Below are 56,445 nucleotides of genomic sequence, written 5' to 3' on the forward strand. Positions count from 1 at the left end.
CAGCCCGGCCAGTGAACCGACCGCCCAGCCACAGACGCGTGAGGCACCATCAGTGACAACGATCACCCCGAAATCCGGGAACCAGTCGAGCTCCGACGCCGCGGTCGGGCCCTCACTTCGCGAGCGGCCCGCCACGCCCGGTACGCTCACCGCCGTGTCCCACGCTGATCAGCCCAGAACGCCACAGAAAGACGCCCCGGCAGCGCCGCCGGGAGCGCCCCGGCCCGAGTCCGCCCGCCCGACCCCGCTGGGCGAGCTGGCGGAGCTGCTGGGCGTGCGAGCGGCAGGCGCCGACCCGGAGTCGGAAACGACGCGGATCACCGGCATCACGCACGACTCCCGCGCCGTGCGCCCCGGCGACCTGTACGCGGCGCTGCCCGGCGCCAAGCTGCACGGGGCGGACTTCGCCGCCCAGGCGGCCGCCCTCGGCGCCGCCGCCGTGCTGACCGACCCGGCGGGCGCCGAACGCGCCGCCGCGACGGGACTGCCGGTGCTCGCCGTCGCCGACCCGCGCGCCCGGATGGGCGAGCTCGCCGCCGAGATCTACGGCCGCCCGGGTGAGGGCCTGCTCCAGCTCGGCATCACCGGCACCTCGGGCAAGACCACCACGGCCTACCTCATCGACGGCGGCCTGCGCGGCACCGGACGCGCGACGGGCCTGGTGGGCACCGTCGAGATGCGCGTCGGGGACGAGCGCATCAAGTCCGAGCGCACCACGCCCGAGGCCACCGACCTCCAGGCCCTCTTCGCCGTCATGCGCGAACGCGGCGTCGACGCCGTGACCATGGAGGTCTCCAGCCACGCCCTGGTGCTCGGCCGGGTCGACGGCTGCGTCTTCGACGTCGCCGTCTTCAACAACCTGAGCCCCGAACACATGGAGTTCCACTCCGACATGGAGGACTACTTCCAGGCCAAGGCGCAGCTGTTCACCGAGCGCCGCGCCCGCCTCGGAGTGGTCAACGTCGACGACGAGTACGGCCGCCGCCTGGCCAAGGAGGCGGCGATCCCGGTCGTCACCTTCTCCGCGGCGGGCGACCCCGGAGCCGACTGGCGCGCCGAGGACGTGGTGCTGGGCGCCGCCGACTCCACGCTGACCCTGCTGGGCCCGGACGGACAGCGCGTACGGGCCACCGCGCCGCTGCCCGGCCCGTTCAACGTCGCCAACACGGTCGCCGCGATCGTCACGCTCGCCGCCGCCGGCATCGACCCGCAGACCGCCGCCGACGGCGTCGCCGCGGTCCCGGGGGTGCCCGGCCGGCTGGAGCGGGTCGAGGCGGGCCAGCCGTACCTGGCCGTCGTCGACTACGCGCACAAGACGGACGCCGTCGAATCGGTCCTGCGGGCCCTGCGCGAGGTCACCGAGGGCAAGCTGCACATCGTGCTCGGCTGCGGCGGCGACCGCGACACCACCAAGCGCGCCCCGATGGGCGCCGCGGCCGCCCGCTTCGCCGACACCGCCATCCTGACCTCCGACAACCCGCGCTCCGAGGACCCGCTCGCGATCCTCGCCGCGATGTTCGAAGGCGCCGTCTCCGTGCCGCCCGCCGAGCGGGGCTCCGTCCTGGTCGACGCCGACCGGGCCGCGGCCATCGCCGCCGCCGTGGCGCGGGCCCGGCCCGGTGACACCGTCCTCGTGGCCGGCAAGGGCCACGAGCAGGGCCAGGACACCGCGGGCGTCGTCCGCCCCTTCGACGACCGCGCGGTGCTGCGCGCCGCGATCGAACGCCAACAGCAGGCCCCCCAGGCCGAGGTGACCCCGTGATCCCCCTCTCCCTCGCCGAGATCGCCGACATCACCGGCGGGCAGCTCCACGACATACCGGATGCGTCCGTCCTGGTCACCGGCCCCGTCGTGTTCGACTCCCGCCAGGTGGAGGACGGCAGCCTGTTCGCCGCCTTCGTCGGCGAGCACGTCGACGGCCACGACTACGCCGCCACGGCCATCGCGGCGGGCGCCCGCGCCGTCCTCGCCACCCGGCCCGTCGAAGTGCCCGCCATCGTCGTCCCCGACGTCGTGGCGGCCCTCGGGGCGCTGGCCGGCGCGGTCGTCGCCCGGATCGGCACCGACGTGGTGGCCCTGACCGGTTCGGCCGGCAAGACCTCCACCAAGGACCTCATCGCCCAGGTGCTCCAGCACCACGCGCCGACGGTGTGGACGCCGGGCAACCTCAACAACGAGATCGGCCTGCCGATCACCACCCTGCGCGCCACCGAGGAGACCCGGCACCTGGTGCTGGAGATGGGCGCCCGCGGCATCGGCCACATCCGCTACCTCACGGGGCTCACCCCGCCCCGCATCGGACTCGTGCTGAACGTGGGCACCGCCCACATCGGCGAGTTCGGCGGTCGCGAGGCCATCGCCCAGGCCAAGGGCGAGCTGGTCGAGGCGCTGCCGTCGGAGGCGGAGGGCGGCGTCGCCGTCCTGAACGCGGACGACCCGCTGGTCCGTGCCATGTCCTCCCGTACGAAGGCCCGTACGGTCCTGTTCGGCGAGTCCGAGGAAGCCGACGTACGGGCCACGGATGTCCGTATGACGCCCCAGGGACGGCCGGCCTTCACACTCCACACACCCACCGGGTGCAGTGACGTGACCTTGCGCCTGTACGGTGAGCACCACGTGTCGAACGCGCTCGGCGCGGCCGCGGTCGCCCATGTACTGGGCATGTCCGCCGAGGAGATCGCCACCGCGCTCTCCGGGGCGGGCACGTTGTCGCGGTGGCGGATGGAGGTCACCGAGCGCGCGGACGGCGTCACGATCGTCAACGACGCCTACAACGCGAACCCCGAGTCCATGCGGGCCGCTCTGCGAGCGCTCGTCGCGATGGGCTCCGCCGCACAGGCGAACGGGGGCCGCACGTGGGCGGTGCTCGGCCCCATGGCCGAGCTCGGTGACGACGCGCTGGCCGAACACGACGCGGTGGGACGGCTTGCCGTCCGGCTCAACGTGAGCAAGCTCGTCGCAGTCGGGGGCAGGGAAGCGTCCTGGTTGCAACTGGGCGCATATAACGAGGGTTCGTGGGGTGAGGAGTCGGTGCTCGTGTCCGACGCGCAGGCGGCGGTCGACCTGTTGCGCAGTGAACTGCGCCCGGGGGACGTCGTGCTGGTGAAGGCTTCCAGGTCGGCCGGTCTGGAGCGGGTCGCACAGGCTCTGCTCGAAGGCGAGGCCTCCGACCGATGAGGCAGATCCTGTTCGCCGGTGTCATCGGCATGTTCCTCACCGTCATCGGCACCCCGCTGCTGATCAAGCTGTTGGCCCGCAAGGGCTACGGCCAGTTCATCCGCGACGACGGCCCGCGCGGCCACGCCGGGAAGAAGGGCACGCCCACCATGGGCGGCATTTCCTTCATCCTGGCCACGCTCATCGCGTACGCCCTCACGAAGGTGATCACCGGCGAGGAGCCGAGCTTCTCGGGTCTGCTGGTCCTGTTCCTGATGGCGGGCATGGGCCTGGTCGGCTACCTGGACGACTACATCAAGATCGTCAAAAGGCGTTCGCTCGGTCTGCGGGCCAAGGCCAAGATGGCCGGCCAGCTGATCGTCGGCATCGCCTTCGCGGTGCTCGCGCTCCAGTTCAAGGACTCGCGCGGGCTGACCCCGGCCTCCACCAAGCTGTCGTTCGTCACGGACTTCGGCTGGTCGATCGGCCCGGTGCTGTTCGTGGTCTGGGCGCTGTTCATGATCCTGGCCATGTCCAACGGCGTGAACCTGACGGACGGCCTGGACGGCCTGGCCACGGGCGCCGCGGTGATGGTCTTCGGCGCGTACACCTTCATCGGTGTCTGGCAGCACCAGGAGTCCTGCGTGAACGCGCAGGACCTGACCAACCCGGCGGCCTGTTTCGAGGTCCGCGACCCGCTGGACCTCGCGGTCGTCGCCTCCGCCCTGATGGGCGCCTGCTTCGGCTTCCTGTGGTGGAACACCTCGCCCGCCAAGATCTTCATGGGTGACACCGGCTCGCTCGCGCTCGGCGGCGCCCTGGCCGGCCTCGCGATCTGCTCCCGCACGGAGTTCCTGATCGCCCTGCTCGGCGGCCTCTTCGTCCTCATCACCATGTCGGTCGTCATCCAGGTCGGCTCCTTCAAGATGACCGGGAAGCGCGTCTTCCGGATGGCCCCGCTGCAACACCACTTCGAACTCAAGGGGTGGTCCGAAGTCCTTGTGGTGGTCCGCTTCTGGATCATCCAGGGCATGTGCGTGATCGTGGGCCTCGGACTCTTCTACGCGGGATGGGCAGCGGACAAGTGACGTCCTGGCAGGACAAGAACATCACCGTCGCCGGTCTCGGCGTGAGCGGCGTCAGCGCCGCCCGCGCCCTGGCCGGCCTCGGCGCCGTCGTGACCGTGGTCGACGGCGGCGACAGCGAGGGACACCGGGCCCGCGCGGCGGAGCTGGAGGCGGCGGGCATCGCCGTGCGCCTGGCGGACGCCGAGACGCTCCCCGAGGGCACCGACCTGGTCGTGACCTCGCCCGGCTGGAAGCCCGACAGCCCGCTCTTCGAGGCTGCCGCCGAAGCGGGCGTCGAGGTCGTCGGGGACGTGGAGATCGCCTGGCTGCTGCGGGGCCCCGACGCGGCCCCCTGGCTGGCGATCACCGGCACCAACGGCAAGACCACCACCACGCAGATGCTCGCCTCGATCCTGCGGGCCGCCGGGCTCAAGACGGCGGCCGTCGGCAACATCGGCACCCCCATCATCGACGTGGTGACCGGCGAGGAGCGGTACGACGTGCTCGCCGTCGAACTCTCCAGCTACCAGCTGCACTGGGCGCCCTCGGTGCGCGCCCACTCCGCGGCCGTGCTCAACCTCGCCCCCGACCACCTCGACTGGCACGGCTCCATGGAGGCCTACGCCGCCGACAAGGGCCGGATCTACGAGGGCAACACCGTCGCCTGCGTCTACAACGTCGCCGACCCGGCCACCGAGGAACTGGTCGAGAAGGCCGACGTCGAAGAAGGCTGTCGCGCCATCGGATTCACCCTCGGCGCCCCCGGCCCCTCCATGCTCGGTGTCGTCGACGGCATCCTCGTGGACCGCGCCTTCGTCGAGAACCGGCAGAAGAACGCCCAGGAGCTCGCCGAGGTCGGGGACGTCAACCCGCCGGCCCCGCACAACATCGCCAACGCGCTGGCCGCGGCCGCCCTCGCCCGCGCCTTCGGCGTCCCGCCCCGCGCCGTCCGCGACGGGCTGCGCGACTTCCGGCCGGACGCCCACCGGGTCGCGCACGTGGCCGAGGTGGAGGGGGTCACGTACGTCGACGACTCCAAGGCCACCAACACGCACGCGGCGGAGGCCTCCCTCGCCGCCTTCGAGCCCGTCGTCTGGATCGCCGGCGGTCTCGCCAAGGGCGCGACCTTCGACGAACTCGTGCGGAAGTCGGCGAAGCGGCTGCGCGCCGTCGTGCTGATGGGCGCCGACCGGGCCCTGATCGCGCAGGCGCTGGCGCGACACGCCCCGCAGGTCCCGGTCGTGGACCTCGACCGGACCGACACTGGGGCGATGCTCGCAGCGGTCCGGGAAGCGGCCCGGCTCGCCGAGCGCGGCGACACGGTCCTGCTGGCACCTGCCTGTGCCTCGATGGACATGTTCGCGAACTACAACAAGCGTGGGGACGCGTTCGCCGACGCGGTACGCGAACTGGCCGCCGAGAGCGCCTAGGTCGACCCAGGGCAGGTGTCCCTCCCCGACCGGCTGCTCGCCTCGTACGAGTGGAGGGGAAGATCACAGATGCCGGCCAGACAAGTCCTGCCGGGGCGGCGGCCGTCCGCCACCAAGGCCGCGAAGGCGGTCAGAGCCGTCACGTCCGTGAAGGCGGTCAGGGCGCAGGGCCGAAAACGCCCTGCGGCCCGCCCCGGCGGCCCCGCGGGGCGCGGGCCGCTCGCCGGGTTCCGGCGTACGCAGTGGCAGTTGCGCAAGGCCTGGGACCGTCCGCTCACCGCGTATTATCTGATTTTCGGCAGTTCGCTGCTCATCACCGTCCTGGGACTGGTGATGGTCTACTCCGCCTCCATGATCAAGGCGCTCCAGCTGGGCCTGGGCGACGCCTACTTCTTCAAGAAGCAGTTCCTCGCCGCCGTGATCGGCGCCGGCCTGCTGGCGGTCGCCTCCCGGATGCCGGTCAAGCTCCACCGGGCGCTCTCCTACCCGGTGCTCGCCGGAACGCTCTTCCTGATGGTCCTGGTCCAGGTCCCCGGCATAGGGGTCTCGATCAACGGCAACCAGAATTGGATTTCCCTTGGTGGCCCGTTCATGCTCCAGCCCAGTGAGTTCGGCAAGCTGGCGCTGATCCTGTGGGGCGCCGACCTGCTGGCGCGCAAGGGCGAGAAGGGGCTGCTGAGCCAGTGGAAGCACCTGCTGGTGCCGCTCGTGCCGGTGGCCTTCCTGTTGCTCGGACTCATCATGCTCGGCGGGGACATGGGTACGGCCGTGATCCTCGGGGCGATCCTGTTCGGGTTGCTCTGGCTCGCCGGGGCGCCCACGCGGATGTTCGCGGGCGTGCTGACCTTCGCTGGTGTGATCGTCGTACTGCTGATCAAGACCAGCCCCCACCGGATGGACCGGCTGGCGTGCATCGGCGCGACAGAACCGGGCAAGAACGACCTATGCTGGCAGGCCGTGCACGGGATCTACGCTCTCGCGTCCGGTGGATGGTTCGGTTCCGGTCTGGGTGCGAGTGTGGAAAAATGGGGGCAACTACCCGAAGCGCACACGGACTTCATCTTTGCCATTACCGGTGAGGAACTGGGTCTGGCGGGGACGCTGTCGGTACTCGCCCTGTTCGCGGCCCTAGGCTATGCGGGTATCCGCGTGGCCGGACGCACGGAGGACTCCTTCGTACGGTATGCCGCGGGAGGCGTGACCACGTGGATCACGGCCCAGGCCGTGATCAACATCGGTGCGGTGCTCGGTCTGTTGCCGATCGCCGGGGTTCCGCTCCCGCTGTTCTCCTACGGAGGGTCCGCCCTGCTGCCGACCATGTTCGCGGTCGGACTGCTCATCGCCTTCGCGCGGGAGGAGCCGGCGGCGCGCGCGGCGCTCGCGATGCGGCAGCCGAAGAACGGCCGGCTGCGGACCGGGCTGAGATGGAAGTCGATGAGACGGCGCGTCACAAGGCGTCCGTCCGGAGAGCGGTGAATTTCGGTGCATGTCGTACTCGCCGGTGGGGGGACCGCCGGCCACATCGAGCCGGCGCTCGCCCTCGCGGACGCCCTGCGCAGGCAGGACCCTTCCGTGGGCATCACCGCCCTCGGCACGGAACGCGGACTCGAAACCCGCCTCGTGCCCGAGCGCGGTTACGAGCTGGGGTTGATCCCCGCCGTCCCGTTGCCCCGCAAACCCACCCCCGAGCTGATCACCGTCCCCGGACGGCTGCGCGGCACGATCAAGGCGGCCGAGGAGATCCTGGAGCGCACCAAGGCCGACTGCGTCGTCGGCTTCGGCGGCTACGTGGCCCTGCCCGGCTACCTCGCGGCCAAGCGCCTCGGGGTGCCGATCATCGTCCACGAGGCCAACGCCCGGCCCGGACTGGCCAACAAGATCGGCTCCCGCTACGCGTACGCCGTCGCGGTGTCGACCCCGGACAGCAAGCTGCGCGGCGCCCGCTACGTGGGCATCCCGCTGCGCCGCTCGATCTCGACGCTGGACCGGGCCGCCGTCCGCCCCGAGGCGCGCGCCGCCTTCGGGCTGGACCCCAACCTGCCGACCCTGCTGGTCTCCGGCGGCTCCCAGGGCGCCCGTCGCCTCAACGAGACGATCCAGGCGGTCGCCCCGACCCTCCAGCGCTCCGGGATCCAGATCCTGCACGCGGTCGGTCCGAAGAACGAACTGCCGCGTGTCGACAACATGCCCGGGATGCCGCCGTATGTCCCGGTACCGTACGTGGACCGGATGGACCTCGCGTACGCCGCCGCCGACATGATGCTGTGCCGGGCGGGCGCGATGACCGTCGCCGAACTGTCCGCCGTCGGGTTGCCCGCCGCCTACGTACCGCTGCCGATCGGCAACGGTGAGCAGCGGCTCAACGCCCAGCCGGTGGTCAAGGCCGGCGGCGGCCTGCTCGTCGACGACGCGGAGCTGACCCCCGAGTGGGTGCTCGGCCAGGTCCTCCCGGTGCTGTCCGATCCGCACCGTCTCTACGAGATGTCCCGCGCCGCCGCCGAGTTCGGGCGCCGGGACGCCGACGATCTGCTCGTCGGCCTGGTCTACGAGGCGATCGCCGCACGCAGGACCCGCTGAGGCGGGAAGCACTGACCCGGGAGGCACAGGAGTGGCCGGAGCGACGACCGCACAGCGAGGCAACCCCGGCCCAGGCCGGCCCCGCCCCGAGGGCGGGGGCTCCGGCTCTCCCAAGCCGCCCGGCGGCCCGAAGTCGCCGAAACCGAACGGCCTACGAGGGCCCGGCATCAGGTCGCGCCGGGTCCTCGTCCTGGCCTCGCTGGTCGCCGCGGTGCTCCTCGCGGGCGGCGGCGCCTGGGTGCTCTACGGATCGTCGTGGCTGCGCGTCGAGAAGGTCACGGCCGCGGGCACCGAGGTGCTCACCGAGCAGCAGGTGCTCGCGGCGGCGGCCGTTCCCGTCGGCGCGCCCCTGGTGAGCGTCGACAGCGACGAGATCGAGAGCCGGTTGCTCCATCGGCTGCCCCGTATCGATTCGGTCGATGTGGTGCGGGCCTGGCCGCACGGAATCGGTCTGAAAGTGAAGGAACGCAAACCAGTCCTGCTCATCAAGAAGGACGCGAAGTTCGTCGAAGTGGACGCTTCGGGTGTGCGATTCGACACGGTGGCGAAAGCACCCACCGGCGTCCCGGTCCTCGAATTGGCCGCGGAGCGCTCGCCGAGCGGTCGTCGCTTCGACGCCGACCGGCTGCTGCACGAGGCGGTGGGCATCGCGGGAAGCCTCCCCGAGGCCGTCGCCAAGGAAGCCGTGCAGGTCAAGGTGGAGTCCTACGATTCGGTCGTGCTCCAGCTGACGCGGGGCCGGACGGTGGTGTGGGGGAGCGGCGAACTCGGCGAGGCGAAGGGGCGGGCGTTGACCGCCCTGTTGAAAGCCGCCCCGGGCGCCGGGCACTTCGACGTGAGCGTCCCCACCGCGCCTGCCGTGTCCGGGAGTTGACGTCCGGTCGAACGGCGACGCACCCTGGTTGGCCAGCGATACGGGTGATCACATAGGGTGAAAAGAAAAACGGGAGGTTCGGCGTGTTCGTTGAACACTCGCTACTTGTCGACTTAGTGTCCTGTTCGGAAGAGTCCAAGGAACAGACACACCCCTAACCCTAAACTTCAGGGTTAGGGTTCGGGTCGGCGCGTACGGACCGCCCCATTTCGGCATCAGTCGTCGCAACGCAGGCCCGCGAGGCGGCGACACGTAACTCGAGGCGAGAGGCCTTCGACGTGGCAGCACCGCAGAACTACCTCGCAGTCATCAAGGTCATCGGTGTCGGCGGCGGTGGTGTCAATGCCATCAACCGAATGATCGAGGTCGGTCTCAAGGGCGTCGAGTTCATCGCCATCAACACGGACGCCCAAGCGCTGTTGATGAGCGACGCCGACGTCAAGCTCGACGTCGGCCGCGAACTCACCCGGGGCCTCGGCGCCGGCGCCAACCCGGCCGTCGGCCGCAAGGCGGCAGAGGACCACCGCGAGGAGATCGAGGAGGTCCTCAAGGGGGCCGACATGGTCTTCGTCACCGCCGGTGAGGGCGGCGGCACCGGCACGGGCGGCGCACCCGTCGTCGCCAACATCGCGCGTTCGCTGGGCGCCCTGACGATCGGTGTGGTCACACGGCCGTTCACCTTCGAGGGCCGGCGCCGCGCGAACCAGGCGGAGGACGGCATCGCCGAACTCCGCGAAGAGGTCGACACCCTCATCGTCATCCCCAACGACCGCCTGCTGTCCATCTCGGACCGCCAGGTCAGCGTCCTCGACGCGTTCAAGTCGGCCGACCAGGTCCTGCTCTCGGGCGTGCAGGGCATCACCGACCTGATCACCACCCCCGGTCTGATCAACCTCGACTTCGCGGACGTCAAGTCCGTGATGTCCGAGGCGGGCTCGGCGCTGATGGGCATCGGCTCGGCCCGCGGCGACGACCGCGCGGTGGCGGCGGCGGAGATGGCGATCTCCTCGCCGCTCCTGGAGGCCTCCATCGACGGCGCCCGCGGCGTCCTGCTCTCCATCTCCGGCGGCTCGGACCTCGGTCTCTTCGAGATCAACGAGGCCGCGCAGCTGGTCAGCGAGGCGGCGCACCCCGAGGCGAACATCATCTTCGGTGCCGTCATCGACGACGCGCTCGGCGACGAGGTACGGGTCACCGTCATCGCCGCCGGGTTCGACGGCGGACAGCCCCCGGCCCGCCGGGACAACGTCATCGGCGCCGCGTCCACCAAGCGCGAGGAGCCGGCCCCGGCGCCGGTCCGCGCCGCCCCCGAGCCGGTCCGTCCGGCCTTCGGCGGACTCGGCACGGTCACCCCTCGTGAGGACCCGCCGGCCCCGGTCGAGGTCCCGGTCGAGACCGCGGCCCCGGCGCCCCAGGTCCCGACGGCCCGTCCCTACGCGGACAGCCCGGCCGAGGAACTGGACGTACCGGACTTCTTGAAGTGACGCTGGCACACCACAGCGAGAACGGCGCGCACTTCGCCTTCACCGACAGGTGGGGCGGGGTGAGCGCCGTTCCGTACGAGGAGCTCAATCTCGGCGGCGCGGTCGGAGACGACCCGGCCGCCGTTCGTGCGAACCGGACGCGCGCCGCCGAATCCCTGGGCATCGCGCCCGAGTCGGTGGTCTGGATGAACCAGGTGCACGGCCGGGACGTGGCGGTGGTCGACGGACCGTGGGGCGCCGATCGCGAGATCCCCTCGGTGGACGCGGTGGTGACCGGCCGTCGGGGGCTCGCCCTCGCCGTGCTCACCGCCGACTGCGTGCCCGTCCTGCTCGCCGACCCGGTCGCCCGGATCGCGGGCGCCGCCCACGCCGGGCGGCCCGGGTTGGTCGCGGGCGTGGTGCCCGCCGTCATCGAGGCCATGACCGCTCTGGGCGCCGACCCCGCCCGCGTGATCGCCCGCACCGGACCGGCCGTCTGCGGACGCTGCTACGAAGTGCCCGCCGAGATGCGGGCGGCGGTCGCGGAGGTGGTCCCGGCCGCCTGGGCCGAGACCGGTTGGGGAACGCCCTCCGTCGACGTGGTCGCCGGGGTGCACGCGCAACTGGCCGAGGCGGGGGTGGCCGACAGCCGGCGATCACCGGTCTGCACACTGGAGTCGCGGGACCACTTCTCGTACCGCCGCGACCGGGTGACCGGCCGGCTGGCCGGATATGTCTGGTTGGACTGAAATATGATGGACCGTAAGTCGGAACTCGTGGAGAACCTCGCGCGGGTGGAGGGGCGGATCGCCTCCGCGTGCGCCGCGGCCGGCCGCGCACGGGACGAGGTGACCCTGATCGTGGTCACCAAGACATATCCGGCGAGCGACGTACGACTGCTGGCGGACCTGGGTGTCCGTCATGTTGCGGAAAATCGCGACCAGGACGCCGCCCCCAAGGCCGCGGCCTGCGCGGATCTGCCCCTCGACTGGCACTTCGTGGGACAGTTGCAGACGAACAAAGTCCGCTCCGTGGCGGGATACGCGCACGTGGTGCAGTCGGTCGACCGGTCGAAGCTCGTCACGGCGCTGTCCGCCGCCGCGGGGAACGCGGGGCGTGAGATCGGCTGCCTCGTACAGATCGCCCTCGACGCCGAGTCGGGCGAACGGGGAGCGCGGGGAGGGGCGGCGCCCGACCTGCTTCCGGAACTGGCGGAACTCGTGGCGGGCGCACCGGGACTGCGGCTCGACGGTCTCATGACCGTGGCCCCGCTGGCAGGTCCCTACGCGGGGCGCGAACGGGCGGCCTTCGAGCGGCTGATGGAATTGTCATCCGGCCTGCGCGTCGACCATCCGGCTGCCACGATGGTGTCGGCCGGAATGAGCGCGGACTTGGAACAGGCCGTGTTGGCCGGTGCGACACATGTGCGCGTCGGTACTGCGGTACTCGGCGCGAGACCCCGGCTCGGGTAACGTCGCGAAGAAAGTCGGACCACAGCAGAAAATATGGTCATTTCCGCCGATGAGCGGACAGGCCACGTGGATCGCGGGCAGTTGGTGACATCACCGACAAATCCTTCGCCGGTACGGCGGCACCTGCGACAGGGCGATCCACCACAGAGCGGAGGACTCGGAGAATGGCCGGCGCGATGCGCAAGATGGCGGTCTACCTCGGCCTCGTGGAGGACGACCGGTACGACAACCCGGGGTACGACCCCGATGACGAGTTCGAGCCCGAGCCGGAGCCGGAACGGGATCGCCGGCGTCAGCCACCCGCGCACCAAACGCCCGAACCGGACGAACCGGTACGGGTCGTACAGCCTCCGGCGCCACGGGAACCCGCCCCGGCGCCGGTGGAAAACGGACGTCCGGCGCGAATCGCACCCGTGGCATCCATCACACCTGACCGCACCAGCATGGAGAAGAACGCCCCCGTGATCATGCCCAAGGTCGTCTCCGAGCGGGAGCCGTACCGCATCACGACGCTGCACCCCCGGACCTACAACGAGGCCCGTACCATCGGGGAACACTTCCGTGAGGGCACTCCGGTGATCATGAATCTCACGGAGATGGACGACACCGACGCGAAGCGTCTGGTCGACTTCGCCGCCGGCCTCGTGTTCGGTCTGCACGGCAGTATTGAACGCGTGACACAGAAGGTGTTCCTGCTGTCGCCTGCTAACGTCGATGTCACGGCGGAGGACAAGGCCCGCATCGCGGAGGGCGGGTTCTTCAACCAAAGCTAGACCGATCCGTCAGACACGGGGCCGGGAACAGAGCGGGAGCAGGGGAGAGGGAAGCACGGGATGGGCGTCGCACTGCAGGTGGTCTACATCGTGCTGATGTGCTTCCTTATCGTGCTGATCTTCCGACTGGTCATGGACTACGTGTTCCAGTTCGCACGCTCATGGACACCCGGCAAGGCGATGGTGGTCGTTCTTGAGGCCACCTACACTGTCACCGATCCACCGCTCAAGCTTCTCCGGCGTTTCATCCCGCCGTTGCGTCTCGGGGGCGTGGCACTCGACCTGTCCTTCTTCGTTCTGATGATCATCGTTTACATCCTCATCAGTTTCGTGAGCACCGCTGCGAGAAGCGTGTGAACGATGAGCTTCTCCGCGCGCGCGGGGACGATCCCGATACGGTCTTGCCGACTGCCGACGACTACGTAGAGGTGAAGAAGACATGCCGCTGACTCCCGAGGACGTGCGGAACAAGCAGTTCACGACCGTCCGCCTGCGAGAAGGCTATGACGAGGACGAGGTCGATGCCTTCCTCGACGAGGTCGAGTCCGAACTGACGCGCCTGCTGCGCGAGAACGAGGACCTGCGCGCGAAGCTGGCCGCCGCCACGCGAGCCGCCGCGCAGAACCAGCAGCAGCAGGGCATGCGCAAGCCCGAGCCCCAGGACCAGCGAGGCCCCGGCGGCCCCGTCCCGGCGGCCATATCCGGCCCGCCGCAGCAGCAGCAGCCGCAGATGGGCCCGCCCCAGCTGCCGGGTGGCCAGCCGCAGCTGCCCGCCGGTCCCGGCGGCCACGGCCCGCAGGGCCCCGGCCCGCAGGGCCCCGGCCCGATGGGCGGCCCCATGCAGCAGCACACCATGGGCGGCCAGCCGCAGCAGATGGGCCAGCAGCAGATGGGCCAGCAGGGCATGCAGCAGCAGGGCATGCAGCAGCAGGGCATGCAGCAGCAGTCCATGGGCGGCCAGAACCCGCTCGGCCAGCCCATGGGTCAGCCGATGGGCCAGCAAATGCAGCCGATGGGGCAGCAGATGCAGCCCATGGGCCAGCAGATGCACCAGCAGCAGCCGCAGCTCCCGCAGCAGGGCCCAGGTGGCGACAGCGCCGCCCGCGTCCTGTCGCTCGCGCAGCAGACCGCCGACCAGGCGATCGCGGAGGCCCGCTCCGAGGCCAACAAGATCGTCGGCGAGGCCCGTAGCCGCGCCGAGGGCCTGGAGCGGGACGCCCGCGCCAAGGCCGACGCGCTGGAGCGGGACGCGCAGGAGAAGCACCGCGTCGCGATGGGCTCCCTGGAGTCCGCCCGCGCCACGCTGGAGCGCAAGGTCGAGGACCTGCGGGGCTTCGAGCGCGAGTACCGTACGCGCCTCAAGTCCTACCTGGAGTCGCAGCTGCGCCAGCTGGAGACCCAGGCCGACGACTCCCTCGCCCCGCCGCGCAACCCGGCCGGTCCGGCGCTGCCGCCGTCGCCGTCCCCGTCGATGGCTCCGGCCGGTGCGATGGGCCACTCCATGGGCGGCCCGTCCCCCATGGGCGGTCCCTCCCCGATGAACGGCGGTCCGTCCTACGGCGGTCAGCAGCAGATGTCCCCGGCGATGACGCAGCCGATGGCTCCGGTGCGGCCGGCTGCGCCGCAGCCGATGCAGGCGCCGTCTCCCATGCGGGGCTTCCTGATCGACGAGGACGACAACTAGGCGGTCGTCGTCGCCGCCTGTCTGTCGGCAGCAGCGGTTCGGGCCGGGCCCGGTTCCCCTTCGGGGGCACCGGGCCCGGCCCGTTTCGCTTTCCCGGCCGCCGCGCCGCCGCTGCCGCTGCCGGGGCCGGCGCCTCAATCGCCGGCGGGGCTGGATTTGGGCCGGGCTCGGCCTTCGGGTGCGGCGCCGTTGCCGGGGCTCCGCTCCGGACCCCGCGCCTCAATCGCCGGCGGGGCTGGTTCTGGCCGGCGGGGCTGGATTTGGTCGGGTGGGGCTGGCATTCGGCCCGGGCCTTGGGGGCCCGGCAGTGGTGGGTGGTTGCAGCCTCGCCGGCGATTGGGGCGCGGGCGCGGAGCGCCGTGTAGGGGCTGGAGCCGCGCCGGCGATCGGGGCGACAACGGTGGAGGGCGCAGCGGCGCCGCGCGGGATACGGCTGTGGCCCGGACCCCGCGCGGGGGGCCGGGCCACGGGGCCGGAGGGGCTACGCCTTGCGGAGGCGGAACGTCAGGCCGAGGGGTTCGTCCGTGAACGGGTCGCCGTACGTCGCGTCCGCCTCGCCGGAGGCGAAGTCCGTCGCCAGGACCTCGTCCGCGATCAGCGCCGCGTGGTCCGTCAGGGCCGTCACGACCTCCGCGTCCGAGGCGGACCACCGCAGGGCGATCCGGTCCGCCACGTCCAGGCCGGAGTTCTTCCGGGCCTCCTGGATCAGGCGGATCGCGTCACGCGCGAGGCCCGCCAGCCGCAGTTCCGCAGTGATCTCCAGGTCCAGCGCCACCGTCGCGCCCGAGTCGGACGCCACCGACCAGCCCTCACGCGGGGTCTCCGTGATGATGACCTCCTCCGGGGTGAGGGTGACGCTCTCGCCGTTCACCTCCACCGAGGCCTCGCCCGAGCGCAGGGCCAGGGACAGGGCCGCCGCGTCGGCCGCGGCCACCGCCTTGGCGACGTCCTGCACGCCCTTGCCGAAACGCTTGCCCAGGGCACGGAAGTTGGCCTTCGCCGTGGTGTCCACCAGCGAACCGCCGACCTCCGACAGGGAGGCCAGCGAGGAGACGTTGAGCTCCTCCGTGATCTGGGCCTGGAGCTCGGGGGACAGGGCGTCGAAACCGACCGCCCCGACCAGCGCCCGCGACAGGGGCTGACGGGTCTTGACCCCGGACTCCGCACGGGTCGCGCGCCCCAGCTCCACCAGGCGCCGGACCAACTGCATCTGCTGTGACAGCACCGGGTCGACCGCCGAGGCGTCCGCGACCGGCCACGACGACAGGTGCACGGACTCCGGGGCCTCCGGGGTCACCGGCACGATCATGTCCTGCCAGACCCGCTCCGTGATGAACGGGGTCAGCGGGGCCATGAGCCGGGTCACCGTCTCCACCACGTCGTGCAGCGTGCGCAGCGCGGCCGCGTCGCCCTGCCAGAAGCGGCGGCGCGAACGACGGACGTACCAGTTGGAGAGGTCGTCCACGAAGGAGGACAGCAGCTTGCCGGCGCGCTGGGTGTCGTAGGACTCCATCGCCTCCGTGACCTCGGCGGTCAGCGTGTGGAGTTCCGACAGGAGCCAGCGGTCCAGGACCGTGCGGTCCGCCGGGGCCGGATCGGCGGCCGAGGGCGCCCAGTCGGCGGTGCGGGCGTACAGCGCCTGGAAGGCGACGGTGTTCCAGTACGTGAGGAGCGTCTTGCGGACGACCTCCTGGATCGTGCCGTGGCCCACGCGGCGCGCCGCCCACGGGGAACCGCCGGCCGCCATGAACCAACGCACCGCGTCCGCGCCGTGCTGGTCCATGAGCGGGATGGGCTGGAGGATGTTGCCCAGGTGCTTGGACATCTTGCGGCCGTCCTCGGCGAGGATGTGGCCCAGGCAGACCACGTTCTCGTACGACGACTTGTCGAACACCAGGGTCCCGACCGCCATCAGCGTGTAGAACCACCCGCGCGTCTGGTCGATGGCCTCCGAGATGAACTGCGCCGGGTAGCGCTTCTCGAAGATCTCCTTGTTCTTGTACGGGTATCCCCACTGCGCGAACGGCATCGAACCCGAGTCGTACCAGGCGTCGATGACTTCCGGCACGCGGACCGCTTCGAGGGAGCAGCCCTCGTGGGTGCAGGTGAAGGTGACGTCGTCGATGTACGGGCGGTGCGGGTCCAGGGCCGACTGGTCCGTGCCCGACAGCTCCGAGAGCTCGGCGCGCGAGCCGACGCAGGTGAGGTGGTTCTCCTCACAGCGCCAGATCGGCAGCGGGGTGCCCCAGTAGCGGTTGCGGGACAGCGCCCAGTCGATGTTGTTCTTCAGCCAGTCCCCGAAGCGGCCCTGCTTGACCGAGTCCGGGAACCAGTTCGTCTTCTCGTTCTCCCGCAGCATCGCGTCCTTGACGGCGGTGGTGCGGATGTACCAGGACGGCTGCGCGTAGTAGAGCAGCGCGGTGTGGCAGCGCCAGCAGTGCGGGTAGCTGTGCTCGTAGGCGATGTGCTTGAAGAGCAGGCCGCGGGCGTCCAGGTCGGCCGTCAGCTTCTCGTCGGCCTTCTTGAAGAAGACGCCGCCGACCAGCGGGACGTCCTCCTCGAAGGTGCCGTCGGGACGGACCGGGTTCACGACCGGCAGGCCGTACGCGCGGCAGACCGCGAGGTCGTCGGCGCCGAAGGCGGGGGACTGGTGGACCAGACCCGTACCGTCCTCGGTCGTGACGTACTCGGCGTTCACGACGTAGTGGGCGGGCGCGGGGAACTCCACGAGCGCGAAGGGGCGCTCGTACGTCCAGCGCTCCATCTCCTTGCCCGTGAAGGACTCGCCGGTGGTCTCCCAGCCCTCGCCCAGGGCCTTCTCCAGCAGGGGCTGGGCGACGACCAGCTTCTCCTCGCCGTTGGTCGCGACGACGTACGTGACCTCGGGGTGCGCGGCCACGGCCGTGTTGGAGACCAGGGTCCAGGGGGTCGTCGTCCAGACCAGCAGGGCGGCCTGACCGGCGAGGGGGCCGGAGGTCAGCGGGAAGCGCACGTAGACCGAGGGGTCGACGACCGTCTCGTAGCCCTGGGCCAGTTCGTGGTCGGAGAGGCCGGTGCCACAGCGCGGGCACCAGGGGGCGACGCGGTGGTCCTGGGTGAGCAGACCCTTGTTGAAGATCTCCTTGAGCGACCACCACACGGACTCCACGTACTCGGGGTCCATGGTGCGGTAGGCGTCGTCCAGGTCGACCCAGTAGCCCATCCGGGTCGTGAGCTCCGCGAACGCGTCGGTGTGACGGGTCACCGAGTCGCGGCACTTGGCGTTGAACTCGGCGATCCCGTACGCCTCGATGTCCTGCTTGCCGTTGAAGCCGAGTTCCTTCTCGACGGCGAGCTCGACGGGCAGGCCGTGGCAGTCCCAGCCGGCCTTGCGGGCGACGTGGTAGCCGCGCATGGTCCGGAAGCGCGGGAAGACGTCCTTGAAGACGCGGGCCTCGATGTGGTGGGCGCCGGGCATGCCGTTCGCGGTTGGCGGGCCCTCGTAGAAGACCCACTCGGGGCGGCCCTCGGACTGGGCCAGGGTCTTGTCGAAGGTCTTGTTCTCGCGCCAGAAGTCGAGGACGGCGTGCTCGAGGGCAGGCAGGTCGACCTGGGCGGGTACCGGGCGGTACTGCGGCGGTGTGGTCATGAGGCTGAACTCTTCCTCCGGCGGGATGCGACTTCCGTCCGGAGGGACGAGAGCCGTCTGCTGCTCCCGCGGTACCACCCTCCTTGGCCGCCGGCGGCGCCGGTGGCCCCCTCATTGGGGTGCGAAGCCGGTTCTACTCGCCGTCGTGACGGCTTTCTTCCGGCGGCTCCGGGGTGATCCTTCACATCGCGCTCGCCCCCGGGCTCTCACCGTCCCCGGGTCGCTCCTGGCTGCGTCCGACGCTACTCGTCCCCATCCATGCCTTTCGCTGGGCCCAGTGTACGGGGCGGGGCGGTGCGCGGCCGACCGGTTTACCGGCCGGGGATGGGGCCCCGGGCAGGCCAGGCGGGGGCCCCCGCGTGACCCGGATGGGCCGACGCGGCCGGTCCGGGCCCTGTCGGGACGGGAGGGGCGGATTACCGGGCTTCCGGCTGGGCACAACGGATGCAGGTTGACCACGACGGATGCGCGCCCCGTTGCCGTGGGGCCGGAGCCGATTTATCGTTCCGGCACGATTCGCGAGCAATGATCACAGTATGTGAAGGGGCCGCGGCCATGGTGGCGAAGAAGACCGCCGGGACTACCGAGAAGGCTGTCGGAAAGGCTGCCGAGGCCCGCGCCGAGACGGACGCCCCGGCCGGGAAGGGGAACGCTGCCAAGACCGCTACCAAGAAGGCGGCCGGGAATCCCGTGCGGGCCGCGAAGAAGGACGCCGTGCGGAAGAGCGGCGCAAAAAAGGCATCAGCGAACAAGGCGTCAGCGAACAAGGCATCCGCGACCGAGGCATCCGCGATCAAGGCACATGTGAAGAAGGCAGTCGTGGACAAGACAGCTGTGCAGAAGCCGCCCGCGACCACGGCACCGGCGACCGAGCCGTCCGCCAAGAAGGCACCCGCCAAAAGGGCGCCGGTCAAGAAGGCAGCCGCGAAGAAGGCACCGGCCAAGACGGCGCCGGCCAAGAAGGCGCCCGCGGAGAAGGCGACGGCCACGGCCGCCGTCAAGAAGACGACGGCGAGGAAGGCCGCGGCCAAACCGGCCGCGGTCGAGGGGGCGGCGCAGGCCGCGGAAGAGACTGGAGCCCGCACAGTGGTTGCCAAGAAGAGCACCGCCGCGACGCGTCAGACGGCCGAGGCCGCCACCAGCGGCCTCCCCAAGGCGGCCACCGCCGCGGGCCCCGTCACCCCCGGCCGGCTGCCCGTACGCCCCGGCGAGGACCCCTGGACACCCGACGAGGTCGCCGACGCCCGGTCGGAACTGACGAGCGAGGTGCTGCGGCTGCGCGCCGAGCTGGAGGCCTCCGAGCAGGCCATCACGGGTCTCATGCGGGACTCGGGCGACGGCGCGGGCGACGACCAGGCCGATACGGGGACCAAGAACATCACCCGGGAGTCCGAGCTGGCCCTCGCGGCGAACGCCACTCTGATGCTGGAGCAGACCGAGCGCGCCCTGGAGCGGCTGGAGGCGGGCACGTACGGCTTCTGCGAGAACTGCGGGAAGCCCATCGGCAAGGCCAGGATGCAGGCCTTCCCGCGGGCCACCCTGTGCGTGGACTGCAAGCAGAAGCAGGAGCGGCGGCACTGATCCGGCCCGGCCGGGCGGAGCGGCTCACGGGACCCTGACGTACCCTCGTGTCTCGTCGGGGTCCAGGAACCTGCCGGGAACCTGGTTCGTGCTAGTTCGAGGGACTCACGTGGCAGAGGCGGAGCGCATCATCGGTACGCCGGACGTCGGGGACGGCGCGGAGCCGGAGCCGACCGCGCCCAGGGGGCGTCGGCGGATCGCGGCGCTGCTCGTGGTGGCGGTACTGGCGTACCTGATCGACCTCGGCAGCAAGATGGTCGTCGTCGCCAAGCTGGAGCACCGGCAGCCGATCGAGATCGTCGGGGACCTGCTGAAGTTCGAGGCCATCCGCAACCCCGGGGCCGCCTTCGGCTTCGGCGAGGCCTTCACGATCATCTTCACCTGCATCGCGGCCACCGTGATCGTCGTGATCGTCCGGCTGGCCCGCAAGCTCTACAGCCTCCCGTGGGCGATCGCGCTGGGCCTGCTGCTGGGCGGCGCCCTGGGCAATCTGACCGACCGGATCTTCCGTTCGCCCGGCGTCTTCCGCGGCGCCGTCGTCGACTTCATCGCGCCCGCCCACTTCGCCGTGTTCAACCTGGCGGACTCGGCGATCGTGTGCGGCGGCATCCTGATCGTCCTGCTCTCGTTCAAGGGTTTGGACCCGGACGGCACCGTCCACGAGGACTGATCGCGGGACGGCCCCGCTGTCGAGTCCTGCATACTCGACGGGTGAGTACGATTCCCGAGATCCGCACCCTGCCCGTTCCCGATGGCCTCGAGGGCGAGCGCGTCGACGCCGCCATCGCCCGTATGTTCGGATTTTCCCGGACGAAGGCGGCCGAACTCGCGGCTGCGGGGAAGGTGGCGGTCGACGGCAGCGTCGTCGGGAAGTCCGAGCGCGTGCACGGTGGCGCCTGGCTGGAAGTCGAGATGCCCGCGCCCGCGCGGCCGGTCGAGCTCGTCGCCGAGCCGGTCCCGGGCATGGAGATCGTCCATGACGACGACGACATCGTCGTCATCATGAAGCCGGTCGGCGTCGCCGCCCACCCGAGCCCCGGCTGGACCGGGACCACCGTCATCGGCGGCCTCGCCGCCGCCGGCTACCGGATCTCGACGTCCGGCGCGTCCGAGCGCCAGGGCATCGTGCACCGCCTCGACGTCGGCACGTCCGGCCTGATGGCCGTCGCCAAGTCCGAGCGCGCGTACACCTCGCTGAAGAACCAGTTCCGGGAGCGCGTCGTGGACAAGCGCTACCACGCGCTGGTCCAGGGCCACCCGGACCCGATGAGCGGCACCATCGACGCGCCGATCGGCCGGCACCCGAGCGCGGACTACAAGTGGGCCGTGACCCAGGAGGGCAAGCCCTCCGTCACCCACTACGACCTGATCGAGGCCTTCCGCGCGGCCTCGCTGCTGGACATCAAGCTGGAGACCGGCCGTACGCACCAGATCCGCGTGCACATGTCCGCCCACCGCCACCCCTGCGTGGGCGACCTGACCTACGGCGCCGACCCGACCGTCGCCAAGCGACTCGGGCTGACCCGCCAGTGGCTGCACGCCGTGCGCCTGGGCTTCGAGCACCCCGCCGACGGGCAGTGGGTGGAGTTCGAGAGCGGCTACCCGGCGGACCTCCAGCACGCCCTGGACGTGATCCGGGCCGAGAGCGAGTGACGGCCTTCACCCTGCGAGTCGCGGACTGCGAGGCGGATCGCGCGGCGTGCTTCGCGGTGCGCCGCCAGGTGTTCGTGATCGAGCAGTCCGTGCCGGAGTCGATCGAGTACGACGCCTACGACGCGGGCGCCGTGCACGTGCTGGCCGAGGGGTCCGACGGGAAGCCGCTGGGCACCGGCCGGCTGCTGTACGGGCCCGACGTCCTCGGCAAGACGGGCTCCCCGGAGGTCGGCTCCCTCGGGCGGCTCGCCGTGAGCGCCGCCGCGCGCGGGCTGGGCGTGGGCGCCGCCCTGGTGCGGGCCATCGAGACGGAGGCCGGCCGGCGGGGTCTCACCGCCGTGGACCTGGGCGCGCAGACGCATGCGCTGGGCTTCTACGAGCGCCTGGGCTACGTGGCCTACGGCCCGGAGTTCCAGGACGCGGGCATCCCGCACCGTGCCATGCGGCGCAACCTGCCGTAACGTGCCGGGGTCGCGCCTCAAACGCCGGCGAGGCTGAATCGTCGCCCCGACACGTGGGCGGGGGGAGCCGCCCGCCCCCAGGGAAGCGGCAGCGTAATGGCAGGGTGGGGGAGTGGATCAGCTCGCTCTGCTTTTCGTACTGTTGCTCGGCGCCGTGGTCACCGTGCCGCTCGGGGACCGGCTGAGGCTGCCCGCGCCCGTCCTGATGACCATCGGCGGGGTGGTGCTGGCGCTCGTGCCGGTCGTGCCGAACGTCGACATCCCGCCCGAGTACATCCTGCCGTTGGTGCTGCCGCCACTGCTGTACGCCTCCGCGCAGCGCACCTCCTGGCGCCAGTTCGCCGCCAACGTCCGGCCGATCCTGCTGCTGGCGGTGGCGCTGGTCTTCGTGACCACCGCGGCCGTCGCCGCCGTGGCGAACGCCGTGGTGCCCGGGCTGCCGTTGGCCGCCGCCGTCGCCCTCGGCGCGCTCGTCGCCCCGCCCGACCCGGTCGCGGCCACCGCCGTCGCCGGTCAGCTGGGACTGCCGCGCCGGCTGGTGTCGATCCTGGAGGGCGAGGGCCTGTTCAACGACGTCACCGCGATCGTGCTCTACCACGTGGCCGTCGGCGCCGCCGTCAGCGGCAGCTTCTCCTGGCCTGACGCCCTCGGGGAGTTCGTGCTGTCCGCCGTGGTCGCGCTGGCGGTTGGTCTGGCCCTCGGGTGGCTCACGAACCGGCTCATGGGCCGGCTCGGGGACGCCACGCTGCAGATCGGACTGACGCTGCTGGTTCCGTTCGTCGCGTACACCGTGGCGGAGGAGCTCCGGGGCTCGGGCGTACTCGCCGTGCTGGTGACCGCCCTGTTCCTCGCCGAATACGCGACCGACGCCGACGACGTGCTGGGGCGGCTGGCCGGGCACACCTTCTGGGAGATCGTCGACACCCTGGTGACCGGCGTCGCGTTCGGGCTGATCGGCCTGGAGCTGCACCACGTCTTCGGTACGGCGGGCGGCCGCGAGGAGCAGATGGCGCTCTGGGCGGCGGTCATCGTGCTGGTGGTCGTCGGCGTCCGGCTCCTGTGGCTGCTGCCGGCGGGCTGGCTGGCGAAGCGGCTGCACAAGCGCCGTGACTACGCCGAGGAGATCCCGGTGAGCTGGCGGGAGAGCACCGTCATGTGGTGGGCGGGGATGCGGGGCGTGGCCTCGGTGGCGCTGGCACTGGCGATCCCGCTCAAGACGGATGCGGGGGAGCCCTTCCCGGCGCGGGACCAGATCGTCTTCATCGCCTTCGCCGTGATCATGGTGACACTGCTCTGTCAGGGGCTGACCCTGCCCTGGCTCGTGCGAAGGCTTGGGGTCGAGGCCGACGAGGACCTGGAACGGGAGACGGAGCGACGGCTCGCCATCCGCGCCGCCAAGGCCGCCAAGCAGCGGTTGCAGGAGATCGAGGGGGCCGAGGACCTCCCCGACGACCTGCTGGAGGTCCTGTACCGCAGGGCGTACGACGTGGGGGCCAGGATCAGCCCCGACATGGTGGACGAGGAACGGCGCGAGGCCTACGCGAAGCGGGTGGAGCGCATCCGCGACGTCCAACGCATCCAGCGGGAGATGATGTCGGCGGCCCGGCACGAGGTGTTGGCGGCGCGCAGCGAACCCGGCGCCGATCCGGAGATCGTCGACCGGGTCCTGCGCCACCTGGACGTGCGCAGCCTGCGCAATCCGTAGCGTCTAGGCGGACCCGCGGACCGCGTCGACTGTCGTCAGGCGGGGGAGGGCGTAGGGGTGGCAGGCCACCAGCCAGGCGATGAGGCGTTCGCGGACCGCGCACCGTACGGTCCACACGTCATCGGCGTCCTTGGCCGTGACCATGGCCCGGACCTCGATGGTGTTGGGTGTGGTGTCGGTCACCACCAGGCCGCTCGCGCGACCGTCCCACTCCGGGGTCTCCTTGAGGATCACCGCGAGCTGCTCGCGCATCAGGTCGATCGGCGCCGAGTGGTCCAGGTGCAGGAAGACCGTGCCCGTCATCTGCGCGCCGCCGCGGGACCAGTTCTCGTACGGCTTGCTGGTGAAGTACGAGACCGGCATCGTGATGCGGCGTTCGTCCCAGGTGCGCACCATCAGGAACGTGAGGGTGATCTCCTCCACCGTGCCCCACTCCTTGTCCACCACCACGGTGTCCCCGATCCGGACGGTGTCTCCGAAGGCGATCTGCAGACCGGCGAAGAGGTTGCCCAGGGAGGACTGCGCGGCGACGCCGGCCACGATGCCCAGCACACCGGCCGAGGCCAGCATCGAGGTGCCGACCGTCCGCATCGCCGGGAACGTCAGCAGCATGGCCGCGATGGCGACCACGGAGACGACCGCCACCACCACCCGCTGGATCAACGTCACCTGGGTACGGACCCGGCGGACCCGGGCGGCGTCGCGGGAGCCGGAGGCGTAGCGGGCGTAGCCGGAGTCGACTATCGCCGTGGCGATCCGGACCAGGAGCCAGGCGGTGGAGGCGATGAGGACCAGGGTCAGGGCCCGGCCGACGCCGTCGGCGTGTTGCGGCAGGATGCGCGCCGAGCGGTAGGACCCTCTGAGCAGCGCGGAGCACAGCACGATCTGGAACGGCAGCCGGCAGCGGCGCAGCAGGTCCCACAGGGGCGTCTCGTGGTGCCTGGCGTCGGCCCGGCGCAACAGCACGTCGAGCACCCACCCGGCGAGCAGGGTGATGATCAGCGAGCCGCCGATGACCGCGACGGGGCGAAGGACGTTCTCCATCTCCATGCGGGCAACCTAACCGGATCGCGCTTTCGGAAACTGGCACGATGGGGGAATGAACATCCTGCTCTTCCATTCGACGTACGGGCTGCGGCCCGCGGTGCACGCGGCGGCCGACCGGCTGCGCGCGGCGGGACACACGGTCCTGGTCCCCGACCTCTTCGAGGGGCGTACCTTCCAGACCGTCGAGGAGGGCATGGCCCACCAGGACGAGATCGGCCGTGACGAGCTGCTCAAGCGGGCCGTCCTGGCCGCCGCCCCCCACTCCGACCAGGGGTTGGTCTACGCAGGCTTCTCGTTCGGCGCCTCGCTGGCCCAGCACCTGGCGTTGCACGACGAGAAGGCGCGCGGGCTGCTGCTCCTGCACGGCACCTCGGACCTGGAGGACGACGCCTCGGTCGACGGACTGCCGGTGCAGTTGCACGTGGCCGACCCGGACCCGTTCGAGCCGCACGACTGGTTGACGGCCTGGTACCTGCGGATGCGGCGGGCCGGGGCGGACGTGGAGGTCCACGGCTACCAGGGCGCCGGGCACCTGTTCACCGATCCGGGACTCGACGACTACGACGCGGAGGCCGCCGAGCAGACGTGGAAGGTCGCGCTGGCGTTCCTCGACAGCTTGTAGGAACTCGTAGGCGCGGCGCCGGCCCGTGGGCGCGTCGGGGGAGGGCGCGGGCAGGGGCCCGGTCCGGCTCTCGCCGGGCCGGGCCCCTGTTCACGTGGCCGCCGTCCGCCGCCGCCGCGGCGGGCGCCGATCAGGCACCGCGGGTGCTGATCAGGCGCGGTAGGCGGTCCACATGCTCTTCATGCGGGCCACCTGGCCGGCCGTGAACTGGTACATGCAGGAGTCGTACGTGTAGTCCATGAAGTTGTGGATGGGGTCGACACCGGTCTTGTTGGTGCAGCTGTCACGGCCGGTCGGGCACTCGAACGCGGCGCTCTGCTCGGCCGGGGTGTCGGCCACGGAGTCACCGCTGCCCGAGCAGCCGCCCTGGAAGGTGTGGTACAGGCCCATCCAGTGGCCGACCTCGTGGGTCGCGGTGTCGCCCTCGTTGTAGTTGGTGGCGGAGCCGCCCGGCAGCGAGGTGTTGAGGATGACCACGCCGTCCATCGTCGGCTGGGAGGCGTAGGAGCTGGGGAAGGTGGCCCAGCCGAGCAGCCCGCCGCCGAGGTTGGCGGTGTAGAGGTTCAGCGCGTTCTTGCCGCCCTTGCGCAGGGCGCCCTTCATGTCCTTCTCGGCCTGGGTGCCGTCGGAGACGTTGTACCAGGCGGCGTTGTCCGTGTAGTCCGTGCCGGCCAGGCTGAACTGGTAGCCGGAGTCCACGTTGCCGGTGCCCTTGCCGCTGTAGGCGGCGTTCAGGACGGAGAGCTGGTTGTTGATGTCGGTGGCCGTCAGCTTGCCGGCGGTGCCGGAGGTGATGACGTGCACGTACACCGGGATGGTGGTCGCGGCGGTGGCGCCCGCGCGCATGCCTTCCAGCTGCTGGGGGCCGAGCTGGGACAGCTTCTTCTTGAGGTCGGCGTCCATGGACTTGACCTGGGCGTCCGAGACCTCGTTGGGGTCGGCCGCGTGGTGGTCCTTGGGGCGGGCGACGCGGGCGGCGGCCGGGGCGTCGGTGGACTGGCCGGGCGTACATGCCTCGGCGGACTTGGCCGCGGCGACGGTGGTGGGAGCCGTCAGGGGGGCGAAGGCCAGGGTGCCGGCCAGGACGGCCGTACCCATGAGGCGGCGGCGGAGCAGGGGGGATATGCGGGCGTTGGCGCGCACGTTGACTCCTCGCGAAGCGTGGTGGGGGGTGAGGTACGTCCTCACGCTGACGCGCAGCTTACGTGTGCATGTCATCGGAATGGCAAGATCTCGTAGGTTAAAGATTTGTTGCCGATGACGCGGAAAGGGGGCCTGGTATGAACCAGACCCCCTCCCCGACCGCAAATTTGACGTTACGTCAGCGAACCGGGCGGTCGGCCCGTTCCACCTTCTGCGTGCCGTTCAGGGTGCGGTACGAGCGCTCCCACGCCGAGGTGGCGTCCTGGCGCCGCTTGTCCGAAACGATGTAGTAGTCCATCTGCGCGCGCTCGGCCGTCACGTCCAGCACGCCGTACCCGTGCGCGTCCATGTCCAGCCATTTGACGTGCCAGTTCGCGGTCTTGATGGCCGTTTCGGCGACCAGCGAGGCGGTGTCGGCCGGGACGTGCAGCAGATCGTCGATGTTGTCGGAAGTCACCGACGTCACCACGAACTCGGTCGCCGCCGAGCCCGAGGCCGGGTAGGTCGCCTTGTCCACCGGGACGTCGTTCGCCCACGCCATGTGGATGTCGCCGGTCAGGAACACCGTGTTCTTGATGCCCCGGTCCTTCAAGTGGCCCAGGAGTTCCCTGCGATCGTCGGTGTAGCCGTCCCACTGATCCACATTGACCGCTATCCCGCCCTCGGGTAGCCCGAGCAGTTTGGTGAGCGGCTGCAGCAGGTGCGCGGGCAGCGAGCCGAAGGCCACCGGCGAGATCATCACCGACGTGCCGACCAGCTGCCAGGTCGCGCGCGAGGCCGAGAGCCCCGACTTGAGCCAGTCCAGCTGGGCGCGCCCGGTGATGGTGCGCTCCGGGTCGTCGACCGCGCCGCTGCCGATCGAGGCCTGCTGGGAGCGGAAGGTGCGCAGGTCCAGCAGGTGCAGATCCGCGAGGGTGCCGAAGCGCAGCCGACGGTAGACGGTGCCGGCGATGGAGGGGCGTACGGGCATCCACTCGAAGTAGGCCTGCTTGGCGGCGGCGGCGCGGGCCGACCAGTCGCCCTCGGCGCCCGGAGTGTGGTTCTGCGCCCCGCCCGACCAGGAGTCGTTGGCGAACTCGTGGTCGTCCCAGATCGCGATGATCGTGTGCGCGGCGTGCAGCGCCTGGAGGTCGACGTCCGTCTTGTACTTGCCGTGCCGGGTGCGGTAGTCGGCGAGGTTGATGATCTCGTGCTTCGGCTCGTGCGGGCGCACGACGTACTTGGCCTCCGGGTAACCCCCGCTCTCGTACTCGTAGATGTAGTCACCGAGGTGCAGGACCGCGTCGAGGTCGGCCCGGGCGGCCAGGTGACGGTACGCGGAGAAGTAGCCGGCCTCCCAGTTGGCACAGGAGACCACGCCGAAGCGCACGCCCTGCGCGCTCGTGTCGGCGGCGGGGGCGGTCAGGGCCCGGCCCACGGGGGAGACGCCGGCGCCGGCGGTGAACCGGTACCAGTACACGGTCTTGGGCCGCAGGCCGCGTACGTCCGCCTTGACGGTGTGGTCGGCGGCGGCGGTCGCGGTGACGGACCCGCTCGCGACGACGCGGGAGAAGGACTTGTCCTCCGCGACCTCCCAGCCGACCCGGGTGTCCGGGCCCAGGCCGGAGCCGGGCACGGCGTCGGCGGTCGGGGTGACGCGGGTCCACAACAGGATCCCGTCGGGCAGCGGGTCGCCGGAGGCGACGCCGTGCAGGAAGGCGGGGGCGGGCTCCGCCGCGTGGGCGGCGGTGGCGCCCAGGGTCACGATCGGCGCCAGCGCGGCCGTGGCGGCGGCGGCCTTGACGACCGTACGGCGGCGGGGGTGCGCCGAGGCGGCAGAAGAGAGATGACTGGTCACGGCCGATCATATTACTGACCGGTACGGCTTCGGGGATACCCTCGGTAAGGCAACGGGCGGGCGAACTCCAGGAGTTGGCCCGCCCGTTGCCCGCGGGGGGATCAGCCCGCCAGGGCCTTGTCGATCGCCGCCGTGTACGCCTCGGGCGTCGACGGGGTGTCGATCTTCTTGCCGTCCATCTTGAGCGTCGGCGTGCCCTTCACCCCGGAGTCGTTGAAGGACTTGGCCATGTCCATGGCCCACCGGTCGTACGTGCCGTCCTCGACGGCCTTCTTGAAGTCGGCGTTGCCCTTGAGCGCCGGAACCGTGTCCGCGACCTTGAGCAGGTAGTCGTCCTTGGCGAAGCTGTCGACGGTCTCGTCCGGGTGCAGCTCCTTGGAGTACAGCGCGGCCTTGTAGTCGAGGAAGGCCTCGGGGCTGACGTTCAGCGCCGCGCCGAGCGCGCTCAGCGCGTTCTTGGAGCCCTCGCCCTTGGCGCCGTTGTCGATGAAGGTGGCGCCGATGTAGCGGAGCTTGTACTTGCCCGCGTCGACGTCCTTGCGCACCTGGGCGCCGACCGACTGCTCGAAGGCGGCGCACGCCGGGCAGCGCGGGTCCTCGTAGAGCTCCAGGGTCTTCTTCGCGTCCGCCTTGCCGACGACGACCGTCAGACCGCCGTCACCCGTGGTGTTCTTCGGCTTCACCAGCTCAGCCGTGGCGGCCTTCTCCCAGTAGGAAGGCTTGCTGTTCTGCACGACCAGGTAGCCGACGCCGCCCGCGATCGCGAGGACGCCGACGACGGCGCCGGCCACGATCGCCTGGCGGCGCGCCCTGGCCCTCTTGGCCTGCTTCTCGCGTTCGACGCGCAGCCGCTCGCGGGCCGCCGCCTTGTTCGCCTGGCTGTTGCGTGCACTCATGTCGATCTCCGTGGGTGTGCCGTGGTGCGAAAGGAAAGGGGTCTGCCGTACCGGTCAGGCGCTCGCGAGCGCCCCACGCCGTACGGGAGGTCCCCTCCGTCCCACGGAATGCGCCGGGAACCGGGTACGGGCGCCCGCGCCCTCGGGAGCCGGGGGCACCGCCCGCCGCGCCGGCCCTCCGGCCGCGACCACCGAGGCCACCGCCAGGAGCAGCGGCCGGAAGGCGAGGACGCCCACCGCCCGCAGCAGCCGGCCGAGCACCCGCTCCCCGTACCGCAGCCACGCGGCCGCCAGCAGGCCCGCCGACACGTGCGCGCCCAGCAACAGCCAGGGGGTCCACGGCCCGGGCGTCGCGAGCAGCGCGGCCGGGTCGGAGGGCGGCGGCGCCATCCCGGGCAGCGGGCCGCCCACCGGGGCGCCGCCGCAGAGCCCGTCCAGGCCCAGCGCGTGCAGCGGCCCGGCGACCGGACCGCCCGCCGGGCCGTAACAGAAGTGCTGCCCGGCGGTGAAGGCGGTGTCGGCCGCCAGCTCCAGCGGCACGAGCAGCCCGGCGATCGCACCGAAGCCACGCTCCCGGCCGGCCACCGCGAAGGCGAGCGCGAACACGGCGGCGAAGGCCCCGCCCACCAGCGCCGGCGGCAATGGCACCCGGGACAACAGGACGTGCGAGCCCGTCGAGAGCAACACGACGAGCGCGCTGAACAGCGCGGCCCGCAGCCCTCGAAGCCCTGCACCGGATATGTCCATCCCGGCGAGTCTGCCACGACTCCCTGTGAATCAGGGCCCGGGGGCCGCACGGGCCCCACGCCTTGGCCGAAGAGGACCGGCGGCGTGACGGGCGGACCGGCTAGGGGGTGAGGCGACCGTTGCGGAACAGGTCCACGAAGATCTGGTGGTCCGCCCGCGCCCGGGCCCCGTAGGCGTGGGCGAAGTCGACGAGCAGCTCGGCGAAGCCCTCCTCGTCGGCGGCGATCGCCGCGTCGATGGCACGCTCGGTGGAGAAGGGGACCAGGGAGTGGCCGCTCTCCGCCTCGTCCGCCGACGCGTGCATGGTCGCCGTCGCCCGGCCCAGGTCCGCGACGACCGCCGCGATCTCCTCGGGGTCGTCGAGGTCCGACCAGTCCAGGTCCACGGCGTACGGGGAGACCTCGGCCACCAGCTGTCCGGCGCCGTCCAGCTCCGTCCAGCCCAGCCACGGGTCGGCGTGCGCCTGCAGGGCACGCTGGGAGATCACCGTGCGGTGCCCCTCGTGCAGGAAGTACTCCCGCACGGCCCGCTCGGTGATGTGCCGCGACACCGCCGGGGTCTGCGCCTGCTTGAGGTAGATCACGACGTCGTTCTCCAGGGCGTCGCTGTGCCCCTCCAGCAGGATGTTGTACGAGGGCAGCCCGGCCGAGCCGATGCCCACGCCGCGCCGACCCACCACGTCCTTGACCCGGTAGGAGTCCGGACGCACCAGGGACTCCTCCGGCAGGGTCTCCAGGTATCCGTCGAAGGCGGCCAGCACCTTGTAGCGGGTGGCCGCGTCCAGCTCCAGCGTGCCGGGACCGGAGGTGAAGCGGCGCTCGTAGTCCCTGATCTCGGTCATCGACGCGAGCAGCTCGAACCGGGTCCGCGACCGGGCCGCGCGCAGGGCCCCCAGCAGCGGCCCCTCGGCGGTGTCCAGGGTGAAGGAGGGGACCTCCTCGTGCTTGGCGCCGGTCGCCAGCCGGTGGATGCGCTCCCGGTAGGCGCCCGCGTAGGTCCGCACCAGCTCGCTGATCTGCCCGTCGCTGAGCGCCTTGGTGTAGCCGAGCAGGGCGACGGAGGCCGCGAACCGCTTGAGGTCCCAGGTGAAGGGGCCGACGTACGCCTCGTCGAAGTCGTTGATATTGAAGATCAGCCGGCCGTTGGAGTCCATGTACGTGCCGAAGTTCTCGGCGTGCAGGTCGCCGTGGATCCAGACCCGGCCCGTGCGCTCGTCCAGGTACGGGCCGCCGTGCCGGTCCCGCTCCAGATCGGCGTAGAACAGGCAGGCCGTTCCCCGGTAGAAGGCGAAGGCGGAGGCCGCCATCTTCCGGAATTTCACCTGGAAGGCAGCGGGGTCGGCGGCGAGCAGCTCACCGAAAGCGGTGTCGAACACGTCGAGTATCTGCTCGGCGCGCTGCTCGTTCGTCGTCTCGGGGACCGCCATGGCGGGTTCCTCCTGGTGGCGCGTGTGCCAATCGGTTTTCGGACAGGTGCTCCTGGCCGGTGCAACGCCTGACCGTACCGGTCAGTGCCCCGGAAGTGTCACCGGCCCGACGTAGGATTCGAGTCGCCCCCCACTCCCGTCGCCGGAGGACCCCCACCGTGACCAAGCCGCCGTTCACGCACCTGCACGTCCACACCCAGTACTCGCTGCTGGACGGTGCCGCGCGGCTCAAGGACATGTTCAACGCGTGCAACGAGATGGGCATGACGCACATCGCGATGTCCGACCACGGCAACCTGCACGGCGCCTACGACTTCTTCCACTCCGCGAAGAAGGCCGGGGTCACGCCGATCATCGGCATCGAGGCGTACGTCGCCCCCGAGTCCCGGCGCAACAAGCGCCGCATCCAGTGGGGCCAGCCCCACCAGAAGCGGGACGACGTCTCCGGCTCCGGTGGCTACACCCACAAGACGATCTGGGCGGCGAACGCCACCGGCCTGCACAACCTCTTCCGGCTGTCCTCCGACGCGTACGCCGAGGGCTGGCTCACGAAGTGGCCGCGCATGGACAAGGAGACCATCTCCAAGTGGTCCGAGGGGCTCATCGCCTCCACCGGTTGTCCCTCCGGCGAACTCCAGACCCGGCTGCGCCTCGGTCAGTTCGACGAGGCCCTGAAGTCGGCCTCCGAGTACCAGGACATCTTCGGCAAGGACCGGTACTTCCTGGAGCTGATGGACCACGGCATCGAGATCGAGCGCCGCGTCCGCGACGGACTGCTGGAGATCGGCAAGAAGCTCGGCATCCCGCCGCTGGTCACGAACGACTCGCACTACACGTACGCGCACGAGGCCACCGCCCACGACGCCCTGCTGTGCATCCAGACCGGCAAGAACCTCTCCGACCCGGACCGCTTCCGCTTCGACGGCACCGGCTACTACCTGAAGTCGACCGACGAGATGTACGCGATCGACTCCTCGGACGCCTGGCAGGAGGGCTGCGCCAACACGAAGCTGGTCGCGGACCAGATCGACACCGAGGGCATGTTCCAGTTCCGGAACCTGATGCCGAAGTTCGACATCCCGGAGGGCCACACCGAGGTCAGCTGGTTCCGCGAGGAGACCATGCGCGGCATGCACCGCCGCTACCCGGGAGGCATCCCGGAGGACCGGATGAAGCAGGCCGAGTACGAGATGGACACGATCATCTCGATGGGCTTCCCGGGCTACTTCCTCGTCGTCGCCGACTTCATCATGTGGGCCAAGAACCAGGGCATCGCGGTGGGCCCGGGCCGAGGCTCCGCGGCCGGTTCGATCGTCGCGTACGCCATGGGCATCACCGACCTCGACCCGCTCACCCACGGTCTGATCTTCGAGCGCTTCCTCAACCCCGAGCGCGTCTCCATGCCCGATGTCGACATCGACTTCGACGAGCGCAGGCGCGTCGAGGTGATCCGGTACGTGACGGAGAAGTACGGCCAGGACAAGGTCGCCATGATCGGCACCTACGGCACCATCAAGGCCAAGAACGCGATCAAGGACTCGGCGCGCGTCCTCGGCTACCCGTACGCGATGGGCGACCGGCTCACCAAGGCCATGCCCGCCGACGTCCTCGGCAAGGGCATCCCCCTCTCCGGCATCCTCGACCCGAAGCACCCGCGCTACGGCGAGGCCGGCGAGATCCGCGGGATGTACGAGAACGAGCCGGACGTGAAGAAGGTCATCGACACCGCCATGGGCGTCGAGGGCCTGGTGCGCCAGATGGGCGTGCACGCCGCCGGCGTGATCATGTCCAGCGAGACGATCACCGACCACGTACCCGTCTGGGTGCGGCACACGGACCAGGTCACCATCACCCAGTGGGACTACCCGAGCTGCGAGTCGCTCGGCCTGCTGAAGATGGACTTCCTCGGCCTGCGCAACCTCACGATCATGGACGACGCCGTCAAGATGGTGAAGGCCAACAAGGGGATCGACATCGATCTCCTGGCCCTCCCGCTCGACGACCCGAAGACCTTCGAGCTCCTCGGCCGCGGCGACACCCTCGGCGTCTTCCAGTTCGACGGCGGCCCCATGCGCTCGCTGCTGCGCCTGATGAAGCCCGACAACTTCGAAGACATCTCCGCCGTGTCCGCCTTGTACCGGCCGGGCCCGATGGGCATGAACTCGCACACCAACTACGCCCTGCGCAAGAACAAGCAGCAGGAGATCACCCCGATCCACCCCGAGCTGGAAGCGCCGCTCGAAGAGGTGCTCGCGGTCACCTACGGCCTGATCGTCTACCAGGAGCAGGTCCAGAAGGCCGCCCAGATCATCGCCGGGTACTCGCTCGGCGAGGCCGACATCCTGCGCCGCGTGATGGGCAAGAAGAAGCCCGAGGAACTGGCGAAGAACTTCACCATCTTCCAGGCCGGTGCCCGCAAGAACGGCTACAGCGACCAGGCGATCCAGGCCCTGTGGGACGTGCTGGTGCCCTTCGCCGGCTACGCGTTCAACAAGGCGCACTCCGCCGCCTACGGGCTCGTCTCCTACTGGACCGCCTACCTCAAGGCGAATTTCCCGGCCGAGTACATGGCGGGGCTCCTCACCTCGGTCAAGGACGACAAGGACAAGTCCGCGATCTACCTGAACGAGTGCCGCCGCATGGGCATCAAGGTGCTCCCGCCGAACGTCAACGAGTCCGAGCCGAACTTCGCGGCCCAGGGCGACGACGTGATCCTCTTCGGCCTCACCGCCGTCCGCAACGTCGGCCAGAACGTCGTGGACTCGATCATCAAGACCAGGAAGGCCAAGGGGAAGTTCTCCTCCTTCCCCGACTTCCTGGACAAGGTCGAGGCCGTCGTCTGCAACAAGCGGACCGTCGAGTCGCTGATCAAGGCCGGTGCCTTCGACGAGATGGGCCACACCCGCAAGGGCCTGGTAGCCCACCACGAATCCATGATCGACAACGTGGTCGCGGTCAAGCGCAAGGAGGCCGAGGGCCAGTTCGACCTCTTCGGCGGAATGGGTGACGAGAACGCCGGCGACGAGCCCGGCTTCGGCCTCGACGTCGAGTTCTCGGACGTGGAGTGGGAGAAGTCGTACCTGCTCGCCCAGGAGCGCGAGATGCTCGGCCTCTACGTCTCCGACCACCCCCTCTTCGGCCTGGAGCACGTGCTGTCCGACAAGACGGACGCCGGTATCTCCCAGCTCACCGGAGGCGAGCACTCCGACGGCGCGGTCGTCACCATCGGCGGCATCATCTCCGGCCTCCAGCGCAAGATGACCAAGCAGGGCAACGCCTGGGCCATCGCCACCGTCGAGGACCTGGCCGGCTCGATCGAGTGCATGTTCTTCCCCGCCACCTACCAGCTCGTCTCCACCCAGCTGGTCGAGGACACGGTCGTCTTCGTCAAGGGCCGCCTCGACAAGCGCGAGGACGTGCCCCGCCTGGTCGCGATGGAGATGATGGTCCCCGACCTGTCCTCCGCCGGGACCAACGCCCCCGTCGTCCTGACCATCCCGACCGTCAAGGTCACCCCGCCGATGGTGACCCGTCTGGGGGAGATCCTGCGCCACCACCGGGGCAACACCGAGGTGCGGATCAAGCTCCAGGGGCCGCGCACCACCACCGTCCTGCGCCTCGACAAGCACCGCGTCCAGCCCGACCCGGCGCTCTTCGGCGACCTCAAGGTGCTCCTCGGACCGTCCTGCCTGGCCGGGTAGGACCCGCCGCCCCACACGCGCGAGGGCGCGCCCGGTGCTCCGGGCGCGCCCTTCCCGCAGGTGCGGGGAACCGTCGGTCCTGGGGACCGTCAGTTGTGGCCGAACTTCTTCTCCTTGCGCTTGCCCGCCATGTGCATCGGGCTCGGCGCCGACGAAGGCTCGGGAGAGGTCTGCACCGAGCTCTTCGACTGATCCTGGGCCTGGGCGCGGTCCGAGGTCTTGGCGGGCTGCCGGGTGTTCTTGTTCTTGGCCATGGGAAGCCTCCGTGAGGGGTGTAGGGGCCAGGGCCGCCTTCACACTCACACAGCACCGGAAACCGCGCATTTTGGATCATCACCGTGCGTCGGCGAGGACGCGCGGCGGCCCCGGAGTGAGATACGCCACGCCGATGATCGAGTTCCGGCATTCAACACCCTTGCCGTCGGGCAGACTCGGGGAAAACCTGTCAAGGACCCCCAGGGAAGAGGGTGGAACGCGTGGACCGCTGCGTCGTCCTGGTGGACGCCGGCTATCTGCTGGGCGCCGCCGCCAGCCTTCTCGCGGGGGAGCCGTCCCGCTCCCGCATCACCGTCGACCACGCCGCCCTCATCCAGGGCCTGCGCGAACGCGCCGAGGCCGATACCCAGCAGCCGCTGCTGCGGATCTACTGGTTCGACGGCGCCCCCGACCGGGTCCCCCAGCCCGAACACCGGCGGCTGCGCGTGATGCCCCGGGTCACCGTCCGTCTCGGCGCCCTGACCCGCAGCGACGGACGCTGGGCGCAGAAGGGCGTCGACGCGGCCATGCACGCCGAACTCACCGAACTGGCCCGCAACCGGGCCTGCTCGGACGTGGTCCTGGTGACCGGCGACGGCGACCTGCTGCCCGGGCTGATGTCCGCCAAGGAACACGGGGTCGCCGTCCACCTGTGGGCCGTCCAGGCGGCCGACGGGGACTACAACCAGTCCGAGGACCTCGTCGCCGAAGCCGACGAACGCCGCGTCCTGGACCGGGTGTGGATCACCCGGGCCGTCCGCGCGAAGGACCTCACCGGCCTGTGCTCCCCGGCGCCCGCGCCGCGCCCGGAGATCGCCGCCATCCTCTCCGCCCCACTGCCCGAGGCGGCGCTCGCCGAAGCCGCCCGCAACGGCGCGCCCGCCGCGACCGCCGACACCGCCGAGCGCCCCGCACCCGTACCGGCGCCCACCGCCGAGGGCGCCGCCGAGGGTGCCAGACCCGTACCCACCCCCAAGGACCTCGCCGCCCTGCGTGCCCCCGGCGCCGTCGCCGCCCCGCAGAACGCGTCCGGCTCGGCCGCCGGCCCGGCCGGCAGCGCCCTGCGCTGGTCCTCCGACAAGGGCTGGATCGACCGGGCCGGACCGCTCGGAGAGCCCGCCGAGACCGCCTCCCTGCCCACCCTCGCCCAGCTCACCAGCGCCGAACAGCGCTGGGCGGACCGGGAAGAGGACATCACCACCGTCGGGGGCGACCCCTTCGAGGTCGGCCAGGTGTTCGCCCGGCGCTGGATGGAACGGCTCCCCGAAACCGTCCACCTACAGAAACTCGCCACCATGTACCCGCGCATCCCGCACCGCATCGACGGGGAGCTACTGCGCTACGCCGCCCGGTTCGGGTTGCTCGCCCACAAGGACGACCAGATCGACGAGCACGACCGTTACGCCATCCGCGCCGGTTTCTGGCGCGAGATCGACGTGCGCGCCGCCGCCGAGCACGTCGCGGCCCCGGGCGCCGCCGTACCGGGGGCGCCGGTGACCCCGGCGGCCGACCAGGGGTGAAAGCCGCGTAGGCTGCTCCCTCGTGAGCACGGGCACAGCAGGCGCGAAACAGGACACGGCACCGGCCGCGGCTGTGACCTCCGAGGCGGGTGCCCGCGACGTCGTCTGCGCCGTGCGCGACCTCGTCAAGACCTACCCGGCCGTGCGCGGCCGGCGCGGGGCACCCGCCCTGCCCGAGACCCGCGCCAACGACGGCATCTGTCTGGACGTCCGGCGCGGCGAGATCTTCGGCCTGCTCGGCCCCAACGGCGCCGGGAAGTCCACTCTCGTACGACAGCTCACCGGACTGATGCGGCCCGACGCCGGAAGCGTGTCGCTGCTCGGTCACGACCTCGTGCGCCACCCCGAGAGGGCCTCTCGACTCCTGGCCTACCTGGGGCAGGAGTCCACGGCCCTGGACGAGCTCACCGTGGCGCTCGCCGCCGAGACCACCGGCCGACTGCGCGGGCTCGACGCCCGTGCGGCGCGCGCCGCACGGGACTCCGTACTGGAGGAGCTGGGCCTGACCGCGCTCGCCGGCCGGCCCCTGAAGAAGCTCTCCGGCGGCCAGCGGCGCCTGGCCTGCTTCGCCGCCGCGCTGGTCGGCGAGCGGCCCGTCCTGGTCCTCGACGAGCCCACCACCGGCATGGACCCGGTCGCCCGGCGCGCCGTGTGGGGCGCCGTCGACCGGCGGCGCGCCCGCCACGGCGCCACCGTCCTGCTCGTCACCCACAACGTCATCGAGGCCGAGACCGTACTCGACCGGGTCGCCGTCATCGACCACGGAAAGGTCATCGCCTGCGACACCCCCGCCGGGCTCAAGGCGACGGTGTCCGGCGAGGTCCGGCTGGAGCTGGTGTGGCGGACCGCGGCGCCACTGGAGGTGCCGGAGGTCGCCGAGCTGGCCCCCGCCGCCGCCGTGTCCGGGCGGCGATGGGTGCTGCGGCTCACCCCCGACCGGGCTCGCGCCGCCGTGGCCGCGGTGACCGGCGGGCCGGCCTTCGCCGCGCTCGACGACTTCACCCTGGCCACGCCGAGCCTGGAGGACGTCTACCTGGCCCTGGGGGGCCGTGCCTCGAAGGGGCTGGTGAAGTCGTGACCACCGCCGTCACCGCCGTTTCCGCCGGAGCACCGGCCGCCGGGACCCAGGCCTCCGGGACGTCCGCGCCCGGACCGCTGGCGCCCCGGGCGCGGTTCTTCCCGGCGCTCGCCGCCGTGTACCGGGCGCAGTTGTCCCGGGCGCGGGTGGCGCGCATCCCGCTGTTGTTCGTGGCCACCTTCCAGTCCGTCGGGATCATGATCCTCATGCGAGGGGTGGTGGACGGGGGCTCGGAGGCACGGGCCGTCGTCGCCGGATCGTCCGTGCTGGTCGTGGCCTTCGTCGCGCTGAACCTGCTCGCCCAGTACTTCGGCCAGCTACGGGCCGGCGGGGGGCTCGACCACTACGCCACCCTGCCCGTGCCGCCCGCCTCCGTGGTGCTCGGCGCGGCCGCCGCCTACGCGTCCTTCACCGTGCCGGGAACGCTGGTCACGGCGGGATTCGGGTGCGTGTTGTTCGGGCTGCCGATGGGCGGGTTGTGGATCCTCGCGGCGGTGGTACCGCTGGCGGGGGCGGCGCTGGCCGGGCTCGGCGCGGCGCTCGGACTGCTCGCGCCCCGGCAGGAACTGGCCACACTGGCCGGACAGCTCGGCATGTCGGCGGCGCTGCTGCTGGGCGTGCTGCCGCCGGAGCGGATGCCGGACGTGATCGTGTGGACGCGGGACCTGCTGCCCTCGACGTACGGGGTGGAGGCCTTCGCCCGTACGTTCGCGCCCGACCCCGACTGGGCGGCGGTCCTGTTCGACCTGGGCGTCTGCGGGGCGGTCGGGGTGCTGTCCCTGGCCGTCGCCACCTGGGCCTACCGTCGGGCGGCGGTCCGCTGACACCGGCGGGCCGGGGACCTGGCACGATGTGCGGGTGACCGAAGCCGTGACCCCGCCGCCGCACCCGTCCCCGCTGCCCTTCGACCAGGGCGCGCCGCCGCGTGAGAAGACCACGCCGGGCGATGTCCGGGACGGAGCCGCCGTCGCCCTGGTGGTGGCGGTGGCGGGCGTGCTGCTCGGGGTGCTGTGGGCGTGGCTCGCGCCGAAGGTCCAGTACGTCTCCGACGGGGAGGCCGTGTTCCTGCGGAACTCCGAGAACGAGGCGCGGATCGGCGCCGATGGGACGTTCCTGCTGCTCGCGGCGGCCTTCGGACTGCTGAGCGCGGTCGCGGTCTTCCTGTGGCGGCGCCGGGGCGGGGTACCCCTGGTGATCGGGCTCGGGGTGGGATCGGTGTTCGCGGCCCTGGTCGGCTGGCGGCTGGGCCTGTGGCTCGGCCCCTCCTCCAACCTCCCGGCGGCGGCCGCGAGGGCGGGCAAGGGCGTCCCGTTCGACGCCCCGCTCCAACTGCTGGCCCACGGGGCGCTCCTGGCCTGGCCGCTGGTGGCCCTCGCCGCGCACCTCGCCCTGACGGCCGTCTTCACCACCCCGGACCCGACCTGGCCCTCGGAACCCCCCCGGCCCGACGCCTGAGCGCCCCTGCCCTCCCGGCCCGCTTGACGCCCGACCCACCCGGCCGGGGCCGCGTTTCCAGTCGCGCCGCAGCGCCGCAGACTCCCCGTTCAGTCGCCGCTCGAACCCACCCGGCTGGGGCCCGCGTTTCGAGCCTCGCCGGCGTTCGAGGCGGGGGGTTCGGGGCGGAGCCCCGGGGTGTCCAGCCCGGTCGGGGCCGCAGGCACCCCGCCTCCGCCGCGCCGCGGGCTAGCGTGCGATCGGCGCCATCGCGGCCGACGTCAGCGCCGTCAGCGTGGCCGGAGCCAGCTCGACCTCCAACCCCCGGCGCCCGGCCGACACACAGATCGTGCGGTGCCCCGCCGCCGACGCGTCCACCACCGTCCGAAGCGCCCGCCGCTGCCCCAGCGGCGAGATGCCCCCCAGCACGTACCCCGTCGTCCGCTGCGCCAGCGCCGGGTCCGCCATCGCCGCCCGCTTGCCGCCCACCGCCCCGGCCAGCGCCTTGAGGTCGAGCGAGCCCGAGACGGGGACGACCGCCACCGTCAGCACGCCGTCCACGTCCGCTACCAGAGTCTTGAACACCTGCTCCGGGGCGACGCCCATCTTCTGCGCGGCCTCCTCGCCGTACGAGGGGTGCGACGGGTCGTGCTCGTAGGCGTGCGTGGTGAACTCCGCGCCCGCGGCGGTCAGCGCGGCGATCGCGGGAGTCGCAGCCCCGGCCGCCCCCGCCTTCTTCTTCGCCATCAGTTCGGGCTCGTCGGCGCGCGCGTCAGGTCCACCGCCGGCAGCGACGGCAGGTGACGGATCACGGCCGTCTCCGCGCGCAGCAGTTCCAGTTCCTCGGCCAGGCGGGTCGCCGTGTCGGGGGCCTGGAGCAGGCGCTGCTTCGACGGGATGTCCAGTACGGCCGCCGCCGCCACCAGGTACGAGACCACCGACGGCTCGTCGGGCAGTTCGGGCGCCGCTGCCAGGGACCGCTCCCGCGCCCCGGCCAGCCGCTTCTGGTAGGTGCGAAAGGCCCGCAGCACGCCCTCGGCCAACGCCCCCGCACCCTCGCCCGCGTCCTCCGCCAGCTCCTCCAGCTCCGCGACGAGGTACGGCCCCGAGGCGTCGACCGACAGCAGCCGCACCCGGGCGGTGCCGGTGGCCAGCACCTCGAAGCTGCCGTTCTCCCGCTCCCGGATCGTCGCGGCGTCGGCGACGCAGCCCACCCGGTGGAAGGCCTGGATCGGGTCCGCGCCGAAGCCCGCCGCCGGACCGCGCTCCGGCAGGGTCGTCTGGTCCGGCAGGCCCGGCGCGGTCGGCGCGACCTCCCAGCCGTCCCGGATCGCGACGACCGCGAAACGGCGCGGCTCGTCCTCACCCGTCTTCAGCAGCTCGCGCATCATGGCGCGATAACGCTCCTCGAAGATGTTCAGCGGCAGCACGAGGCCGGGGAACAGCACCGAGTTCAGCGGGAAGAGGGGCAGGCGAACGGTGGTCACGAGGCACAGGGTAGTGGCCGGGGGCCCGCGGCCGTCACCCCCGCCTCAACAGCCGGGAGGCGCCCGCCGCCACCGTCGTGGCCAGTATCCACCCCAGCACCACGAGGGCCGACGCACACCACTGCCAGGCTCCGCCCGGCTTCCACTGGCCCTCGTGCCCCAGATCGATCACCGGCAACAGCAGGTCGAGGGCGTACAGGGCGGCGCTCCACTGCGGGTGTTCGTCCTCCTTGATCGGTGGCGGGGGGTGTCGCGAGAACAGCAGCGTGCCCGCCGCCCACAGGACCGCCATCCACAGCGCCGCCCGGCCCGGCCGGTAGCCGTACACCACCGTCCAGTCCTGGAGGTAGCCCCAGGCCTTGGCCGCGGGCGGCAGGGTCGCGCGCCGCCGCCGCTGCTTGGCCAGCAGCACCTCCCGGGCGTCGGAGTCCTCCCCACTGGCCCGCAGTACCGCCGCCAGCCGCTCGTACGGCTCCGGCGAGTACTCCACCGTGGCCGTCTCCACCCAGGCCAGCCGGCGCGGCAGCGGGAAGTGTCCGCGCGGGGCGAGGATCTCGTACGAGAAGCCCTCCATCACCAGCCGACCCGGGCCCGGCCAGCTGGTGGACAGATCGACCAGCTTCACCACCTTCGCCCCCGACAGCACGACCCGGCCCTGCTCGGGCTGCGCGCCCACGAAGCGGAGCTCCGGCGTGCTGATCCGCCGCAGCGAGACCTCCTGGTCCGCGGAGAGCCGGAACCGGGCCCCGTAGAAGTCGATCGCGTCGCCGAAGCGGCCGTCGTCCAGCCGTATCCCGCCCTGGCACTCGAAGGCCTGCGAGGCCTGCCCCGGCGCGGGCGTCCGACCGATCCCGTACGGGGGAGTGCCGACCCCCGAATCGCCCGGGGAGGAGTACAGCGCGATCGAGGTCAGGTACAGGGTCCGCTCGACGGTCAACTGGGGCGCGTTCAAGGCGCGCCGCCCGTCCGGGTTGCGCAGCCGCGCCCCGCGCAGGTTCATCGACACGCCGACCTTCGCGCCGCGCAGGCTGACCTCCCCGTAGGTCTCCAGCAGGTCGCCCTGGAAGTCCTGGGCCACGGACATGCCGTCGGCGGTGATCGCCCGGCCCTTGTTGTCGGGCCGGACCACGGCACGGCTGATCAGCAGGTCGGTGCCGATCTGCGCGTCGGTCAGCCGGATGCCGCGCGCCACCCGGGAACCGAGCAGGTGCAGGTCCCCTTCCGTGTGCAGCCGGGCCGCCTCCAGCCGGGGGATCGCACAGTTCACCAGGCGCAGGGTGCAGACGCGGGTCTCGGACAACCGGATCTCGCTGTCGAAGCGGCACGCCTGGAACTCGACGTACGGCTCGACCCTGCCCCCGGCCAGTTCCAGCCGCCCCAGGACGCGGACGCCGCGCAGTTTCAACGCCACCACCCGACCCGGCACCGGGGGCGGACCGTGGAGCAGCAGCAGCGCCACCACTTCCGCGCGGACACTGCGCTCAGGGCCCCAGGGGCGGCCGGCGTGCGGGTCGTCCCGGTCCGCGACACCGGTACCGAGATCGCAGGTGCGGCCCGTGCGGTAGGCCTCCCACATACGGCGTTCGGCGCCGGTGAGATCCACCGGTTGCGTCCCCGCGCGCATCTCCGTCATGGCGGCCCCCCTCCGCGGTCACCCACGTGCGGTCACACGGGTGTAGGGGAACGCTAAGCGCCGGCTGTGACATCCGGGGCGTGTATCAGCCAGTGATACAGGCGGACGGTGGCGGGAGTCGGTCTGAGAGAATTGGGATGTGATCTCTCGTATCGACCTGCGCGGTGACCTCCTCCCCGAGGGTGGCGCCCTGCGCGATCTGCTGCCCCGTGCCGAGTTCGACGTGGAAGCCGCCCTGGAGAAGGTGCGGCCCATCTGCGAGGACGTGCATCATCGTGGCACGGCGGCGCTGATCGAGTACGCGCGGAAGTTCGATGGGGTCGAGCTGTCGCAGGTCCGGGTGCCGGAGCAGGCCATCGCGGCCGCCCTGGAGCAGCTGGATCCGGCCGTCCGCGCCGCCCTGGAGGAGTCGATCCGGCGTGCCCGGATCGTGCACCGGGGCCAGCGTCGCAGCGAGCACACCACCCAGGTGGTTCCCGGCGGCACCGTGACCGAGAAGTGGGTTCCCGTCGAGCGCGTGGGCCTGTACGCGCCGGGCGGCCGTTCGGTGTACCCGTCCTCCGTGGTGATGAACGTCGTACCCGCCCAGGAGGCCGGGGTCGAGTCGATCGCGCTCGCCTCCCCGCCGCAGGTCGAGTTCGACGGTCTGCCACACCCCACGATCCTCGCGGCCTGCGCCCTGCTGGGCGTCGACGAGGTCTACGCGGCCGGAGGCGCCCAGGCCGTCGCGATGTTCGCCTACGGCACCGAGGAGTGCGCGCCCGCGAACATGGTGACCGGCCCCGGCAACATCTGGGTCGCGGCGGCCAAGCGCTACTTCACCGGCAAGATCGGCATCGACACCGAGGCCGGCCCGACCGAGATCGCGGTCCTCGCGGACTCCACGGCCGACCCCGTGCACGTCGCCGCCGACCTGATCAGCCAGGCCGAGCACGACCCGCTGGCCGCCGCCGTCCTGGTCACGGACTGCGAGGAGCTCGCGGTGGCCGTTGAGAAGGAGCTGGAACCGCAGGTCGCGGCCACCAAGCACATCGAGGACCGGATCAAGCCCGCCCTCGCGGGCAAGCAGTCCGCGATCGTGCTGGTGGACAGCCTGGAGGACGGCCTGAGGGTCGTCGACGCGTACGGCGCCGAGCACCTGGAGATCCAGACCGCCGACGCCGCGGCCTGGGCGGCCCGGGTGCGCAACGCCGGCGCGATCTTCGTCGGCCCCTGGGCGCCGGTCTCGCTCGGCGACTACTGCGCCGGGTCCAACCACGTCCTGCCCACCGGGGGCTGCGCCTGCCACTCCTCCGGCCTGTCCGTGCAGTCCTTCCTGCGCGGCATCCACATCGTCGACTACACGCGCGACGCCCTCGCCGAGGTCGCCCACCACGTGGTGACGCTGGCCGAGGCGGAGGACCTGCCGGCGCACGGCGCGGCCTTGAAGGCGCGGTTCGAGTGGAAGGTGCCCACCCAGTGACCTTCGGCATCGACGACCTCCCCATCCGCGACGAGCTGCGCGGCAAGTCCCCGTACGGCGCGCCGCAGCTCGACGTGCCCGTCCAGCTGAACACCAACGAGAACCCGTACGAGCTGCCCGAACCGCTCGTGCGGCGCATCGCCGAGCGCGTCGCCGACGCCGCCCGCACCCTCAACCGCTACCCCGACCGGGACGCGGTGGAGCTGCGGACCGAACTGGCCGCGTACCTGACCCGCACCGGCAAGCACCCGGTGGCGCGGGAGAACGTGTGGGCCGCCAACGGCTCCAACGAGGTCATCCAGCAGCTGTTGCAGACCTTCGGCGGGCCCGGCCGCACCGCGATGGGCTTCGAGCCCTCGTACTCGATGCACGCCCTGATCGCCCGGGGCACGGGCACCGGCTGGATCTCGGGCCCGCGCCGGGAGGACTTCACCATCGACGTGGAGGCCGCCGAACGGGCGCTCGCCGAGCACGCGCCCGACGTCGTGTTCATCACCTCCCCCAACAACCCCACGGGCACGGCGGTCGAGGCCGAGACGGTCCTCGCTCTCTACGAGGCCGCCCAGGCCGCGCGTGCCGATCGAGGCCGCGCGTCCCTCGTGATCGTGGACGAGGCGTACGTCGAGTTCTCCCACCGGGGCTCCCTCCTCCCGCTCATCGAGGGCCGGCCGTGCCTGGTGGTCTCGCGGACCATGTCCAAGGCCTTCGGCGCCGCCGGACTGCGCCTGGGCTACCTCGCCGCGCACCCCGCCGTGGTCGACGCGGTGCAGCTGGTGCGCCTGCCGTACCACCTGTCGGCCGTCACCCAGGCGACCGCGCTGGCCGCCCTGGAGCACACCGACACGCTGCTCGGCTATGTGGAGCAGCTCAAGGCCGAACGGGACCGCCTGGTCACCGAACTGCGGGCCGTCGGGTACGAGGTCACCGAGTCCGACGCGAACTTCATCCAATTCGGCAGGTTCGAGGACTCCCACACCGCATGGCGGAAGATCCTCGACCAGGGTGTCCTGGTCAGGGACAACGGCGTACCGGGATGGCTGCGGGTCACCGCCGGCACTCCCGCCGAGAACGACGCGTTCCTGGAAGCGGTTCGCGCACTGAAGAAGGAGCAGCACGCATGAGCCGCATCGGACGGGTCGAACGGACCACGAAGGAGACCTCGGTCGTCGTCGAGATAAACCTCGACGGCACCGGCAAGGTCGACGTCTCCACGGGCGTGGGCTTCTACGACCACATGCTCGACCAGCTCGGTCGCCACGGCCTCTTCGACCTCACGGTCAAGACCGACGGCGACCTGCACATCGACAGCCACCACACCATCGAGGACACCGCCCTCGCACTCGGCGCGGCCTTCAAGCAGGCCCTCGGCGACAAGGTCGGCATCTACCGCTTCGGCAACTGCACCGTCCCGCTGGACGAGTCCCTCGCCCAGGTGACCGTCGACCTCTCGGGCCGTCCGTACCTCGTGCACACCGAGCCCGAGAACATGGCGCCGATGATCGGCGCGTACGACACGACGATGACCCGGCACATCCTGGAGTCCTTCGTCGCGCAGGCCCAGATCGCCCTGCACGTCCACGTCCCGTACGGGCGCAACGCCCACCACATCGTGGAGTGCCAGTTCAAGGCCCTCGCCCGGGCCCTGCGCTACGCCGCGGAGTTCGACCCGCGCGCGGCCGGAATCCTGCCCTCCACGAAGGGCGCCCTCTAGCCGTGAACGGCCTCAACACCATCCTGATCGTCCTCGGCCTGTTCCTGGCCGGGGGCGTCTACTCCTTCAAGAAGCAGAAGATGCCCCTGTCGGTCATCGTGCTGCTCGCCATCGGCTCCGTGATGTGCCTCGCCGCCGGAGTCCTTCGGATCCAGGGGATTTGGGGATGAGCGCAATCCGACCCACCAAGACGGTCGTGGTCTTCGACTACGGCTTCGGCAACGTGCGGTCCGCCGAGCGGGCGCTCGCGCGCGTCGGCGCGGACGTCGAGATCACCCGCGACTACGACAAGGCCATGGACGCCGACGGCCTGCTGGTCCCCGGCGTCGGCGCCTTCTCCGCCTGCATGCAGGGACTCAAGGACGTCCGCGGCGACTGGATCATCGGGCGCCGGCTGTCCGGCGGCCGGCCCGTCATGGGCATCTGCGTCGGCATGCAGATCCTCTTCGAGCGCGGCATCGAGCACGGTGTGGAGACCGAGGGCCTCGACGAGTGGCCCGGCACGGTCGGCCCGCTCAAGGCCCCGATCGTTCCCCACATGGGCTGGAACACCGTCGACGCCCCCGAGGACAGCCGCGCCTTCGCCGGCCTCGACGACGACGCCCGGTTCTACTTCGTGCACTCCTACGCGGCGCACGACTGGAGCCTTGAGGTCACCAACCCGCTGATCCGCGCCCCCAAGGTCACCTGGGCCACCCACGGCGAGCGTTTCGTCGCGGCGGTGGAGAACGGGGCCCTGTGGGCCACCCAGTTCCACCCCGAGAAGTCCGGCGACGCCGGCGCCCAGCTCCTCACCAACTGGATCGAGACCCTGTGATGCCCGCACCCACGCTCGAGCTGCTCCCCGCGGTCGACGTCCGCGACGGCCAGGCCGTACGCCTCGTACACGGCGTGTCCGGCAGCGAGACCTCGTACGGCTCCCCGCTGGAGGCCGCCCTCGCCTGGCAGCGCGCCGGCGCCGAATGGCTGCACCTGGTCGACCTTGACGCCGCCTTCGGCACCGGTGACAACCGCGCCCTGGTCGCCGAGATCACCGGCGCCATGGACATCAAGGTCGAACTGTCCGGCGGCATCCGCGACGACGCCTCGCTCGCCGCCGCGCTCGCGACCGGCTGCACCCGCGTCAACCTCGGCACCGCGGCCCTGGAGACCCCCGAGTGGGCCGCCAAGGCGATCGCCGAGCACGGCGACAAGATCGCGGTCGGGCTCGACGTGCGCGGCACCACGCTCAAGGGCCGCGGCTGGACCAGCGAGGGCGGCGACCTGTACGAGACCCTCGCGCGCCTGGACTCCGAGGGCTGCGCCCGGTACGTCGTCACCGACATCGGCAAGGACGGCACGCTGACCGGCCCCAACCTGGAGCTGCTCAAGAACGTCTGCGCCGCCACCGACCGGCCCGTCGTCGCCTCCGGCGGCATCTCCTCGCTGGACGACCTGCGGGCGCTGTCCGAGCTGGTGCCGCTGGGCGTCGAGGGCGCCATCGTGGGCAAGGCCCTGTACGCGAAGGCCTTCACCCTGGAAGAGGCCCTGCGGGTGGTGTCCGCGTGAGCGCCTCCGACGCCGTGCGCCGGATCTCCTCCGGCGGCCCCTACGAGGACGTCATCGGCTACAGCCGGGCCGTCGCACTCCCCAACGGCCTGGTCCTGGTCTCCGGCTGCACCGCGGCCGACGGCGGCGGCCCCTACGAGCAGGCGATCACCGCCTTCGGCGTCGCGTTCAAGGCGCTGGAGCAGGCCGGCCTCGGCCCCGAGCACGTGGTCCGCACCCGGATGTACCTCACGCACGCCCGTGACGTGGACGACGTCGGCCGCGCCCACAAGGAGCTGTTCGACGCCGTGCGCCCCGCCGCGTCCATGATCATCGTCTCCGGTTTCGTCGACCCGTCCATGGTCGTCGAGGTCGAGGTGGAGGCGTACCGGAGCCCCGATGGTCTCGAAGGAGGGACGGCATGACGCTCGCCGTACGGGTGATCCCCTGCCTGGACGTGGACAACGGTCGGGTCGTCAAGGGAGTCAACTTCCAGAACCTGCGGGACGCCGGCGACCCGGTCGAGATGGCCAAGCTCTACGACGCCGAGGGCGCGGACGAGCTGACCTTCCTCGACATCACCGCCTCCTCCGGGAACCGCGAGACCACCTACGACGTGGTCCGCCGGACCGCGGAGCAGGTCTTCATCCCGCTGACCGTGGGCGGCGGCGTACGCACCGCCGACGACGTGGACAAGCTGCTGCGGGCGGGCGCCGACAAGGTGGGCGTGAACACGGCCGCCATCGAGCGGCCCGAACTCATCCGGGAGATCGCGGAGCGGTTCGGCCGGCAGGTGCTGGTGTTGTCGGTGGACGCGCGGCGCACCGCGTCCGGCGCGTTCGAGGTCACCACGCACGGCGGCCGCAAGAGCGCCGGCATCGACGCCGTCGAGTGGGCGCACCGGGCCGCCGAGCTGGGCGCCGGGGAGATCCTGCTGAACTCGATGGACGCCGACGGCACGAAGGACGGCTACGACACCGAGATGATCGCCGCGGTCCGCGAGCACGTCCGTGTCCCCGTGATCGCCTCGGGCGGCGCCGGCAAGCTGGAGCACTTCCCGCCGGCCATCGCCGCCGGCGCCGACGCGGTCCTCGCCGCCTCGGTGTTCCACTTCGGCGACCTGCGCATCGGCGAGGTCAAGGCCACCCTCCGCGAGGCGGGCCACCCGGTCCGCTGACCGGGCCCCGGCCCGGCTACGCTGCCCCGACAGTGGCCCTGGGGAGGGGCCGCGGGGGATCATGAGAGACGGCCTGGTTGTTTCACGGGCACAGCTGTGCCCCGGGTGCGGGCAGGGGCTCGCCGCCACCGACGAGCGGTTCGTCGTGTGGTGCGCGGAGTGCGACTGGAACGTTGACCCGTCCGCGCCCGACCCCGAGCCGGGCCGTCTCGCCGCGACCCGGCGCCGGTTGGCACGGCGGTACGGCGAGCAGCTCGCCGCCGCCATGGCCGGCGGCGACCCCGGCCGGGCCCGCCGCGACCCGGCGGCGCTGCTCGCCCTCGGGATCGCCGTGCTGGTGCACCTGGTCACCCTGTCGCTGGCCGTGGCCGGTCTGCTGCTGATCGTGCTGGGCTGGGAGACCGGGATCCAACCGGTCGAGGGCGTCGTGCTCCTCGTGGTGGCCTTCATCATGAGGCCACGGCTCGGCCGGCTGCCGCAGGACGGCCCCGTGCTCCATCGGGCCGACGCGCCCCGGCTCTTCGAGCTGATCGACGAGGTCGCCGCCGCCGTCGCCACCGAGGGCGTCCACGCCGTGGTGGTGAACGCCGACGTCAACGCCGCGGTGATGGCGTACGGGCCGCGCCGGCGCCGGGTACTGGTCCTGGGCCTCGGATTGTGGGAGGTCCTCGGCCCGCGCGAGCGGGTGGCGCTGCTCGGCCACGAGTTCGGGCACTTCGCCAACGGGGACCTCCGCCACGGTCTGGTCACCCGCAGCGCGCTGCGCTCCATGGCCCTCTGGTGGAACATGCTGGCCCCGAACGCCGCGTGCACCGTGTGGGACTGGCTGATCAACGTGGTGACGTACCTGCCGCGCTGCGCGGTGTACGGTCTGCTGTTGCTGCTCGACCGGCTCACGCTGCGCGCCTCCCAGCGCGCCGAGTACCAGGCCGATCTGGGTGCCGCGCGGGTCGGCTCGACCCAGGGCGCGGTGGCGCTGATGGACCGGCTGCTCGTGGTGGGGTCGGTCGAGGCGGAGCTGCGCCGGGAGTCGGTGGCCGCCCAGATGACGGGCGGCAGGGGCGGACGGGCGGCCCGGGACGCCGCCGAGCAGGGATTGTGGGAGCGGCTCGCCGCGCACGTGGCCGCCGTGCCCGAGTGCGAGTACGAGCGGCTGCGCCGGGTCGCCGCCCGACGCGGGCACAGCGTGGACACCACGCACCCGCCCACGCACCTGCGGCGGCGCTGCCTGGAGCTGGGCGGGCCCCGGCCGGCCCTGGTGGGTTACGACGAGGACCGGGCCGGGGCAGTGGCGGCCGAGCTCGCCGGGCCCCGGGCGGCGGTGGCCCGTCAGGTCGTCCGGGACCTCGCGGGCTGAGGCTCCCGGGTCAGATGCCCAGCCGGGCCCTGGTCAGACCGGCGACCGCGTCCTTGTCGCCGTCCAGTTCCACGACGGCGGCGTCCTGGCGGCCGAAGCAGAACAGCGTCAGCTCGCCCGGCTCGCCCGTGACCGTCACGACGGGGAGCCCCTTGCGGGCGACCGCCGTGCGGCCGTCCGGGCGGCGCAGCACCAGGCCCACCGGGGAGCGGCGGGCCGTCAGGCGGGCCAGTTTCTCCAGGCGGGACCAGAGCACGTCGGAGAAGACCGGGTCGGGCTGCCGCGGTGACCAGTCCGGCTGCGCGCGCCTGACGTCCTCGGCGTGGACGTAGAACTCCACCGCGTTGGCCGCCTCGTCGATCTGCTTGATCGAGTACACGGACATCGTCGGCGGCCCGGTACGGATCAGCCGGATCAGTTCCTCGTACGGCTTGGCCGTGTACTCGGCCATCGCCTTGTCCAGGCGCCCCTTGAGCACGTTCAGCAGCAGACCGCCGGCCGCGTCGGGGCGGCGCTCCCGGACGACCACGTGCGCCGCCAGTTCCCGCGCGCTCCAGCCGTCGCACAGCGTCGGCGCCTCCGGTCCCGCCGCCTCCAACAGATCGGCCAGCAGCAGACGTTCACGCTTCGCATGGGTAGACATGGGGGCCAGCCTACGGCCGGAACCCGCCCCCCGCCCGCTCATCAGGCGGACAGCCATCGGTGATCCACACTCTCGCCCGGCACAATGGCCCCATGAGTACGACCTCCCTCGATCCCGCCATCGCCGCCCGGCTCAAGCGCTCCGCGGACGGTCTGGTACCGGCCATCGCCCAGCAGTACGACACCGGTGAGGTGCTCATGCTCGGCTGGATGGACGACGAGGCCCTGCACCGCACCCTGACCACCGGACGCTGCACCTACTGGTCCCGCAGCCGCCAGGAGTACTGGGTCAAGGGGGATACTTCCGGCCACTTCCAGCACGTGAAGTCCGTCGCCCTCGACTGCGACGCCGACACCGTGCTCGTCAAGGTCGACCAGGTCGGGGCCGCCTGCCACACGGGTGCCCGGACGTGCTTCGACGCCGATGTCCTCCCGCTGGCCGCCGAATAGCTAGGTAGGGTCCCACGCCATGGATCTTGAGACGTTCCGCAAGCTCGCGGCCGACCGCCGCGTCATCCCCGTCAGCCGCAAACTGCTCGCCGACGGAGACACCCCGGTCGGCCTCTACCGGAAGCTCGCCGCCGAACGCCCCGGCACCTTCCTGCTGGAGTCGGCGGAAAACGGCCGGTCCTGGTCCCGCTACTCCTTCATCGGCGTCCGCTCCGACGCCACGCTGACCGTCCGCGACGGGCAGGCCCACTGGATCGGCTCCGCCCCCGTCGGCGTCCCCACCTCAGGCGACCCCCTGGACGCCCTGCGCGCCACCGTCGAAGCGCTGCACACTCCCCGCGACAACGCGCCGGGGACGCCCCCCTTCACCGGGGGCATGGTCGGCTACCTCGGCTACGACATCGTGCGCCGCCTGGAGCGCATCGGCGAACACGCCGAGGACGACCTGCGGCTGCCCGAGCTGACCATGCTGCTCACCTCCGACCTGGCCGTCATGGACCACTGGGACGGCACGGTCCAGCTCATCGCCAACGCCATCAACCACAACGACCTCGACACCGGCGTGGACGAGGCGTACGCGGACGCCGTCGCCCGGCTCGACGCGATGGAGGCCGACCTCGCGCGGCCCGCGCCCTACGTGCCGACGCCGCTGCCCGTCTCCGAGCTGCCCGAGTTCTCCGCCCTGTGGGGCGGCGAGAAGTACCAGGCAGCCGTCGAGGACGTCAAGGAACGCATTCGGGCGGGGGAGGCCTTCCAGGTAGTGCCCTCGCAGCGGTTCGAGACCCCCTGCGAGGCCTCCGCGCTGGACGTCTACCGGGTCCTGCGGGCCACCAACCCGTCGCCGTACATGTACCTCTTCCGCTTCGAGAACGGCTTCGACGTCGTCGGGTCCAGTCCCGAGGCGCTGGTCAAGGTCGAGGACGGCCGCGCCATGGTCCACCCCATCGCGGGGACCCGCCACCGCGGCGCCACCCCGCAGCAGGACAACGAGCTCGCCGAGGAGCTGCTGGCCGACCCCAAGGAGCGCGCCGAGCACCTGATGCTCGTCGACCTCGGCCGCAACGACCTGGGCCGGGTGTGCGAGCCGGGCTCCGTGGAGGTCGTCGACTTCATGAGCATCGAGCGCTACTCGCACGTCATGCACATCGTCTCCACCGTCACCGGGCGCGTCGCCGAGGGCAAGACCGCCTTCGACGTGCTCACCGCCTGCTTCCCGGCCGGCACCCTCTCCGGGGCGCCCAAGCCCCGCGCCATGCAGATCATCGAGGAGCTCGAGCCCTCCCGGCGCGGTCTGTACGGCGGCTGCGTCGGCTACCTCGACTTCGCCGGCGACTCCGACACGGCCATCGCCATCCGTACCGCGCTGCTGCGCGACGGCACCGCGTACGTGCAGGCCGGCGCCGGCGTGGTCGCGGATTCGGTGCCCGAGCTGGAGGACAACGAGTGCCGCAACAAGGCCGCCGCGGTGCTCCGCGCGGTGGGAGCGGCGAACCGCCTCCACGGCGTCTGAGCCGGTAGGGGATAGTGGGGTGCGTGAGTGCCGTACCCCCGCCCCGAACCGATGCCGCGCCCGAGCCCGAGCCCGAGGCCCCCGACAGCCGCCGCGGCCGCCGCAGCGTGGCCGTCGCCCTGCTGCTCGGCGCGCTCGGCGCCACCGTCGTCCTGCTCGCCTCCGGCCGCGTCTGGGCCCGGGGCAGCGCCGTCGTCGCGGGGGGCTCCCTCCCGCTGAGCGCGGACGGGCAGACCGTCACCGGGCTGCCCGCCGCCCTGGCCATCGTCGGGCTCGCCGCCCTGGTCGCGGTGTTCGCCGTACGCGGCAAGGGCCGACTCCTGGTGTCCGCCCTGCTCGCGCTGAGCGGTCTGGGCGCCGCGCTCGCCGCGGTGACCGCCGCCGGCGACCGCCGGGCACTGGACGAGAAGGCCGCCACCACGACCGCGGACACCGCCGCGCGGGTGGCCGAGCTGACGCACACCCCCTGGCCGTACGTCACCGCCGGCGGAGCGGTCCTGATCCTGCTCGCCGGGCTGCTGGCCCTGCGCTTCGGCAGCGGCTGGCCCGCGATGGGCGGACGCTACGAACGCGACGGCAGCCCCGGGCCGCGCAAGTCGGCGGTGGTGGACCCGGACCGGCCCGAGGATCTGTGGAAGGCTCTGGACCGGGGCGAGGACCCGACCCACTGACAGGGGCGAGGACCCGGCCCACTGACAGGGGCGAGGATCCGACCCACTGACGCCACGCCCCGCCCCGTGCGGGACAATGGTCGTCGAGCGTTCGACACAGACGCGTTTGATTCAGCACTGCGCGACAGAGCAACGAGGAGCAACTCATGGCGGGCACGCACCACGGACACACCCCGGCCGCCTGGACCGGTGTCATCATCGCCTTCATCGGTTTCTGCGTCTCCGGCGCCTTCATGGTGTTGGCGAACCCGCTCGGCTTCTGGGCCGGCCTGGTCGTCGTCGCGCTCGGCGGGGTCGTCGGCCTGGCGATGAAGGCGGCGGGCATGGGCGCCCCCAAGGCCACGCACGAGGACCTCGCGCAGGTCATCGCCGCCAACAAGCTCGCCGCCAAGGTCTGAGCCGGCCGTCGGCCGCCGCGCCGCCGGTCGACGGAAGGCGCGGCTTCGAGAGGCGCGGCCCTGTCGGGCTGCGCCTTTTGTCATGAGCGGAGACAATCACCGCGTGGACGCCCCTCGCACCCCCGGCCTCGCGCACGAACGGCCCAGCGCGCCGCCCCCGGTCCCCCGGGCCCGGAACCTCGCCGCCCCCCTGCTCACGCTGGCCGGGACGGTCGCCGCGTTCACGTACGTGGGCGCCGTCGACCCGAACCAGCCGGGCCACTACCCGGTCTGCCCGCTGCTGCGGCTGACCGGCATCCTGTGCCCCGGCTGCGGCGGACTGCGCAGCGCGCACGCCTTCGCCCACGGCGATCTGACGACCGCTCTCGGGGACAACGCCGTCGCCGTCCTCGGCTACTTCCTCTTCGCCGCCTTCCTGGGCCTGTGGTTGGTCCGGGCCGCGCGCGGCGGACCACCGCCGAGGATCACCCTCAGACCGGTGTACTGGTGGGGTGTGGGAGCCGTCGTGTTGGCCTTCGCCGTCGTGCGCAACCTCCCCTTCGGGTCGGCCCTGGCCCCCTGAGACGGGTGGTGCGTGGGGGGAAGCCGGTATTCCGGAGGAAGCGCATATTCCGACTGTCCAGTCCATGGGACACCGGCACGCTCCGTGCGGAGGCCGTGGCGACCTGCGGATACCATTTGAAGTGCTGACCTTGCAGTGGAACGTGTCTGCAAGGCGGCCGACCGTCATCGACCCGGAAGGGGGCCGCTCGCGTGAGTGTGCTCGACGAGATCATCGAAGGGGTCCGCGAAGACCTTGCCGAACGGCAGGCCCGCGTGAGCCTCGACGAGCTCAAGGAGCGTGCCGCCAAGGCGCCCCAGGCCAAGGACGGTGTCGCCGCGCTTCGTGGCGACAGCGTCAAGGTGATCTGCGAGGTGAAGCGCTCCAGCCCCTCCAAGGGCGCGCTCGCCGCGATCGCCGATCCGGCCGGGCTCGCCGCCGACTACGAGGCGGGCGGTGCGGCGGTCATCTCCGTCCTCACCGAGCAGCGTCGTTTCGGCGGCTCCCTGGCCGACCTGGAAGCCGTCCGCGCCCGCGTGGACATCCCGATCCTGCGCAAGGACTTCATCGTCACGGCGTACCAGCTGTGGGAGGCCCGCGCCTACGGCGCCGACCTCGCACTGCTGATCGTCGCGGCCCTGGAACAGGAAGCCCTCGTCTCCCTCATCGAGCGGGCCCAGACCATCGGGCTGACCCCGCTGGTCGAGGTCCACGACGAGGAGGAGGTCGAGCGCGCCGTCGCCGCCGGCGCCAAGATCATCGGTGTCAACGCGCGCAACCTCAAGGACCTCAAGGTCGACCGCTCCACCTTCGAGCGCGTCGTCGAGGCCATCCCCGCCCACGTCGTCAAGGTCGCCGAGTCCGGAGTCCGCGGACCGCACGACCTGATCGCGTACGCCAACGAGGGCGCCGACGCCGTCCTCGTCGGGGAGTCCCTGGTCACCGGGCGCGACCCGAAGGCGGCCGTGGCCGACCTGGTGGCCGCCGGCGCCCACCCCGCCCTGCGGCACGGGCGGAGCTGACCCCGCCCATGCCCGTCTCCCGCTCCTGCGTCCGCACCCGTCCGGGCCACGGCCCGGCCGGCGTGCCGACGGCGCACGCGCCGCTGGCGCGCGGCTGCCGCCCCCGCGGCTGCCGCGCGCCTGCCCGGCGCGTGCACGGGCGGCGGGTGCGGTACGTGATCGGCTCCGAGCCCGGTCAGGTCAACGGCATGCGATGGCGCCCCTCGCCCGCGCCGTGACGACGGCCGCCCGGCCCCGGTACCCCTGAGGCACCGGCCGGGCCCCCTCGTACGGTCCGCCGCCCCCGAGCCGCCGGCTCCCGGCGCGGGCCGCTCGCTCCGTATCCCCACCACCGCTGCCGGCGGGGTGCGCGGGTCACGGACCGGCGGCGCAATACGGTGAAGTCATCCCGTCGCACCCCGTAGGAGTAGTGGACATGTCCACCCACTCGTTCTTCATCCCGGACCCGCAGGGTCTGGTCCCCAACGCCGAGGGCTACTTCGGCGACTTCGGCGGCAAGTTCATCCCGGAGGCGCTCGTCGCCGCCGTGGACGAGGTCGCCGTCGAATACGAGAAGGCCAAGGGCGACCCGTCCTTCGCCGCCGAGCTCAACGAGCTCATGGTCAACTACACGGGCCGCCCCAGCGCCCTCACCGAGGTGCCCCGCTTCGCCGAGCACGCGGGCGGCGCTCGGATCTTCCTCAAGCGCGAGGACCTCAACCACACCGGCTCGCACAAGATCAACAACGTGCTGGGCCAGGCGCTGCTCACCAAGCGCATGGGCAAGACCCGCGTCATCGCCGAGACCGGCGCGGGCCAGCACGGCGTGGCCACCGCGACCGCCTGCGCCCTCTTCGGCCTCGACTGCACCATCTACATGGGCGAGATCGACACGCGGCGCCAGGCCCTCAACGTCGCCCGCATGCGCATGCTGGGCGCCGAGGTCATCGCCGTGAAGTCCGGCTCCCGCACCCTGAAGGACGCCATCAACGAGGCGTTCCGCGACTGGGTCGCCAACGTGGACCAGACCCACTACCTCTTCGGCACCGTCGCGGGCCCCCACCCCTTCCCGGCCATGGTCCGCGACTTCCACCGCGTCATCGGCGTCGAGGCCCGCCGGCAGATCCTGGAGCGCGCCGGACGCCTGCCCGACGCCGTCGCGGCCTGCGTCGGCGGCGGCTCCAACGCCATCGGCCTCTTCCACGCCTTCATCCCCGACGAGGGCGTCCGCCTGGTCGGCTTCGAACCGGCGGGGCACGGAGTCGAGACCGGCGAGCACGCGGCCACCCTGACCGCCGGCGAGCCCGGCATCCTGCACGGCTCGCGCTCCTACGTCCTGCAGGACGAGGAGGGCCAGATCACCGAGCCCTACTCCATCTCCGCCGGTCTGGACTACCCGGGCATCGGTCCCGAGCACTCCTACCTCAAGGACATCGGTCGAGGCGAGTACCGCGCGGTCACCGACGATGCCGCGATGCAGGCCCTGCGCCTGCTGTCCCGTACGGAGGGCATCATCCCGGCCATCGAGTCCGCGCACGCCCTCGCGGGCGCGCTGGACCTCGGCAGGGAGCTCGGACCGGACGGATTGATCGTGGTCAACCTGTCCGGCCGCGGCGACAAGGACATGGACACCGCCGCCCGCTACTTC

General features: G+C 71.6%; 54 protein-coding genes (2 of these 54 only partly in view). 42 read left to right on the forward strand and 12 right to left on the reverse strand.

Features of this window, described 5'->3' with window-relative positions; all coding sequences use genetic code 11:
• The 14 genes from ACV7NM_RS23260 to ACV7NM_RS23325 all read left to right on the forward strand — a co-directional run.
• Positions 1 to 15, forward strand: partial view of a peptidoglycan D,D-transpeptidase FtsI family protein gene (locus tag ACV7NM_RS23260; RefSeq protein ID WP_463412084.1) — the end only. It extends 1,956 nt beyond the left edge of the window; the window shows 15 of its 1,971 coding nt (coding positions 1,957-1,971); its start codon lies off the left edge, out of view; it ends in the stop codon at positions 13 to 15.
• Between the two features lie 37 nt (positions 16 to 52).
• Positions 53 to 1,762, forward strand: coding sequence for a UDP-N-acetylmuramoyl-L-alanyl-D-glutamate--2,6-diaminopimelate ligase (locus ACV7NM_RS23265; protein WP_463412085.1), 1,710 nt, complete (start codon positions 53 to 55; stop codon positions 1,760 to 1,762).
• Positions 1,759 to 3,177, forward strand: coding sequence for a UDP-N-acetylmuramoyl-tripeptide--D-alanyl-D-alanine ligase (locus tag ACV7NM_RS23270; protein ID WP_463412086.1), 1,419 nt, complete (start codon positions 1,759 to 1,761; stop codon positions 3,175 to 3,177). Before ACV7NM_RS23265 ends, ACV7NM_RS23270 begins: the two co-directional genes overlap by 4 nt.
• On the forward strand, positions 3,174 to 4,244 hold the full coding sequence (mraY, locus tag ACV7NM_RS23275; protein ID WP_463412087.1) for a phospho-N-acetylmuramoyl-pentapeptide-transferase: 1,071 nt from the start codon (positions 3,174 to 3,176) through the stop codon (positions 4,242 to 4,244). Before ACV7NM_RS23270 ends, mraY begins: the two co-directional genes overlap by 4 nt.
• Complete coding sequence (gene murD / locus ACV7NM_RS23280) at positions 4,226 to 5,653, forward strand: UDP-N-acetylmuramoyl-L-alanine--D-glutamate ligase (protein WP_463412088.1); 1,428 nt, start codon at positions 4,226 to 4,228, stop codon at positions 5,651 to 5,653. The genes mraY and murD overlap by 19 nt, the downstream gene beginning before the upstream one ends.
• A gap of 69 nt (positions 5,654 to 5,722) precedes the next feature.
• Positions 5,723 to 7,129 (forward strand): putative lipid II flippase FtsW, encoded by a 1,407-nt coding sequence (ftsW, locus tag ACV7NM_RS23285; protein ID WP_463412089.1) that lies wholly within the window; start codon positions 5,723 to 5,725, stop codon positions 7,127 to 7,129.
• A 6-nt stretch (positions 7,130 to 7,135) separates the two neighbouring features.
• Positions 7,136 to 8,230 carry an undecaprenyldiphospho-muramoylpentapeptide beta-N-acetylglucosaminyltransferase gene (gene murG, locus ACV7NM_RS23290; protein WP_463412090.1) on the forward strand — a complete coding sequence of 365 codons (1,095 nt, stop codon included), beginning with the start codon at positions 7,136 to 7,138 and terminating at the stop codon, positions 8,228 to 8,230.
• 31 nt (positions 8,231 to 8,261) lie between these two features.
• The gene (locus ACV7NM_RS23295) at positions 8,262 to 9,104 is read left to right on the forward strand and encodes a cell division protein FtsQ/DivIB (protein WP_463412091.1); all 843 of its coding nucleotides are present in this window, start codon (positions 8,262 to 8,264) and stop codon (positions 9,102 to 9,104) included.
• Between the two features lie 278 nt (positions 9,105 to 9,382).
• Complete coding sequence (ftsZ, locus tag ACV7NM_RS23300) at positions 9,383 to 10,588, forward strand: cell division protein FtsZ (protein ID WP_463412092.1); 1,206 nt, start codon at positions 9,383 to 9,385, stop codon at positions 10,586 to 10,588.
• Positions 10,585 to 11,316: a peptidoglycan editing factor PgeF gene (gene pgeF, locus ACV7NM_RS23305; protein ID WP_463412093.1), complete on the forward strand. Its 732-nt coding sequence runs from the start codon at positions 10,585 to 10,587 to the stop codon at positions 11,314 to 11,316. Before ftsZ ends, pgeF begins: the two co-directional genes overlap by 4 nt.
• 3 nt (positions 11,317 to 11,319) lie before the next feature.
• Complete coding sequence (locus ACV7NM_RS23310) at positions 11,320 to 12,039, forward strand: YggS family pyridoxal phosphate-dependent enzyme (RefSeq protein ID WP_463412094.1); 720 nt, start codon at positions 11,320 to 11,322, stop codon at positions 12,037 to 12,039.
• A 164-nt stretch (positions 12,040 to 12,203) separates the two neighbouring features.
• The gene (locus ACV7NM_RS23315) at positions 12,204 to 12,812 is read left to right on the forward strand and encodes a cell division protein SepF (protein ID WP_463412095.1); all 609 of its coding nucleotides are present in this window, start codon (positions 12,204 to 12,206) and stop codon (positions 12,810 to 12,812) included.
• A 60-nt stretch (positions 12,813 to 12,872) separates the two neighbouring features.
• The gene (locus tag ACV7NM_RS23320) at positions 12,873 to 13,169 is read left to right on the forward strand and encodes a YggT family protein (protein WP_053689581.1); all 297 of its coding nucleotides are present in this window, start codon (positions 12,873 to 12,875) and stop codon (positions 13,167 to 13,169) included.
• Between the two features lie 82 nt (positions 13,170 to 13,251).
• A complete protein-coding gene (locus ACV7NM_RS23325) occupies positions 13,252 to 14,496 on the forward strand; it encodes a DivIVA domain-containing protein (RefSeq protein WP_463412096.1) in 1,245 nt (414 codons plus the stop codon).
• Between the two features lie 481 nt (positions 14,497 to 14,977).
• Here the strand turns inward: ACV7NM_RS23325 and ileS are convergent, their stop codons facing one another.
• Entirely contained in the window at positions 14,978 to 18,124 is a 3,147-nt protein-coding gene (gene ileS, locus ACV7NM_RS23330) for an isoleucine--tRNA ligase (RefSeq protein WP_463412097.1), read from the reverse strand.
• Positions 18,125 to 18,649: 525 nt separating this feature from the next.
• Here ileS and ACV7NM_RS23335 point away from each other — a divergent pair.
• The 5 genes from ACV7NM_RS23335 (at position 18,650) to ACV7NM_RS23355 (ending at position 23,524) form a co-directional block, all read left to right on the forward strand.
• Positions 18,650 to 19,705, forward strand: a complete 1,056-nt coding sequence (locus ACV7NM_RS23335) for a TraR/DksA C4-type zinc finger protein (protein ID WP_463412098.1) — start codon at positions 18,650 to 18,652, stop codon at positions 19,703 to 19,705.
• Between the two features lie 109 nt (positions 19,706 to 19,814).
• The gene (lspA, locus tag ACV7NM_RS23340; protein ID WP_463412099.1) at positions 19,815 to 20,375 is read left to right on the forward strand and encodes a signal peptidase II; all 561 of its coding nucleotides are present in this window, start codon (positions 19,815 to 19,817) and stop codon (positions 20,373 to 20,375) included.
• A gap of 41 nt (positions 20,376 to 20,416) precedes the next feature.
• Entirely contained in the window at positions 20,417 to 21,358 is a 942-nt protein-coding gene (locus tag ACV7NM_RS23345; RefSeq protein WP_463412100.1) for an RluA family pseudouridine synthase, read from the forward strand.
• On the forward strand, positions 21,355 to 21,819 hold the full coding sequence (locus ACV7NM_RS23350; protein WP_463412101.1) for a GNAT family N-acetyltransferase: 465 nt from the start codon (positions 21,355 to 21,357) through the stop codon (positions 21,817 to 21,819). The genes ACV7NM_RS23345 and ACV7NM_RS23350 overlap by 4 nt, the downstream gene beginning before the upstream one ends.
• A 112-nt stretch (positions 21,820 to 21,931) precedes the next feature.
• Positions 21,932 to 23,524, forward strand: coding sequence for a Na+/H+ antiporter (locus tag ACV7NM_RS23355; RefSeq protein WP_463412102.1), 1,593 nt, complete (start codon positions 21,932 to 21,934; stop codon positions 23,522 to 23,524).
• Between the two features lie 3 nt (positions 23,525 to 23,527).
• On the opposite strand, the gene ACV7NM_RS23360 is transcribed toward ACV7NM_RS23355, so the two are convergent.
• Positions 23,528 to 24,568: a mechanosensitive ion channel family protein gene (locus tag ACV7NM_RS23360; RefSeq protein ID WP_463414040.1), complete on the reverse strand. Its 1,041-nt coding sequence runs from the start codon at positions 24,566 to 24,568 to the stop codon at positions 23,528 to 23,530.
• A 55-nt stretch (positions 24,569 to 24,623) separates the two neighbouring features.
• Here ACV7NM_RS23360 and ACV7NM_RS23365 point away from each other — a divergent pair, with 55 nt between their 5' ends.
• Entirely contained in the window at positions 24,624 to 25,193 is a 570-nt protein-coding gene (locus ACV7NM_RS23365; protein ID WP_463412103.1) for a dienelactone hydrolase family protein, read from the forward strand.
• Positions 25,194 to 25,343: 150 nt separating this feature from the next.
• On the opposite strand, the gene ACV7NM_RS23370 is transcribed toward ACV7NM_RS23365, so the two are convergent.
• The 5 genes from ACV7NM_RS23370 to ACV7NM_RS23390 form a co-directional block, all read right to left on the reverse strand.
• On the reverse strand, positions 25,344 to 26,291 hold the full coding sequence (locus tag ACV7NM_RS23370) for a zinc metalloprotease (RefSeq protein ID WP_463414041.1): 948 nt from the start codon (positions 26,289 to 26,291) through the stop codon (positions 25,344 to 25,346).
• 223 nt (positions 26,292 to 26,514) lie between these two features.
• Complete coding sequence (locus ACV7NM_RS23375; protein ID WP_463412104.1) at positions 26,515 to 28,173, reverse strand: alkaline phosphatase D family protein; 1,659 nt, start codon at positions 28,171 to 28,173, stop codon at positions 26,515 to 26,517.
• Between the two features lie 101 nt (positions 28,174 to 28,274).
• Entirely contained in the window at positions 28,275 to 29,069 is a 795-nt protein-coding gene (locus ACV7NM_RS23380) for a DsbA family protein (protein ID WP_463412105.1), read from the reverse strand.
• 54 nt (positions 29,070 to 29,123) lie between these two features.
• The gene (locus ACV7NM_RS23385) at positions 29,124 to 29,816 is read right to left on the reverse strand and encodes a hypothetical protein (RefSeq protein ID WP_463412106.1); all 693 of its coding nucleotides are present in this window, start codon (positions 29,814 to 29,816) and stop codon (positions 29,124 to 29,126) included.
• Between the two features lie 100 nt (positions 29,817 to 29,916).
• On the reverse strand, positions 29,917 to 31,242 hold the full coding sequence (locus ACV7NM_RS23390) for a DUF2252 domain-containing protein (protein WP_136215246.1): 1,326 nt from the start codon (positions 31,240 to 31,242) through the stop codon (positions 29,917 to 29,919).
• 158 nt (positions 31,243 to 31,400) lie between these two features.
• Here ACV7NM_RS23390 and dnaE point away from each other — a divergent pair, with 158 nt between their 5' ends.
• Positions 31,401 to 34,943 (forward strand): DNA polymerase III subunit alpha, encoded by a 3,543-nt coding sequence (gene dnaE / locus ACV7NM_RS23395; protein WP_463412107.1) that lies wholly within the window; start codon positions 31,401 to 31,403, stop codon positions 34,941 to 34,943.
• Between the two features lie 89 nt (positions 34,944 to 35,032).
• Here dnaE and ACV7NM_RS23400 read toward each other — a convergent pair whose 3' ends face one another.
• On the reverse strand, positions 35,033 to 35,197 hold the full coding sequence (locus ACV7NM_RS23400; RefSeq protein WP_329194512.1) for a hypothetical protein: 165 nt from the start codon (positions 35,195 to 35,197) through the stop codon (positions 35,033 to 35,035).
• A 213-nt stretch (positions 35,198 to 35,410) separates the two neighbouring features.
• On the opposite strand from ACV7NM_RS23400, the gene ACV7NM_RS23405 reads away from it, so the two are divergent.
• The 4 genes from ACV7NM_RS23405 to ACV7NM_RS23420 all read left to right on the forward strand — a co-directional run bounded on the left by ACV7NM_RS23405 (position 35,411) and on the right by ACV7NM_RS23420 (position 39,251).
• A complete protein-coding gene (locus ACV7NM_RS23405) occupies positions 35,411 to 36,718 on the forward strand; it encodes an NYN domain-containing protein (protein ID WP_463412108.1) in 1,308 nt (435 codons plus the stop codon).
• Positions 36,719 to 36,791: 73 nt separating this feature from the next.
• Positions 36,792 to 37,796, forward strand: coding sequence for an ABC transporter ATP-binding protein (locus ACV7NM_RS23410; RefSeq protein WP_463414042.1), 1,005 nt, complete (start codon positions 36,792 to 36,794; stop codon positions 37,794 to 37,796).
• Complete coding sequence (locus ACV7NM_RS23415; protein WP_463412109.1) at positions 37,793 to 38,620, forward strand: ABC transporter permease; 828 nt, start codon at positions 37,793 to 37,795, stop codon at positions 38,618 to 38,620. The genes ACV7NM_RS23410 and ACV7NM_RS23415 overlap by 4 nt, the downstream gene beginning before the upstream one ends.
• 34 nt (positions 38,621 to 38,654) lie before the next feature.
• Complete coding sequence (locus ACV7NM_RS23420) at positions 38,655 to 39,251, forward strand: hypothetical protein (RefSeq protein ID WP_463412110.1); 597 nt, start codon at positions 38,655 to 38,657, stop codon at positions 39,249 to 39,251.
• Positions 39,252 to 39,479: 228 nt separating this feature from the next.
• Here the strand turns inward: ACV7NM_RS23420 and ybaK are convergent, their stop codons facing one another.
• Genes ybaK through ACV7NM_RS23435 form a run of 3 tightly spaced genes read right to left on the reverse strand, consistent with a single transcriptional unit; the run spans position 39,480 to position 42,350 of the window.
• Positions 39,480 to 39,977 (reverse strand): Cys-tRNA(Pro) deacylase, encoded by a 498-nt coding sequence (gene ybaK / locus ACV7NM_RS23425; RefSeq protein ID WP_463412111.1) that lies wholly within the window; start codon positions 39,975 to 39,977, stop codon positions 39,480 to 39,482.
• Positions 39,977 to 40,717, reverse strand: coding sequence for an LON peptidase substrate-binding domain-containing protein (locus tag ACV7NM_RS23430; protein WP_463412112.1), 741 nt, complete (start codon positions 40,715 to 40,717; stop codon positions 39,977 to 39,979). The genes ybaK and ACV7NM_RS23430 overlap by 1 nt, the downstream gene beginning before the upstream one ends.
• Before the next feature lie 34 nt (positions 40,718 to 40,751).
• The gene (locus tag ACV7NM_RS23435) at positions 40,752 to 42,350 is read right to left on the reverse strand and encodes an oxidoreductase (RefSeq protein ID WP_463412113.1); all 1,599 of its coding nucleotides are present in this window, start codon (positions 42,348 to 42,350) and stop codon (positions 40,752 to 40,754) included.
• Positions 42,351 to 42,489: 139 nt separating this feature from the next.
• On the opposite strand from ACV7NM_RS23435, the gene hisD reads away from it, so the two are divergent.
• The 9 genes from hisD to ACV7NM_RS23480 all read left to right on the forward strand — a co-directional run bounded on the left by hisD (position 42,490) and on the right by ACV7NM_RS23480 (position 49,584).
• A complete protein-coding gene (hisD, locus tag ACV7NM_RS23440; RefSeq protein ID WP_463412114.1) occupies positions 42,490 to 43,812 on the forward strand; it encodes a histidinol dehydrogenase in 1,323 nt (440 codons plus the stop codon).
• Complete coding sequence (locus tag ACV7NM_RS23445; protein ID WP_463412115.1) at positions 43,809 to 44,933, forward strand: histidinol-phosphate transaminase; 1,125 nt, start codon at positions 43,809 to 43,811, stop codon at positions 44,931 to 44,933. The genes hisD and ACV7NM_RS23445 overlap by 4 nt, the downstream gene beginning before the upstream one ends.
• Positions 44,930 to 45,523 carry an imidazoleglycerol-phosphate dehydratase HisB gene (gene hisB / locus ACV7NM_RS23450; protein ID WP_136215256.1) on the forward strand — a complete coding sequence of 198 codons (594 nt, stop codon included), beginning with the start codon at positions 44,930 to 44,932 and terminating at the stop codon, positions 45,521 to 45,523. The genes ACV7NM_RS23445 and hisB overlap by 4 nt, the downstream gene beginning before the upstream one ends.
• Before the next feature lie 2 nt (positions 45,524 to 45,525).
• A complete protein-coding gene (locus ACV7NM_RS23455; RefSeq protein WP_463412116.1) occupies positions 45,526 to 45,693 on the forward strand; it encodes a hypothetical protein in 168 nt (55 codons plus the stop codon).
• Complete coding sequence (hisH, locus tag ACV7NM_RS23460) at positions 45,690 to 46,340, forward strand: imidazole glycerol phosphate synthase subunit HisH (RefSeq protein WP_463412117.1); 651 nt, start codon at positions 45,690 to 45,692, stop codon at positions 46,338 to 46,340. The genes ACV7NM_RS23455 and hisH overlap by 4 nt, the downstream gene beginning before the upstream one ends.
• Positions 46,340 to 47,071, forward strand: a complete 732-nt coding sequence (priA, locus tag ACV7NM_RS23465) for a bifunctional 1-(5-phosphoribosyl)-5-((5-phosphoribosylamino)methylideneamino)imidazole-4-carboxamide isomerase/phosphoribosylanthranilate isomerase PriA (RefSeq protein WP_463412118.1) — start codon at positions 46,340 to 46,342, stop codon at positions 47,069 to 47,071. Before hisH ends, priA begins: the two co-directional genes overlap by 1 nt.
• Positions 47,068 to 47,475, forward strand: coding sequence for a RidA family protein (locus tag ACV7NM_RS23470; RefSeq protein ID WP_463412119.1), 408 nt, complete (start codon positions 47,068 to 47,070; stop codon positions 47,473 to 47,475). Before priA ends, ACV7NM_RS23470 begins: the two co-directional genes overlap by 4 nt.
• Entirely contained in the window at positions 47,472 to 48,227 is a 756-nt protein-coding gene (gene hisF, locus ACV7NM_RS23475) for an imidazole glycerol phosphate synthase subunit HisF (RefSeq protein ID WP_463412120.1), read from the forward strand. Before ACV7NM_RS23470 ends, hisF begins: the two co-directional genes overlap by 4 nt.
• Positions 48,228 to 48,288: 61 nt before the next feature.
• A complete protein-coding gene (locus ACV7NM_RS23480; protein WP_463412121.1) occupies positions 48,289 to 49,584 on the forward strand; it encodes a M48 family metalloprotease in 1,296 nt (431 codons plus the stop codon).
• A 10-nt stretch (positions 49,585 to 49,594) separates the two neighbouring features.
• Here the strand turns inward: ACV7NM_RS23480 and ACV7NM_RS23485 are convergent, their stop codons facing one another.
• A complete protein-coding gene (locus tag ACV7NM_RS23485) occupies positions 49,595 to 50,227 on the reverse strand; it encodes a TIGR03085 family metal-binding protein (RefSeq protein ID WP_463412122.1) in 633 nt (210 codons plus the stop codon).
• A gap of 92 nt (positions 50,228 to 50,319) precedes the next feature.
• Between ACV7NM_RS23485 and hisI the strand changes: the two genes are divergently transcribed.
• The 8 genes from hisI to trpB all read left to right on the forward strand — a co-directional run.
• Positions 50,320 to 50,676 carry a phosphoribosyl-AMP cyclohydrolase gene (gene hisI, locus ACV7NM_RS23490; RefSeq protein WP_136215262.1) on the forward strand — a complete coding sequence of 119 codons (357 nt, stop codon included), beginning with the start codon at positions 50,320 to 50,322 and terminating at the stop codon, positions 50,674 to 50,676.
• Positions 50,677 to 50,695: 19 nt separating this feature from the next.
• Positions 50,696 to 52,186: an anthranilate synthase component I gene (locus ACV7NM_RS23495; RefSeq protein WP_463412123.1), complete on the forward strand. Its 1,491-nt coding sequence runs from the start codon at positions 50,696 to 50,698 to the stop codon at positions 52,184 to 52,186.
• A gap of 14 nt (positions 52,187 to 52,200) precedes the next feature.
• Complete coding sequence (locus ACV7NM_RS23500; RefSeq protein ID WP_463412124.1) at positions 52,201 to 52,857, forward strand: TIGR02234 family membrane protein; 657 nt, start codon at positions 52,201 to 52,203, stop codon at positions 52,855 to 52,857.
• A 146-nt stretch (positions 52,858 to 53,003) separates the two neighbouring features.
• Positions 53,004 to 53,255 (forward strand): HGxxPAAW family protein, encoded by a 252-nt coding sequence (locus tag ACV7NM_RS23505; RefSeq protein WP_463412125.1) that lies wholly within the window; start codon positions 53,004 to 53,006, stop codon positions 53,253 to 53,255.
• An 82-nt stretch (positions 53,256 to 53,337) separates the two neighbouring features.
• Complete coding sequence (locus tag ACV7NM_RS23510; protein ID WP_463412126.1) at positions 53,338 to 53,817, forward strand: DUF2752 domain-containing protein; 480 nt, start codon at positions 53,338 to 53,340, stop codon at positions 53,815 to 53,817.
• Between the two features lie 191 nt (positions 53,818 to 54,008).
• A complete protein-coding gene (gene trpC, locus ACV7NM_RS23515; protein WP_463412127.1) occupies positions 54,009 to 54,818 on the forward strand; it encodes an indole-3-glycerol phosphate synthase TrpC in 810 nt (269 codons plus the stop codon).
• Between the two features lie 8 nt (positions 54,819 to 54,826).
• A complete protein-coding gene (trpM, locus tag ACV7NM_RS23520) occupies positions 54,827 to 55,036 on the forward strand; it encodes a tryptophan biosynthesis modulator TrpM (protein ID WP_329202657.1) in 210 nt (69 codons plus the stop codon).
• Between the two features lie 197 nt (positions 55,037 to 55,233).
• Positions 55,234 to 56,445: the 5' portion of a tryptophan synthase subunit beta gene (gene trpB, locus ACV7NM_RS23525; RefSeq protein ID WP_463412128.1), read on the forward strand. 63 nt of this gene lie beyond the right edge of the window; only the first 1,212 of its 1,275 coding nucleotides appear in the window; its start codon is at positions 55,234 to 55,236; the stop codon falls past the right edge of the window.

It is taken from the genome of Streptomyces sp. Tek67B01, assembly GCF_055231995.1.

What these genes read in the sequence shown, in the direction of transcription:
- mraY (WP_463412087.1), top strand. Translation starts at nt 3,174, where the DNA reads ATGAGGCAGATCCTGTTCGCCGGTGTCATCGGCATGTTCCTCACCGTC.
- murD (WP_463412088.1), top strand. Translation starts at nt 4,226, where the DNA reads ATGGGCAGCGGACAAGTGACGTCCTGGCAGGACAAGAACATCACCGTC.
- ftsW (WP_463412089.1), top strand. Translation starts at nt 5,723, where the DNA reads ATGCCGGCCAGACAAGTCCTGCCGGGGCGGCGGCCGTCCGCCACCAAG.
- ACV7NM_RS23310 (WP_463412094.1), top strand. Translation starts at nt 11,320, where the DNA reads ATGATGGACCGTAAGTCGGAACTCGTGGAGAACCTCGCGCGGGTGGAG.
- ACV7NM_RS23315 (WP_463412095.1), top strand. Translation starts at nt 12,204, where the DNA reads ATGGCCGGCGCGATGCGCAAGATGGCGGTCTACCTCGGCCTCGTGGAG.
- ACV7NM_RS23320 (WP_053689581.1), top strand. Translation starts at nt 12,873, where the DNA reads ATGGGCGTCGCACTGCAGGTGGTCTACATCGTGCTGATGTGCTTCCTT.
- ACV7NM_RS23325 (WP_463412096.1), top strand. Translation starts at nt 13,252, where the DNA reads ATGCCGCTGACTCCCGAGGACGTGCGGAACAAGCAGTTCACGACCGTC.
- ileS (WP_463412097.1), bottom strand. Translation starts at nt 18,124, where the DNA reads ATGACCACACCGCCGCAGTACCGCCCGGTACCCGCCCAGGTCGACCTG.
- ACV7NM_RS23335 (WP_463412098.1), top strand. Translation starts at nt 18,650, where the DNA reads ATGATCACAGTATGTGAAGGGGCCGCGGCCATGGTGGCGAAGAAGACC.
- ACV7NM_RS23360 (WP_463414040.1), bottom strand. Translation starts at nt 24,568, where the DNA reads ATGGAGAACGTCCTTCGCCCCGTCGCGGTCATCGGCGGCTCGCTGATC.
- ACV7NM_RS23365 (WP_463412103.1), top strand. Translation starts at nt 24,624, where the DNA reads ATGAACATCCTGCTCTTCCATTCGACGTACGGGCTGCGGCCCGCGGTG.
- ACV7NM_RS23370 (WP_463414041.1), bottom strand. Translation starts at nt 26,291, where the DNA reads ATGGGTACGGCCGTCCTGGCCGGCACCCTGGCCTTCGCCCCCCTGACG.
- ACV7NM_RS23380 (WP_463412105.1), bottom strand. Translation starts at nt 29,069, where the DNA reads ATGAGTGCACGCAACAGCCAGGCGAACAAGGCGGCGGCCCGCGAGCGG.
- ACV7NM_RS23385 (WP_463412106.1), bottom strand. Translation starts at nt 29,816, where the DNA reads ATGGACATATCCGGTGCAGGGCTTCGAGGGCTGCGGGCCGCGCTGTTC.
- ACV7NM_RS23390 (WP_136215246.1), bottom strand. Translation starts at nt 31,242, where the DNA reads ATGGCGGTCCCCGAGACGACGAACGAGCAGCGCGCCGAGCAGATACTC.
- ACV7NM_RS23400 (WP_329194512.1), bottom strand. Translation starts at nt 35,197, where the DNA reads ATGGCCAAGAACAAGAACACCCGGCAGCCCGCCAAGACCTCGGACCGC.
- ybaK (WP_463412111.1), bottom strand. Translation starts at nt 39,977, where the DNA reads ATGGCGAAGAAGAAGGCGGGGGCGGCCGGGGCTGCGACTCCCGCGATC.
- ACV7NM_RS23435 (WP_463412113.1), bottom strand. Translation starts at nt 42,350, where the DNA reads ATGACGGAGATGCGCGCGGGGACGCAACCGGTGGATCTCACCGGCGCC.
- hisB (WP_136215256.1), top strand. Translation starts at nt 44,930, where the DNA reads ATGAGCCGCATCGGACGGGTCGAACGGACCACGAAGGAGACCTCGGTC.
- hisH (WP_463412117.1), top strand. Translation starts at nt 45,690, where the DNA reads ATGAGCGCAATCCGACCCACCAAGACGGTCGTGGTCTTCGACTACGGC.
- priA (WP_463412118.1), top strand. Translation starts at nt 46,340, where the DNA reads ATGCCCGCACCCACGCTCGAGCTGCTCCCCGCGGTCGACGTCCGCGAC.
- hisF (WP_463412120.1), top strand. Translation starts at nt 47,472, where the DNA reads ATGACGCTCGCCGTACGGGTGATCCCCTGCCTGGACGTGGACAACGGT.
- ACV7NM_RS23480 (WP_463412121.1), top strand. Translation starts at nt 48,289, where the DNA reads ATGAGAGACGGCCTGGTTGTTTCACGGGCACAGCTGTGCCCCGGGTGC.
- ACV7NM_RS23485 (WP_463412122.1), bottom strand. Translation starts at nt 50,227, where the DNA reads ATGTCTACCCATGCGAAGCGTGAACGTCTGCTGCTGGCCGATCTGTTG.
- hisI (WP_136215262.1), top strand. Translation starts at nt 50,320, where the DNA reads ATGAGTACGACCTCCCTCGATCCCGCCATCGCCGCCCGGCTCAAGCGC.
- ACV7NM_RS23495 (WP_463412123.1), top strand. Translation starts at nt 50,696, where the DNA reads ATGGATCTTGAGACGTTCCGCAAGCTCGCGGCCGACCGCCGCGTCATC.
- ACV7NM_RS23505 (WP_463412125.1), top strand. Translation starts at nt 53,004, where the DNA reads ATGGCGGGCACGCACCACGGACACACCCCGGCCGCCTGGACCGGTGTC.
- ACV7NM_RS23510 (WP_463412126.1), top strand. Translation starts at nt 53,338, where the DNA reads ATGAGCGGAGACAATCACCGCGTGGACGCCCCTCGCACCCCCGGCCTC.
- trpM (WP_329202657.1), top strand. Translation starts at nt 54,827, where the DNA reads ATGCCCGTCTCCCGCTCCTGCGTCCGCACCCGTCCGGGCCACGGCCCG.